The sequence below is a fragment of the Jiangella muralis genome, assembly GCF_001270745.1.
Taxonomy (GTDB): domain Bacteria; phylum Actinomycetota; class Actinomycetes; order Jiangellales; family Jiangellaceae; genus Jiangella; species Jiangella muralis.
The window spans coordinates 271,678-319,506 of sequence record NZ_KQ434751.1; the positions used below are offsets into that span (position 1 = coordinate 271,678).

46 protein-coding genes (1 of these 46 only partly in view) are annotated in these 47,829 nt (G+C 74.3%); 24 read left to right on the forward strand and 22 right to left on the reverse strand.

Features of this window, described 5'->3' with window-relative positions:
- The 3 genes in view from ACW62_RS01200 to ACW62_RS01210 are tightly spaced (at most 36 nt apart) and all read left to right on the forward strand, a layout consistent with a single transcriptional unit that may run on beyond the window.
- A protein-coding gene (locus ACW62_RS01200; protein WP_053202251.1) for a methionine--tRNA ligase crosses the window boundary here: on the forward strand, window positions 1-515 show its 3' end. The gene continues 961 nt to the left of window position 1, outside the view; only the last 515 of its 1,476 coding nucleotides appear in the window; its start codon lies beyond the left edge, outside the window; it ends in the stop codon at window positions 513-515.
- A gap of 36 nt (window positions 516-551) precedes the next feature.
- Window positions 552-779: a cation:proton antiporter regulatory subunit gene (locus tag ACW62_RS01205; protein WP_053202252.1), complete on the forward strand. Its 228-nt coding sequence runs from the start codon at window positions 552-554 to the stop codon at window positions 777-779.
- A gap of 5 nt (window positions 780-784) precedes the next feature.
- Complete coding sequence (locus ACW62_RS01210; RefSeq protein WP_053202253.1) at window positions 785-2,269, forward strand: cation:proton antiporter domain-containing protein; 1,485 nt, start codon at window positions 785-787, stop codon at window positions 2,267-2,269.
- Here the strand turns inward: ACW62_RS01210 and ACW62_RS01215 are convergent.
- Entirely contained in the window at window positions 2,259-2,783 is a 525-nt protein-coding gene (locus tag ACW62_RS01215) for a GNAT family N-acetyltransferase (protein ID WP_053202254.1), read from the reverse strand. The two genes, ACW62_RS01210 and ACW62_RS01215, sit on opposite strands and share 11 nt — an antisense overlap.
- Before the next feature lie 10 nt (window positions 2,784-2,793).
- The gene (locus tag ACW62_RS01220) at window positions 2,794-3,435 is read right to left on the reverse strand and encodes a LysE family transporter (RefSeq protein ID WP_053202255.1); all 642 of its coding nucleotides are present in this window, start codon (window positions 3,433-3,435) and stop codon (window positions 2,794-2,796) included.
- Window positions 3,436-3,638: 203 nt separating this feature from the next.
- Between ACW62_RS01220 and ACW62_RS01225 the strand changes: the two genes are divergently transcribed.
- Entirely contained in the window at window positions 3,639-4,253 is a 615-nt protein-coding gene (locus ACW62_RS01225; protein WP_053202256.1) for a class I SAM-dependent methyltransferase, read from the forward strand.
- 1 nt (window position 4,254) lies between these two features.
- Window positions 4,255-4,815, forward strand: a complete 561-nt coding sequence (locus ACW62_RS01230; protein ID WP_053202257.1) for a TrmH family RNA methyltransferase — start codon at window positions 4,255-4,257, stop codon at window positions 4,813-4,815.
- On the opposite strand, the gene ACW62_RS01235 is transcribed toward ACW62_RS01230, so the two are convergent.
- Window positions 4,792-5,112, reverse strand: coding sequence for an AzlD domain-containing protein (locus ACW62_RS01235; protein ID WP_053202258.1), 321 nt, complete (start codon window positions 5,110-5,112; stop codon window positions 4,792-4,794). The genes ACW62_RS01230 and ACW62_RS01235 overlap by 24 nt on opposite strands.
- A gap of 2 nt (window positions 5,113-5,114) precedes the next feature.
- Window positions 5,115-5,804 carry an AzlC family ABC transporter permease gene (locus tag ACW62_RS01240; RefSeq protein WP_053202568.1) on the reverse strand — a complete coding sequence of 230 codons (690 nt, stop codon included), beginning with the start codon at window positions 5,802-5,804 and terminating at the stop codon, window positions 5,115-5,117.
- A gap of 69 nt (window positions 5,805-5,873) precedes the next feature.
- Here ACW62_RS01240 and ACW62_RS01245 point away from each other — a divergent pair, with 69 nt between their 5' ends.
- From ACW62_RS01245 to ACW62_RS01255, 3 genes are all read left to right on the forward strand, one after another.
- On the forward strand, window positions 5,874-6,431 hold the full coding sequence (locus ACW62_RS01245; RefSeq protein ID WP_053202259.1) for a helix-turn-helix domain-containing protein: 558 nt from the start codon (window positions 5,874-5,876) through the stop codon (window positions 6,429-6,431).
- Window positions 6,432-6,519: 88 nt separating this feature from the next.
- Entirely contained in the window at window positions 6,520-6,876 is a 357-nt protein-coding gene (locus ACW62_RS01250; protein ID WP_053202260.1) for a YciI family protein, read from the forward strand.
- A 47-nt stretch (window positions 6,877-6,923) separates the two neighbouring features.
- Window positions 6,924-8,120 (forward strand): RNA polymerase sigma factor, encoded by a 1,197-nt coding sequence (locus ACW62_RS01255; RefSeq protein ID WP_053202261.1) that lies wholly within the window; start codon window positions 6,924-6,926, stop codon window positions 8,118-8,120.
- A gap of 53 nt (window positions 8,121-8,173) precedes the next feature.
- Here ACW62_RS01255 and ACW62_RS01260 read toward each other — a convergent pair whose 3' ends face one another.
- The 4 genes from ACW62_RS01260 to ACW62_RS01275 form a co-directional block, all read right to left on the reverse strand.
- The gene (locus ACW62_RS01260; protein ID WP_053202262.1) at window positions 8,174-8,959 is read right to left on the reverse strand and encodes a pentapeptide repeat-containing protein; all 786 of its coding nucleotides are present in this window, start codon (window positions 8,957-8,959) and stop codon (window positions 8,174-8,176) included.
- Between the two features lie 40 nt (window positions 8,960-8,999).
- Entirely contained in the window at window positions 9,000-9,656 is a 657-nt protein-coding gene (locus ACW62_RS01265) for a dihydrofolate reductase family protein (protein WP_053202263.1), read from the reverse strand.
- 63 nt (window positions 9,657-9,719) lie between these two features.
- Window positions 9,720-10,874, reverse strand: coding sequence for an epoxide hydrolase family protein (locus ACW62_RS01270; RefSeq protein ID WP_053202264.1), 1,155 nt, complete (start codon window positions 10,872-10,874; stop codon window positions 9,720-9,722).
- Window positions 10,875-11,586: 712 nt separating this feature from the next.
- Entirely contained in the window at window positions 11,587-12,063 is a 477-nt protein-coding gene (locus ACW62_RS01275) for a hypothetical protein (RefSeq protein WP_157574279.1), read from the reverse strand.
- Window positions 12,064-12,317: 254 nt separating this feature from the next.
- Here ACW62_RS01275 and ACW62_RS01280 point away from each other — a divergent pair, with 254 nt between their 5' ends.
- Window positions 12,318-13,994, forward strand: coding sequence for a purple acid phosphatase family protein (locus ACW62_RS01280; protein WP_083458998.1), 1,677 nt, complete (start codon window positions 12,318-12,320; stop codon window positions 13,992-13,994).
- Window positions 13,995-14,039: 45 nt separating this feature from the next.
- Here the strand turns inward: ACW62_RS01280 and ACW62_RS01285 are convergent, their stop codons facing one another.
- Both ACW62_RS01285 and ACW62_RS01290 read right to left on the reverse strand, forming a co-directional pair.
- Window positions 14,040-16,184, reverse strand: coding sequence for a Xaa-Pro dipeptidyl-peptidase (locus ACW62_RS01285; protein ID WP_053202267.1), 2,145 nt, complete (start codon window positions 16,182-16,184; stop codon window positions 14,040-14,042).
- A gap of 105 nt (window positions 16,185-16,289) precedes the next feature.
- Window positions 16,290-17,735, reverse strand: coding sequence for an RNB domain-containing ribonuclease (locus ACW62_RS01290; protein WP_205629064.1), 1,446 nt, complete (start codon window positions 17,733-17,735; stop codon window positions 16,290-16,292).
- Window positions 17,736-17,826: 91 nt separating this feature from the next.
- On the opposite strand from ACW62_RS01290, the gene ACW62_RS01295 reads away from it, so the two are divergent.
- Window positions 17,827-18,390: a hypothetical protein gene (locus tag ACW62_RS01295; RefSeq protein ID WP_053202268.1), complete on the forward strand. Its 564-nt coding sequence runs from the start codon at window positions 17,827-17,829 to the stop codon at window positions 18,388-18,390.
- A 111-nt stretch (window positions 18,391-18,501) separates the two neighbouring features.
- On the opposite strand, the gene ACW62_RS01300 is transcribed toward ACW62_RS01295, so the two are convergent.
- Entirely contained in the window at window positions 18,502-19,470 is a 969-nt protein-coding gene (locus tag ACW62_RS01300; RefSeq protein WP_053202269.1) for a helix-turn-helix transcriptional regulator, read from the reverse strand.
- A 43-nt stretch (window positions 19,471-19,513) separates the two neighbouring features.
- Between ACW62_RS01300 and ACW62_RS01305 the strand changes: the two genes are divergently transcribed.
- The gene (locus ACW62_RS01305; RefSeq protein ID WP_053202270.1) at window positions 19,514-20,656 is read left to right on the forward strand and encodes an epoxide hydrolase family protein; all 1,143 of its coding nucleotides are present in this window, start codon (window positions 19,514-19,516) and stop codon (window positions 20,654-20,656) included.
- Here the strand turns inward: ACW62_RS01305 and ACW62_RS01310 are convergent.
- Complete coding sequence (locus ACW62_RS01310; RefSeq protein ID WP_083459001.1) at window positions 20,581-21,552, reverse strand: LysR family transcriptional regulator; 972 nt, start codon at window positions 21,550-21,552, stop codon at window positions 20,581-20,583. The genes ACW62_RS01305 and ACW62_RS01310 overlap by 76 nt on opposite strands.
- Before the next feature lie 82 nt (window positions 21,553-21,634).
- On the opposite strand from ACW62_RS01310, the gene ACW62_RS01315 reads away from it, so the two are divergent.
- The gene (locus tag ACW62_RS01315; RefSeq protein ID WP_053202271.1) at window positions 21,635-22,567 is read left to right on the forward strand and encodes a DMT family transporter; all 933 of its coding nucleotides are present in this window, start codon (window positions 21,635-21,637) and stop codon (window positions 22,565-22,567) included.
- On the opposite strand, the gene ACW62_RS01320 is transcribed toward ACW62_RS01315, so the two are convergent.
- The 3 genes from ACW62_RS01320 to ACW62_RS01330 form a co-directional block, all read right to left on the reverse strand.
- Window positions 22,564-23,370, reverse strand: coding sequence for an erythromycin esterase family protein (locus tag ACW62_RS01320; protein WP_053202272.1), 807 nt, complete (start codon window positions 23,368-23,370; stop codon window positions 22,564-22,566). The genes ACW62_RS01315 and ACW62_RS01320 overlap by 4 nt on opposite strands.
- A 108-nt stretch (window positions 23,371-23,478) precedes the next feature.
- Complete coding sequence (locus ACW62_RS01325; protein ID WP_053202273.1) at window positions 23,479-24,408, reverse strand: hypothetical protein; 930 nt, start codon at window positions 24,406-24,408, stop codon at window positions 23,479-23,481.
- Complete coding sequence (locus ACW62_RS01330) at window positions 24,405-25,085, reverse strand: hypothetical protein (protein WP_053202274.1); 681 nt, start codon at window positions 25,083-25,085, stop codon at window positions 24,405-24,407. Before ACW62_RS01330 ends, ACW62_RS01325 begins: the two co-directional genes overlap by 4 nt.
- A gap of 68 nt (window positions 25,086-25,153) precedes the next feature.
- Between ACW62_RS01330 and ACW62_RS01335 the strand changes: the two genes are divergently transcribed.
- A complete protein-coding gene (locus ACW62_RS01335; RefSeq protein WP_083459003.1) occupies window positions 25,154-26,041 on the forward strand; it encodes a diacylglycerol/lipid kinase family protein in 888 nt (295 codons plus the stop codon).
- Between the two features lie 30 nt (window positions 26,042-26,071).
- Here ACW62_RS01335 and ACW62_RS01340 read toward each other — a convergent pair whose 3' ends face one another.
- Window positions 26,072-27,742: an alkaline phosphatase D family protein gene (locus ACW62_RS01340; protein ID WP_205629065.1), complete on the reverse strand. Its 1,671-nt coding sequence runs from the start codon at window positions 27,740-27,742 to the stop codon at window positions 26,072-26,074.
- 33 nt (window positions 27,743-27,775) lie between these two features.
- Between ACW62_RS01340 and ACW62_RS01345 the strand changes: the two genes are divergently transcribed.
- The 5 genes from ACW62_RS01345 (at window position 27,776) to ACW62_RS01365 (ending at window position 32,122) form a co-directional block, all read left to right on the forward strand.
- A complete protein-coding gene (locus ACW62_RS01345; protein ID WP_053202276.1) occupies window positions 27,776-28,810 on the forward strand; it encodes a DUF4232 domain-containing protein in 1,035 nt (344 codons plus the stop codon).
- A gap of 77 nt (window positions 28,811-28,887) precedes the next feature.
- Complete coding sequence (locus ACW62_RS01350) at window positions 28,888-29,736, forward strand: helix-turn-helix domain-containing GNAT family N-acetyltransferase (RefSeq protein WP_053202277.1); 849 nt, start codon at window positions 28,888-28,890, stop codon at window positions 29,734-29,736.
- Window positions 29,737-29,790: 54 nt separating this feature from the next.
- Window positions 29,791-30,420 carry a 5-oxoprolinase subunit B family protein gene (locus ACW62_RS01355; RefSeq protein ID WP_205629066.1) on the forward strand — a complete coding sequence of 210 codons (630 nt, stop codon included), beginning with the start codon at window positions 29,791-29,793 and terminating at the stop codon, window positions 30,418-30,420.
- Window positions 30,417-31,178 (forward strand): LamB/YcsF family protein, encoded by a 762-nt coding sequence (locus ACW62_RS01360; RefSeq protein ID WP_053202278.1) that lies wholly within the window; start codon window positions 30,417-30,419, stop codon window positions 31,176-31,178. Before ACW62_RS01355 ends, ACW62_RS01360 begins: the two co-directional genes overlap by 4 nt.
- Window positions 31,175-32,122, forward strand: coding sequence for a 5-oxoprolinase subunit C family protein (locus ACW62_RS01365; RefSeq protein WP_083459005.1), 948 nt, complete (start codon window positions 31,175-31,177; stop codon window positions 32,120-32,122). The genes ACW62_RS01360 and ACW62_RS01365 overlap by 4 nt, the downstream gene beginning before the upstream one ends.
- On the opposite strand, the gene clpX is transcribed toward ACW62_RS01365, so the two are convergent.
- Window positions 32,028-33,260, reverse strand: a complete 1,233-nt coding sequence (gene clpX / locus ACW62_RS01370; protein ID WP_053202279.1) for an ATP-dependent Clp protease ATP-binding subunit ClpX — start codon at window positions 33,258-33,260, stop codon at window positions 32,028-32,030. The genes ACW62_RS01365 and clpX overlap by 95 nt on opposite strands.
- A gap of 86 nt (window positions 33,261-33,346) precedes the next feature.
- On the opposite strand from clpX, the gene ACW62_RS01375 reads away from it, so the two are divergent.
- Entirely contained in the window at window positions 33,347-34,399 is a 1,053-nt protein-coding gene (locus ACW62_RS01375; protein WP_053202280.1) for a TetR/AcrR family transcriptional regulator, read from the forward strand.
- Here the strand turns inward: ACW62_RS01375 and ACW62_RS01380 are convergent.
- Together ACW62_RS01380 and ACW62_RS01385 are read right to left on the reverse strand one after the other, a co-directional pair.
- Window positions 34,346-35,011, reverse strand: a complete 666-nt coding sequence (locus ACW62_RS01380; RefSeq protein ID WP_053202281.1) for a pyridoxamine 5'-phosphate oxidase family protein — start codon at window positions 35,009-35,011, stop codon at window positions 34,346-34,348. The genes ACW62_RS01375 and ACW62_RS01380 overlap by 54 nt on opposite strands.
- A 117-nt stretch (window positions 35,012-35,128) precedes the next feature.
- Entirely contained in the window at window positions 35,129-35,656 is a 528-nt protein-coding gene (locus ACW62_RS01385; protein WP_083459007.1) for a GNAT family N-acetyltransferase, read from the reverse strand.
- Window positions 35,657-35,798: 142 nt separating this feature from the next.
- Between ACW62_RS01385 and glgX the strand changes: the two genes are divergently transcribed.
- From glgX to treZ, 3 genes are read left to right on the forward strand one after another with little or no spacing between them, the layout of a single operon-like run.
- Complete coding sequence (gene glgX / locus ACW62_RS01390; RefSeq protein ID WP_053202283.1) at window positions 35,799-37,940, forward strand: glycogen debranching protein GlgX; 2,142 nt, start codon at window positions 35,799-35,801, stop codon at window positions 37,938-37,940.
- Window positions 37,937-40,204 carry a malto-oligosyltrehalose synthase gene (gene treY / locus ACW62_RS01395; RefSeq protein ID WP_053202284.1) on the forward strand — a complete coding sequence of 756 codons (2,268 nt, stop codon included), beginning with the start codon at window positions 37,937-37,939 and terminating at the stop codon, window positions 40,202-40,204. Before glgX ends, treY begins: the two co-directional genes overlap by 4 nt.
- Window positions 40,201-41,958 carry a malto-oligosyltrehalose trehalohydrolase gene (gene treZ / locus ACW62_RS01400; protein ID WP_053202285.1) on the forward strand — a complete coding sequence of 586 codons (1,758 nt, stop codon included), beginning with the start codon at window positions 40,201-40,203 and terminating at the stop codon, window positions 41,956-41,958. The genes treY and treZ overlap by 4 nt, the downstream gene beginning before the upstream one ends.
- Here the strand turns inward: treZ and ACW62_RS01405 are convergent.
- Both ACW62_RS01405 and ACW62_RS01410 read right to left on the reverse strand, forming a co-directional pair.
- A complete protein-coding gene (locus ACW62_RS01405; protein WP_205629067.1) occupies window positions 41,927-42,691 on the reverse strand; it encodes a sugar phosphate isomerase/epimerase family protein in 765 nt (254 codons plus the stop codon). The genes treZ and ACW62_RS01405 overlap by 32 nt on opposite strands.
- Complete coding sequence (locus ACW62_RS01410) at window positions 42,688-43,701, reverse strand: hydroxyacid dehydrogenase (RefSeq protein WP_205629068.1); 1,014 nt, start codon at window positions 43,699-43,701, stop codon at window positions 42,688-42,690. Before ACW62_RS01410 ends, ACW62_RS01405 begins: the two co-directional genes overlap by 4 nt.
- Window positions 43,702-43,783: 82 nt before the next feature.
- Between ACW62_RS01410 and ACW62_RS01415 the strand changes: the two genes are divergently transcribed.
- Both ACW62_RS01415 and ACW62_RS01420 read left to right on the forward strand, forming a co-directional pair.
- Complete coding sequence (locus tag ACW62_RS01415) at window positions 43,784-44,722, forward strand: ATP-binding cassette domain-containing protein (protein WP_053202287.1); 939 nt, start codon at window positions 43,784-43,786, stop codon at window positions 44,720-44,722.
- Window positions 44,719-45,480 (forward strand): ABC transporter permease, encoded by a 762-nt coding sequence (locus ACW62_RS01420; protein WP_053202288.1) that lies wholly within the window; start codon window positions 44,719-44,721, stop codon window positions 45,478-45,480. Before ACW62_RS01415 ends, ACW62_RS01420 begins: the two co-directional genes overlap by 4 nt.
- Here the strand turns inward: ACW62_RS01420 and ACW62_RS34620 are convergent.
- Window positions 45,462-47,829, reverse strand: a 2,368-nt coding sequence (locus tag ACW62_RS34620) for an ATP-binding protein (RefSeq protein WP_053202289.1), incomplete at its 5' end; no start/stop codon positions are given. The two genes, ACW62_RS01420 and ACW62_RS34620, sit on opposite strands and share 19 nt — an antisense overlap.

The following is a 47,829-nucleotide window of genomic DNA, read 5'->3' on the forward strand; positions in this document are numbered from 1 at the left end:
GGCGGTACGGCACGGACGCGCTGCGCTGGTGGTTCGTCCGCGAGGTGCCGCGCACCGGCGACACCGACTTCACCGAGCAGCGGCTGGTGGCCCGGCACGACCTCGAGCTGGCCAACGGGCTGGGCAACCTGGTGCAGCGGACGCTCACGCTGGTTCACCGGCGCGACGACGGCGTGGTCGGCCCGCCCGGCCGCGGCGCCCTCACCGACGCCGCCGACGCGCTGCCGGCCGCCGTCGACCGGGCGCTCGACGGCTTCGACCTGCGGGCCGCGACGGCCGCGCTGGTCGCCGTCGTCGACCTCGCCAACCGGACGATCGAGGCCGAGCGGCCCTGGGAGCCGGGCCGGGCCGGCACGGACGCCGTCCTCGCCACGCTGGTGCACGCCTGCCGGGTCATCGCCGCGGAACTGGAGCCGTTCCTGCCCGGCGGCGCGACCCGGCTGCGGGCGCAACTCGCCGAGGGCGAACGGGTCGGGCGCCCGCAGCCCTCCTTCCTCCGGCTCCGCCCGCCCTAAACTCAGGATCTGTTCGCCGCTGAGAAGGGACGCATCATGGGCCAGGGCGTGCACATGCAGGAGCTGCCGGGCATCGGCAAGCGCTACGACATCGACCTCGGCAGCCCGACGCAGCGGGTGTCCGTCGTGGTGCGGCAGGGCAACATCCGCGACCTCTACGTCTTCACCGACAAGGGCGACGAGCCGACCGCCGTCCTCGAGCTGACCCGGGAGCAGGCGCTGAAGCTCGGCGCCGTGCTCACGGGCACGTTCTTCGAGGGCTAGGGCCGGTGCACGCGGACCTCATCGGGCTCGGCGGCATCGTCCTGCTCGCCGGGCTGCTGGCGCGGCTCGGCCGGCGCTACGGGTTCCCGACGGTGCCCTGCTACATGCTGGTCGGCATCCTGTTCGGCCCGGGCACGCCGGGTCCGGTGCTGGTCGAGCACCCCGAGGACCTCGCGCTGCTGGCGTCCCTCGGTCTGGTGCTGCTGCTGTTCCACCTGGGCGTCGAGTTCCCGGCCGAGCAGGTGCTGGGCAGCGGGCGGCGGCTGTTCATCGCCGCCGGCGTCTACATCGGCCTCAACGTCAGCGCCGGCCTGGCGCTCGGCTTCGCGCTGGGCTGGGGGACGTCCGAGGCGCTGGTGATCGCCGGCGCGCTGGGCATTTCGTCGTCGGCCATCGCGACGAAGCTGCTGATCGAGCTGCGCCGGCTGACGAACGCCGAGACGCCGATCATCCTCGGCATCATCGTCATCGAGGACATGTTCCTCGCGTTCTACCTGGCGCTGCTGTCGCCGGTGCTGAACGACTCCGGCTCGACCGCCGACTTCGTCGTCGACCTGCTGGTCAGCTTCGGCTTCCTGGTGCTGCTGTTCGCGCTGGCCAGGTGGGGCGCGCGGGCGATCTCGCTGCTCCTGGACAGCCGTGAGGACGAGCTGCTGGCGATCCTCATGGTCGGGCTGGTCGTGCTGGTGGCCGGCATCGCGCTGGAGGTGGGCGTGTCCGAGGCGATCGGCGCGCTGATGATCGGCCTGGTGGTGTCGCGGACGACCTTGAAGGAGCGGGTCGAGCAGCTGGTGCTGCCGCTGCGCGACGTGTTCGCGGCGATCTTCTTCGTGTCGTTCGGGCTGACCATCGACGTCAACGACCTCGGCGCCGTCGCGGCGCCGGTCGCGATCGCCGTCGGCGTCACGCTGGTCACCAACATGACGGCCGGCGTCGTCACGGCCCGGCTGTTCGGGTTCAACCAGCGGGCGGCGACGAACATCGGGCTGACGGTGCTGGGCCGCGGCGAGTTCTCGCTGATCCTGGCGACGCTGGCCATCGCGGCCGGGCTGGACGGGCGCATGGGCCCGTTCGTCGCGCTGTACGTGCTGGTGCTGGCCATCGCCGCGCCGCTGCTGGCCGCGCAGTCCCAGCGCTTCACCCGGTTCGTGCCGGACCGGCTGCTGCGCTCGCGCTGGCAGTACGTCCGCGCCGAGACCATGAGCACGTCCTGCATGCACCAGGACCAGATGGAGGTCACCGAGACCGACGTCGACGTGTGCCGGCAGTGCGTCGACGACGGCGGCACCTGGGTGCAGCTGCGGCTGTGCATGAAGTGCGGCCTGGTGGCCTGCTGCGACGACTCCCCCGCCCGGCACTCGCGGGCGCACTACCTGGACGAGCACCACCCCGTCATCCAGTCGCTCGAGCCGGGCGCGGACTGGCAGTACTGCTACGTCGACGAGATCCTGGTGCGCGAGCCGCTGGGGCGGTCGCGCACTACGTCGTGACGTAGATCCACTCGAGGCCGTCGAAGCCGAGCCCGTCGAGGTGCTCGGCCCGGTTCAGCCCGGCCCGGACGGCGACCCGCTGCGACGCGTGGTTGTCCGGCCGGATCCGGGCGACGACGGCCACGCCGGGCAGGTGCTGCGCGGCCCACCCGACGGCGGCGCGGGCGGCCTCGGCGGCCAGCCCGCGCCCCCACCACGCCGGGTCCAGGCCGTAGAACAGGTTCGTCACCTGGTCGTCGTGGAACCACATGTACTTGAGCCCGCAGAACCCGACCGGCCGGTCGGACCCGTGCCGCAGCACCGTCCAGTAGCCGAACCCCTGGCTGCTCCAGTGCTCGTCCCAGTTCTGGTAGAGGTTCTCCGCGCCGCCGCGGTCGCGCAGCAGGTTGGACGGGTTGTGCTCGCTGGCCCGCGGGTCGCGGTAGATGTCGAAGATGACGTCGACGTCGCCGGGCTGCGGCCGCCGCAGCAACAGCCGGTCCGTCACGAGCGTCGCGTGCCCGGCGTCCCTCACCGACGCGAGGTTACCCGCCGCCCGTGACGACCATGCGGACGGCCAGCGCCAGGATCACGGCGCTGGACACGAACGCCGTCACCAGCCGGCCGCGCGGGCCCGTCACGTACCGGCCGAGCAGCGCTCCCCCGCCGGCCAGCAGCAGTTGCCAGCTGGCCGACGCGGCGAAGGCGGCGACGACGAACGCGACCGCCTCGGCGCCGCCGGCCAGCTGTGCGCCGCTGCCGATGACCAGCGCGGCGAAGTAGACGACGGTCATCGGGTTGATCACGGTGATGCCGGCGAACCGCAGGAACGCCGCGATCGGGGTGACGCGGTCGGCGCGGCCGTCGTCGGGGTCCGCGGCGTCGGCCGCGGCCCGGTGCCGCCGGACGGCGGTGATCGCCCCGGCGGCGGCCATGACCAGCAGGACGGCGGCGGACGCCCAGCGCAGCGGGACGGCGTACGGCTCGATCGCCCCGGCCAGCGCGGCCCCGCCGAGCACCGCGGCGACCGCGTAGCCGCCGTCGACCGCCGCGACGCCCAGCGCCGCGCCCGCGCCCACCGTCAGCGAGGTGCGCGCCGTCAGGGCCACCAGGTAGGCGCCCACGGCCCCGACCGGGATCGCGATGCCGTAACCGGCCAGCAACCCCGCGACGACAGCCGCCGTCATGGCGCGAGGGTGCTGCGCCTCCGGCCCGGCCGCGGCTGCTGCTTCGTCACCGCGAGGCGGGCGACGAGGGGCAGCGAGCGGACACCGGCGGTCGAGGTCATGGGCCGATGATGGCAAACGTCGGGACCGCGTTCAACGCGATTTCCGGCCCGGCGGGACCGATACGCTGGTAGCCATCCCGTCCGATCGATGGAGGCCGAGCCTTGCCCGAACCGCCCGAGCACTACTACGCGAGCGACCCCGGCGTGGCCAGCTCGAGGCGGACCATCGACGTCGTGCTGCCGGACCTGCGGTTGCGGCTGCTCACGGACACCGGCGTGTTCTCGTTCCGGCAGCTCGACCCCGGCACCCGGGTGCTGCTGGAGAACGCGCCGCTGCCGCCGGTCCGCGGCGACCTCCTCGACCTCGGCGCCGGCTACGGCCCCATCGCGCTGACCATGGCGCACCGGCTCAAGCGCCGCCGCGTCTGGGCGGTCGACGTCAACGAGCGGGCGCTGGAGCTGGTGCGTGAGAACGCCGCCGCGGCCGGGCTGGGCGGGGTGCGGGCGGCGCTGCCCGACGACGTCCCGGCGGACGTCCGGTTCGCGGCGATCTACTCGAACCCGCCGATCCGGGTCGGCAAGGCGGCCCTGCACGACCTCCTGCTGCGCTGGCTGCCGCGGCTGCTGCCGGACGGCGCCGCGTATCTCGTCGTGCAGCGCAACCTCGGCGCCGACTCGCTGGCGAAGTGGCTGGCCGAGGCCGGTTTCCCCACCCGGCGGCTGGTCTCGCGCGTCGGCTACCGGGTGCTCGAGATCCACCCCTCGCGATCGGAGTAGCGTGCGACAGCTCGGCGGAACGGAACTGAAGCGACTGCACCGGTCGTGGCGGCGGAAGGACTCCTTCCGGCTGTCGCTGCTGCTCGAGGACGTGCAGTCACCGTTCAACGTGGGGTCGATCATGCGGACGGCGGCCGCGCTCAGCGTCAGCGAGCTGTACGTCGTCGGCCGCACCGCCGCCCCGGGCTCGCCCAAGGTGCAGAAGACGGCGCTCGGCACCGGCCGGTACCTGTCGTGGACGACGTACGAGGAGGTCACGACGGCCGTCCGCAAGGCCCGTGACGACGGCTACCTGGTAGTCGGTCTGGAGCTGGCCGACGAGGCGGAGCCGATGGCCGCGCTGGACCTGCGCCGCGACGTGTGCGTCGTGCTCGGCAACGAGGACCGCGGGCTGTCGGCGACCTGCCTGAGCCTGTGCGACGCGGTCGGCTACGTGCCGCAGACCGGCCGGGTCGGCTCGCTCAACGTCGCCGCCGCGGCCGCCGTCGCCTGCTACGAGGTGCGCCGCCAGGCCTGGGCCGACGCCCCCGCGTCCGGCTCAGGGGACGCCGAGCAGCCGTAGCGCGGCGGCCGTCCCGGCGGCGGCCACGACGACCACGACGAACGGCGCCCGCCGCCACGCCAGCCCCGCCCCGACCAGCACGCCGGCCGGCCGGGCGGCGCTGTCGAACTCGCGGCCGTCCAGCATCGCGGCCGTCGCGACCAGCGCCGCCAGCAGCACGATCGCCGACGTCGCCAGCAGTTGCTCGGCGCGCGGCGGCAGCGTCACCCGGTCGCGCAGGGCGGGGCCGGCGTAGCGGAACGCGAACGTGCCCACACCCAGCACGGCCACGGCCGCGACCAGCGCCGTCGTCGACATCGTCATGCGGGCACCCCCGTCCGCGGCCGGACCAGCGCGACGACGACCCCGGCCAGCGCCAGCAGCACCGGCAGTCCGGCCTGCAGGAACGGCGCCGTCGCCAGCGCGACCGCCACCCCGGTGCCCGCCGCAAGCGCCGTCGTCCGGTCCCGCAGCGCCGGCAGCACCAGCGCCAGCAGCACCGCCGGGAACGCGGCGTCCAGCCCGAGCGCGGCCGGGTCGCTGACCACCGTCCCGATCGACGCGCCGGCCAGCACGCCGATGTTCCAGCAGGCGAACAGCGCGACGCCGCAGCCCCAGTAGGCCGCCCGCCGCCGCTCGCCGGCGGGCTGGGCCAGCGCGAACGCGACCGACTCGTCGACCATGACGTGGCTGCCCGCCAGCCGCTGCCAGCCGCGCCCGACGACGTCGCCGATGGTGAAGCCGAACACGACGTGCCGGACGTTCACCAGCAGCCCGGCCAGCACCGCGGCGACCGGATTGCCGCCCGACGCGACCAGCCCGACGAACATGAACTGCGCCGCCCCAGCGAACACCACCAGGGACATCAGCATCGGCAGCCACACCGGCAGCCCTTCGCCGACGGTGATGGCGCCGAACGAGAGCCCCACCACGGCGTCGGCGACACACACGAGCGCGATGTCCCGCGCCAGCGCCCGATCGGCGCGTAGTGTTCGGTAGATCGAACGCATGGCCACTACAATGAACGATGCCACTGCGTTCGTCAACACGAACGATCGACCGATGGAGCGAACGATCCGATGAGTCAGCCCGGCGCCCCGCTCTCCTTCATCGCCGCGTCCCTGCAACGGGAGCGGCGCCGCACCGGCCTGTCGCTGGCCGAACTGGCCCGGCGCGCGGGCATCGCCAAGTCGACGCTGTCGCAGCTGGAGTCCGGCGCCGGCAACCCCAGCGTCGAGACGCTGTGGGCGCTCGGCGTAGCGCTGGACGTCCCGTTCGCCCAGCTCGTGGAGCCGCCGCGGCCGCGGGTCCAGGTCATCCGCAAGGGCGAGGGGCCGGCCCTCGCGTCCGAGCGGGCCGACTACGTCGCCACCGTCCTGTCGGCCAGCCCGCCGAACGCCCGCCGCGACATCTACCTCGTCACCGCGCAGCCGGGCGAGCCGCGCGAGTCCGACCCGCACATGCCCGGCGTCGTCGAGCACGTCGTGCTGAGCACCGGCCGGGCGCTGGTCGGGCTCACCGACGACCCGGTCGAGCTGGCCCCCGGCGACTACGTCAGCTACCCCGGCGACCGCCCGCACGTCTTCCGTGCGCTCGAGCCCGACACCGCCGCCGTGCTCGTCTCCGAACACGTCTGAGATATTTCTCCACCGGGGCTGTCGATTCACCCGCCGGCCGCGTGTCGGGGGTATGTAAGCCGACAACCGAAACCACGGAGGAGTCCTCATGACTCAGTACGCGATTCTCATCTTCGAGCGCGAGGCCGAGGGCGGCCAGGCGCCGGACCTGCCGCCGGAGATCCTGGAGGCGCACGGCGCGCTGCCCGGCCGCATCGTCGAGAAGGGCGGCAAGGAACTGGGCGGCATCGCGCTGGAGCCCAGCGCCACCGCCACGACCATCCGCGGCGACCTCGTCACCGACGGCCCGTTCATCGAGACCAAGGAGGCGCTGGCCGGCGTCTTCGTCATCGAGGCGCGCGACCTCGACCACGCCATCGAGCTGGCCAAGATGACGCCGATCGTCAGCGGCGGCGTCGAGGTCCGGCCGCTGGTCGCGCTCGACTTCTCCGGGCTGACGTCCTGACCGTCGAGTCCGCGGTCGCCGACGCGCACCGCCGCGAGTGGGCCTTCGTGCTCGCCGCGACGGTGCGCGTCACACGCGACCTCGACGCCGCCGAGGAGGCCGTCCAGGACGCATATGTCCAGGCGCTGACCCGGTGGGGCCGCGACGGCGTCCCAGCCAGGCCCGGCGCCTGGCTGACGACGGTCGCGCGGCGGACCGCGCTCAACAATCTGCGGCGGCAGCGGACGCTGCGGGCGAAGCTGCCGCTGCTGCTGATGGACGTCGACGCCGTCCCGGGCGTCGAGGCCGCGGCGCTGGACGACGCGGCGCCGATCCCGGACGACCGGCTGCGGCTGATCTTCACCTGCTGCCACCCGGCGCTGTCACAGGAGGCGCAGGTCGCGCTGACGCTACGGCTGGTCTGCGGCGTGAGCACCCCGGACATCGCGCACGCCTTCCTCGTCGCCGAACCGACGATGGCCGCCCGCATCACCCGCGCGAAGAAGAAGATCGCGGCGGCCCGCATCCCGTACGCCGTCCCGGCCGCGCGCGACCTGCCGGTGCGCGTCGACGCCGTCCTGACGGTGATCCACCTGCTCTACGCGACCGGGCACACCGCGCACTCCGGCACCAACCTCGTCCGCGACGAGCTGACCGGCCGGGCCCTCGACCTCGCCCGCATGCTCCGCCCGCTACTGCCGTCCGAACCGGAGACCGCCGGGCTGCTGGCGCTGCTGCTGGTGCACCAGGCGCGTCGAGCCACCCGCACCGACGCCCACGGGCGGCTGCTGCGCCTGGAGGAACAGGACCGGACGGCGTGGGATCGGGAGCTGATCGCCGAGGCGGACCTGCTGGTGGTGGGCGCGCTTCGGGCCGGGCCGCCGGGACGGTTCACGCTGCAGGCGGCCATCGCGTCGCTGCACGCGCAGGCGCCCAGCTACGCCGACACCGACTGGCCGCAGATCCGCACCCTGTACGACGAGCTCCTCCGCCGCTGGCCGTCCCCGGTGGTCGCGTTGAACCGCGCCGTCGCGGTGTCGATGGTGGACGGGCCGGCGGCGGCGCTGCTCGAGGTCGAGGGGTTGGAGGCGGACGGCCGGTTGACCGGGTACCGCTACCTGCCCGCCACCAAGGCCGACCTGCTGACCCGCCTGGGCCGGCACGCCGAGGCGGCCGCCGCCTACCGGGCGGCGCTGGCATTGAGTGACAACGCCGCCGAGCAGGAGTTCCTGCAGGACCGGCTGAGCCGGACGCCACTCCCATGATCATCGGCGATCGACCACATCGTGGCGTGGTCGATCGCCGATGATCATGGGCGTCACGGCGACCAGTGCGGCGGGCGGTCCAGGCCGGCCGGCAGCCGGGTCGCGGCGTCGCCCACGGCGGCGGAGGTCTGCGGCTGGGTGAGGAACAGCGCGCCCGACAGGTCCGCGCCACGCACGTCGGCCGCGCGGAAGTCGGCGCCGATGACGTCGGCGCGGTCGAGCGTCGCGCCGCGCAGGTCGGCGCCGATGAGGTAGGCGCCGCGCAGGTCCGCGCCGGTGAGGTCCGCGCCGCGCAGCTTCCGTCCCATCAGGTCGGCGCCGCGCAGGTCGCGCGCCGGCGTCCCCGCACGTGCCAGTCGCGACGCCTCGCGCAGCAGCACGTCCGCCTCGGCCCGCAGGCCGGCGATGTCGACGGCGGCGAGGTCGGCGGCGGGCGCCCCGGCGAGCCGTTCGGCCCGGGGCGCCTGCTCGTCCAGCGCCGGGCGCAGCGGTGCCGCTGCCGCGATGCCGCGGGCCGCGTCGAGGTGCCAGAGCAGCTCGTGCAGCGGCCGCAGGACGGCGAACGCGGCCAGCAGGTCGACCCGCGCCGACGGCGACGCCGCGCCGCCGAAGGTCACCTGCACGACCTGCTGACCAGCGCCGAAGCAGTCGTACACCGTGCACCCGGGGAACCCGCGCGGCCGCAGCTCGGCGTGGATGCCGCAGCGGAAGTCGTCGCGCAGGTTGGGGCACGGCTCCCCCGCCGGCTTGTCGATGGCGAAGTCGGCCGAGCGGGTCAGCGCCGGCCCGACGCAGCACAACCCGGCACAGCGGGCGCAGTCGGCGCGTAGTTCGAGCACGTCCGAAGCATACGAGCGTGCCCCGGCCCGCCGACGCCGGTCAGGCGGGACCGCGCTCGAACCGCGCGTGCACGGCGTTCTCGCCGGCGGTGAAGCCCGTGCAGGTGTAGCCCGGCACGCCCACGCCGTCGTCGAACAGCCGCTCGCCGCCGCCCAGCAGCACCGGTGCGATGGCGATCTCCACCTCGTCGATCAGCCCGGCCCGCAGGTACTGCCGGATCGTCGACGCGCCACCCGCGACGATGACGTCCCGCCCGCCCGCCGCGTCGAGTGCCCGCTCCCGGGCCGCCTCGATGCCGTCTGTGACGAAGTGGAACGTGGTGCCGCCCTCCATCTCGACGGACGGGCGAGGGTGGTGGGTGAGCACGAACGTCGCGTGGTGGTATGGCGGGTTCGGGCCCCACCACCCGGTCCAGGCGTCGTCCGGCCACGGCCCTCGCACCGGGCCGAACATGTTGCGGCCCATGATCGTGGCGCCGACGTTGCGCCACAGGTGCTGGGCGTACTCGTCGTCGACGCCGGTACTGCCGCCGTCCTCACCAGTCATCGCGTGGAACGTCTTGGTCTGCACGACCCAGTCGTGCAGCCGTTCGCCGCCGACGCCGAGCGGGTCGCGGGGACTCTGCCCCGGGCCGGCGCCGTAGCCGTCGACGGACACGGAGTACGTGTGGACGCGGAGCTTCTGTGTGGTGGTCATGCTCGTAGGTCGGAGCCGGGGACGGGTCTTCGACATCGGCCGTCCTTGCGGCAGTCGGCGCGCTCAGCCGCGGAACGGGCGGAAGAACTCGCGCAGCTCCTGGGCGTACAGTTCCGGCTCCTCGAACGCCGCGAAGTGGCCGCCGCGGGGCGGCTCGGTGGCTCGGACGACGTCGGCGGTGCGGTCGAGCCAGGCCCGCGGCGGCCGGACGACGTCGCCCTGGAAGATGGAGAAGCCGGACGGGACCTCGACCCGGCGGGTCAGTTGCGCCGGCGGGATGGCGGCGTTGGCGTGGTACATGCGCATGGACGAGCCGATGGTGCCGGTGAGCCAGTAGATCGTGAGGTTGGTGAGGATCTCGTCCTTGGTGAACCGCCGCTCCACGTCGCCGTCGCAGTCGCTCCAGGCACACAGTTTCTCGACGATCCAGGCGGCGAGCCCGGCCGGCGAGTCCATCAGCCCGGCCGCCGCGGTCTGCGGCTTCGTGCGCTGCATGACCGCGTATGCGCCCTCGGTGGCGCCCCAGGCGGCGGCGCCGCGCATCCAGTCGCGCTCGGACGGCGTGAGGTCGGCCGGGTCGCCGGTGAACACCGGCAGGCCGGCGTCGGTGCGGTGCACCGCGACGACGCGATCGGGGTGGTCGAGCGCGAGGTAGCGGGTGATGTGACTGCCGAGGTCGCCGCCGGCGGCGCCGAAGCGCTGGTACCCCGCAGCGCTCATCAGCCGCGCCCACAGCCCGGCGACGGCGACGGAGTCGAGCGGGACGGGAGGGCGGTCGGAGTAGCCGAACCCCGGCACGTCGGGCACCACCACGTCGAACGCGTCGGCGGGATCGGCGCCGTGGGCGGCGGGATCGGTGAGCAGCGGGACCACCTTCGTGTACCGCCAGAAGGAGTCGGGCCAGCCGTGGGTGAGCACCAGCGGCAGCACCGGCCCGGACGGCGCGACGGCGCGGGCGTGCACGTAGTGGATGCCCAGCCCGTCGACGGACACCCGGAACCGCGGCAGCTGGGCCAGCGCCGCCTCCTGCGCCGGCCAGTCGAACTCCTCGGCCCAGTACGCGACCAGCTCGCGCAGGTAGCCGACGTCGGTGCCGAGCGACCAGCCGGCGTCCTCGGGGACATCGGGCCAGCGCGTGGCCCGCAGCCGGGCGCGCAGATCGTCGAGCTCCGCAGCGGTGGCCCGCGGAGCGAAGGGTCGAGGCTGGTCGATGGTCATAGGCCCACATTAGGGGCCGGCAGCGACAACGACCGGCGAGTTGCCGACCGTGCGGCTGAGCGTCCATTCGGTGCCCGCCCTCTAGGGTGGCCACCCTCGCTGGAGGGGCGGCATGACTGGCGATCAGCGGGACGGGGAAGTGCGGGCACCGCCCGCCCGGGCGAACGGTTGGCCGATGTCCGTTGGCCGTTCCTGCCGGTGCACCGTTCGGTCGTCCTCGACTCCCGCCGACGTCCTCGATGGCGAGAGTCGTGTTCCGGGCGCCGTTGGACGATTCTGGCCATCGAAGACGGCCCAGATCGTCGACGTCACTCGCGTGGCGGGCCCCTCCCCCGCCATAGCACCGAATGACGCTCGTCGGCGGCGGTTGTGTGGTGCCGGCGCGAGTGAGGTGCACCCGCCCCGCGTGAAGTGGCCACCCCGGCGAAATCGGGACCACGGCAGTGCACGGCGAGGTGTGCCCAGACTGCCCCCGTCCCCCTGATAGCTGCCCGTTCTTGGCCGCGGGACCGCGGGTCAAGCGGTCACCCGTCGCGCGAAGCGCCCCATGGGTCCGCTTGAGGCGCGGTCACGCGGCTAAGAAAATGGGCAGCAGGGGGACGGCCAACGTGCGGACCACGGCGGACGCGGCAGACCCGGGCGCACGATCGACCGGCCAACGCGAGGACCGGCCGACGGAGACGCACCCTCTCCTCGGGGCAACGGCGCACGCCTACTGGCTGACGCCGTCGGCGGCGGGAAGGACCGAGTCCTCCAGCCGGCCGTCCGGGTCGTACACCGCGCACATGACGGCGCGGTCGCCGTCGGCCCAGGTCTCGGGCGTCGGGAGGATCGGGTAGTAGTCGAGGCCGGACTCGTCCTGGCTGGTCCACTGCTGCTCGAACCCACGGCCGCACTCGTCCCAGCCCAGCTCGGCGACGGCGGCGCGGTCCCAGGGGCCGTCGGGGGCCTGGACGAACATGAACGACTGGTTGTCGGCGCCCTCGTCGCACGGAAGGTAGACGACGACGTCCTCGCCGGCGAACTGGGAGTACTCGGGGTCGGAGAAGCACTCGGTCAGCTCGATGTCCAGCAGGCCCGTCACGCCGGCGTCGACGAACGCGTCGTCCTTGTGGGCCGGCCCGCCGCAGGCCGCCACGGCGAGGACGACGACGAGAGCGAGCGGACGGCAGGCGGACGGCGCGGGCACGGCCGAAGCGTAGGCAGCTCCGGATGAACGCCACATGACGGACGGGTGCCCGCCGGGCCGCCCGGCCGTGGCCATCAGCCGTCGACCGGTGCGACCCCGTCGCAGCAAGAGAATCGTTTTCAGTTGTTCATCGCCGGGACAGCCTGCCGTGACCTGCCCGTTCTCACCGTTTCCGACTGGTCTGGGATGAATCGAGGAGACCGCCGCGCGACCCCGCCGGCGGTCCCCGAGAGTGTCCTGGGAGGAGACTCAACGTGAGTGACGTGAGGAAGCGCGGGCCGTTCGGCTCCCGCCGTGCGGCCGGTGCCGCCATCGGCGCCGCGCTGCTGGGTGGCGGCCTGATCGCCGTACCGGCCGCAGTCGGTGCGGACAGCGAGCCCCCGGTCAAGGTGCCCGACGCCGAGGTGTACGAGCCGTCGGCGCTGCCGGACCGGGTCATCCTGGTCCCGACGGCGACCCCGGCCACTTCGCAGAAGGTGACCTGGCGTTCCGAAGCCGGCGGCGAGTACGCGCAGGCGCAGATCCTGAAGGCCCCGATCGCCCTCGGCGACGTGCGGCCCGCGGACGGCGCCGTGCGCACCGTCATGGCCGGCTCGACCAACCCGGTCAACACCAGCCTGGGCTACGCCTCGATCTATCACGAGGTGGAGTTCACCGCCCTGGAGCCGGACACCCGCTACACCTACCGCGTCGGCGACGGCGTCAACTGGAGCGAGTGGATCGACTTCACCACGGCCGCCGCCGGGTTCGAGCCGTTCTCGTTCATCTACTACGGGGACATGCAGAACTACATCGACTCCGCGGGCCCGCGGGTGTTCCGGCAGGCCTTCGCCGACCGCCCGGAGGCGAAGGTCATCGTCAACGCCGGCGACCTCGTCAACACGGCCAACAGCGAGCTCGAGTGGGGTCAGTGGCACGCCGCCGACGGCTTCATCAACAGCCAGGTGAACAACATCTCGGTCACCGGCAACCACGAGTACAGCGGTGGCCAGCTGTCGACGTTCTGGCAGCCGACGTTCCCGAACCCGGAGAACGGCCCGGACTTCGGCGACGACGCCACCAACGCCGCCCTGCGCAACACCGTCTACTCGGTCGACTACCAGGGCGTCCGCTTCATCGGCCTGAACACCAACGTCCAGAGCCAGACGCCGATCATGGCCGCGCAGACCGCGTGGCTGGAGCAGCAACTGGCGGACAACCCGAACAAGTGGACCGTCGTGACGTTCCACCACCCGGTCTACTCGGTCGCGTCCGGCCGCAACAACCCGGTCGTCCGCAACCAGTGGGGCCCGCTGTTCGAGCGGTACGGCGTGGACCTCGTCCTGCAGGGCCACGACCACACCTACGGCCGCGGCAGCACCACCGCCTCGCGCCGGTCGGTGACCGTCCACGACAGCACCGTCTACGCGACCTCGGTGTCGGGCGGCAAGATGTACGACGCCGTCGACAGCAACTGGGTCGACAACGGCGCCGACCAGATGTCCATCGGCCAGGACATGCAGCTCTACCAGATGATCGACGTCACCGCGGACAGCATCACCTACGAGGCGCGCTACGCCAACGGTGAGCACCACGACGGCGTCACCATCCGCAAGAACGACGCGGGCGAGCGCGCCGTCCAGGAGATCCGCACGCCGGAGAACACCGTCGGCGAGCAGGTCGCGGCCGACGCGACGGCCGTGGACTTCAAGGGGACGGTCAACGTCTCGGCCTGGGGCTACGAGCCGGGCGAGACGGTGAATGTCTACGTCCGCAACGTCGAGCGCGGCCAGGACGTGCTGGTCGGCGAGGCGACGGCGGACGAGCTGGGCCGCGTCCTCGAGCTGCCGGTGCGGTTTCCGTCGTCGGCGAAGAAGCTGAGCACGCAGGTCGTGTACCTGGAGAGCGTGAACCAGCAGATCACCAGCCCGGAGATCACCGTCAACCGGTGACGCACAGAGGCGGGCCGCCCCGGGAAGGGGCGCCCCGCCGCGGTGCTACTCGACGCCCGACTGCGCGGCCGTACGAACGAGCAGACCCCGCTCGCGACCACTGATCAGGCCGGCCGCGACCAGCTGGTCGGCCAGCTCGGTCGTGTGCCGGACGAACGCGCCGTGGTTGGCCCAGTCCTGGTCGTCGAGGACGTGGTCGTTGACGGTACAGGTGCCGGCCAGGCCGTGGTTCGGCACGCCGGTGTCGACGCCGTCGATGACGACGGTCGCGCGGGTGTCCTCGGCACCGCAGATCGGCAGCGCCAGCGGGCCGCCGACGACCGGCAGCTCGACCGTCGTGCCGCCGAGGTCGACGGACAGTTCGGTGCCCGGCTGCGGGCGCAGCGTGAACTCCGAGTCGGTCGACCAGATCATCAGCCCGATCTGCGAACCGGCCGGGATCACCTGGTCGTCCGGCTGCAGCGGCACCGTCACGTCGACGAACTGCCCAGGCGTGAGCGGCTTCTCCTCGGTGAGCGAGTCACGGTTCAGCGGGTCGGCCCAGCCGCGGGTGATGACGCTGGTGGTGGAGCGCTGGGTGCTCGACGCGCAACCGGAGTCGCCGGTCCACGGCAGCTTCACCAGCGCGACGGTCAGGTTGGCCCGCGCCTTCGAGGCGGCCAGGCGCACCGTCACCTCCGTCGTGCCGGACAGGTGGACGTTCTCCGTCAGCGTCGGCGTGGTGTACAGCAGCCGGTTCGCCGAGTTCGTCGTCGCCAGCAGGCCCGCGTTGCAGGCGTTCGTCCCGGCGTCGACCAGCGTCTCCGTGGCGTCGTCGGCCAGCGCCAGCGACGTCAGTTCGCCCGCCGTCGCGCCGCCGGCCCGCAGGTTCAGCGTCGCGGTGGAGGCCGCCGGGTTCGGGTAGTCGGCGTACGGGGTCACCGTGCTGCCGCCGAGCTCGTTGCGGACGATGAACGCGGTGTCCGTGTCGTCCTCGATGGCGTTGGGCTGCCCGTACAGGTACTGCGAGAACCAGCGGTTCATCATGTCCAGCGGCGGGTTGCCGCCGTGTCCGCCCTGGTGGAAGTACTCGTGGACGGTGACGCCCTTGGCCTCCAGCGCCTCGGAGATGCGGACGCTGTGCTCCGGCACGACGTTCCAGTCGTTGAACGCGTGCGCCATCAGCACCGCCGCGCGCACGTCGTCGAGCTGGTTCAGGTAGTCGCGGCCGGCCCAGAAGTCGTTGTAGTCGCCGCTGCCGCGGTCGTGCTCGGCCTGCATGACGTCGCGGACGGTGTCGCGGCAGTACTGCCGCTTCTCCAGGTCGCCGCTGTTGATGTAGTCGAAGAGGTAGTCGACGTCCTCGCCGAGCCAGCCGCCCGGGCTGCGCACCAGGCCGTTGGACCGGTAGTAGTGGTAGTACGACGTGTTCGGCGCAACCGGGATGATCACCTCGAGGCCGTCGACGCCGGTGGTCGCGGCGGCCAGCGGCAGCGTCCCGTTGTACGACGTGCCGGTCATGCCGACCCGGCCGGTCGACCAGTACGCCGACACCTCCTCATCGCCGTCGGCGCTGGTGAAGCCGCGGGCCCGGCCATTCAGCCAGTCGACGACCGCCTTCGGCGCCAGCGACTCGTTCGGCCCGCCGACCGTCGGGCAGCCGTCCGACAGGCCGCTGCCCGGCGACTCGGAGTGGACGACGGCGAAGCCGCGCGGCACCCACGTGTTGATCAGGCTGGACGAGATGCGCGGGCTGGTGCCGCCCGGCGCGCGGGCCGCGTCCGGGAGGTCGTCCGGTGACATGCGCAGCGGCGGCTGCGCGCCCAGTTCGACGTTGACGTTCCAGAAGAACTTGCTGTTCGTGCTCGCTGTGCCCGAGTAGTACGGGCTGGACTCGTACACGACCGGCACCTCGAGGCCGGCGCCGTCCGTCTCGGCCGGGCGGGTGACGTCGACGTGCATGCGGTCCAGCTCGCCGTCGCCGTCGGTGTCGAACTCCGTCTCGACCCAGAGCTCGTGCTGGATGAACGGTCCGGTGAAGACCGGCTGCGCCAGCCCGTCGACGAACGTCGGCTCGGCGGGAGCGGGCGCCGGGGCCGGTGCGGGCGCGGCGCTGGCGGCGCCGTTGGCGGCGGTGAGCAGTGCGGCGGTACAGACGCCGGCGGCGGCGAGTGCCGCGCCGGCTCTGGTCCGGTGTCGGCGCTGGGCCATGAGCGGTCCTCCTCGAGGGCGGGGATGCTCGGACGCTAGTGGCGGCCCAGTGCAATGTCATCCGACACCTGTCTGATGACAACCGTTGTGAACTCGACAGGGGTTCTACGCGAGTTCGAAGCGGATGGTGCGGGTCTGCGGATCGGCGGCGGTCAGGCGGGCGCGGACGTCGGTGCCGAGCGGGAGGCCGCCCTGGTCGCGGATCGGCGCCTCGACCGCGGGCTCGCGGATCGTGACGTCGCCCTTGCGCTGGTCGCGGTCGTCGACCTCGACGACGACGCCGTCGAAGCTCTCGCCGACGTACTCCTGCAGGACGGCCGCCTCGACCAGGTCGAGGACGGCGCGCTCGTACTGGTTGGCCCGGCGGGTGGAGCCCTGCATGGTCTTCGGCAGCTCGCCGAGACGGTCGATCACCCAGCCCGGCACCGCGTCGCCCGCGCTCAGCGCGACGCAGATCTCCCCCGCGTACCGGTCGACCAGCCGCCGCAGCGGCGCCGTCACGTGCGCGTAGTCGGCGGCGATGGCGGAGTGGCCGGTGTGCTCGGGCAGTTCGCCGGCGAACCCGACGTAGCCGGAGCCGCGCAGCAGCCGGGTGCACGCGACCAGCATCGCCGCGTGGCTGGAGGTGGCGGGGTCGAGCGAGCGGACGAACTCGGGGTAGCTCTCGGTCTCCGGCCAGTCGATGCGCAACGCCCGCGCCGTCCGCCGCAGCCGCTCGACGTCGCGCGGGTCGGCCGGGGCCAGCGTGCGCAGCAGCCCGGTCTTCGCCGTGACCATGAACGCGGCCGCCGTCATGCCCGTCAGCAGCGAGATCTGCGCGTTCCACTGCTCGACCGGATGCTGCTGCCGGAACGCCAGCGACCAGTGCTCGCCGTCGATGCGGACCTCCTGCTCGGGCAGCGGCAGCGAGACGCCGCCGCGCTCGGCCTCCTGGGCCAGGCGCCGCTCGCCGACCTCTTTCAGCAGGCTGAAGACCGGGTCGGCGGTGCCGTTGTCGAGCTGCTCCTGCACCTCGGCGTACGACAGCTTCGCGCGGCTGCGCACCCTGGCCCGCTCGACCCGGCCCGCGACCGTGCCGCCGTCGCCGTCCAGCTCGATGGTCCACAGCAGCGCCGGGCGCACCTGGTCGGCCAGCAGCGACGCGGCGTCCTCGGACAGCGCCTTCGGGTACAGCGGCACCTTCGAGTCGGCGCCGTACAGCGTCTCGCCGCGCCGGTGCGCTTCCTCGTCCAGCGGGTCGCCGGGGCTGACGAACGCGCCGACGTCGGCGATGGCGTAGTGGACGGTGTACCCGTCGCCGTCGCGCTCGATGTGCAGCGCCTGGTCGAGGTCCATCGCCGTCGCCGGGTCGATGGTGACGAACGGCAGGTCGGTGCGGTCGAGGTCCGGGAGGCGGGGGCTCTTCGCGGCCCGCTGCGCCGCCTGTTCGACCTCCGGCGGGAACTCCGGCGCGACGTCCAGCTCGGCCTGAATGGCCGCGACCCCCGCCCGCAGCGTCTCGCCGTCGGCGGACAGTACCTCGTCACGCAGCCGCACCACACGTCTTGGCACTGCCGTCCTCCCCCTGTGGGTCGCTCGATCGGCCGTCCACAGCTTCTCACGGGGTGTCACGAACCGCCCGCGGAACGCACCCACAGAAGGTGTGAGCTGGCTGGCGTACGTCGACGAATCCATCCGCACCGACGACGGCGTGTACGTGCTCGCGGCCGTCGCCCTGGATCGGGCGGACGCCGCGGCCGTACGCGCCGCCGTCCGGGCGCTCGAGCCACGCCCCGGCCGGCGGTTCCACTGGCGCGACCGGCTTCCGGTCGCACGACAGGCAGCGGCGGAATCCCTCGCCGCCCTGCCCGTGTTGCCCATCGTGGTCGTCGGCACGCCGGTCAACCCCCGCAGGCAGGAGCGGGCGCGCCGTCAGTGCGCCGAGACGCTGCTGTTCGAGCTGGCAGCGGCCGGCGTCGACGATGTGTGGCTGGAGTCCCGGAACCCGCTGCTCGACCGGCGCGACCTCGACGTCGTCGCCGGATTCCACGCTCGCCGCGTCATCCCACGTGGCCTGCGCATCGGTCACCTGCGAGCCGGGGACGAGCCGTTGCTATGGGCCGCCGACATCGTCGCCGGCGCGATCTGTGCCGCCGAGGGGAAGGAGCCCGCCTACCGAGACACGCTGGCCAGGATCCTCACCGAACATCGCCTCGGACTCAGCTAGGAAGCGCGAAGCCGAGGTCCGGGTATACCCCCGGGGTCCTCGGCTCACTTCCGAATCCCACCGCAATGGGACCGGCATCACGGACAGGATAGCAAGATCAGCCCGTCGGCGTCAGGTCGCCGCGACGGCGCGGCGGTAGCGCTCCCCCAGCACCCGCAGGTGCTCGACCAGCTCGGGCGGCGATGTGACGTGGAAGTCCAGGCCGAGCATGCCGATGTAGACGGCGATCATCTCCGGCGAGTCGGCGCCGGTGACGAGCACGCAGGTGGAGTCGTCGACCGATTCGACCACGCCGACCGTCGGGTTGATGCGGGCCAGCACGTCCGCCGCCGGCGCGAGGACGGTGATGCGGGCGTGCACGGACCAGCCGGCCGACGCGACCTCGCGCAGGACGAAGGCGGTGTAGTCGCCGCCCGGCAGCACCGCCGGCGCGAACCGCCGCCCGGTCCGCATGCGCAGCGACATCCAGTCGACGCGGTACGGATGCCACCCCGACGCCGGGTCGCGGCCGACCAGATACCAGTGCCGCTGCCAGTTGACCAGGCGGTACGGCTCGACGGCGAGGGGCGGTGCGGTGTCGGAGCGGCCGCGGTAGCCGAACCGGACCTGCTCGTGGTCGCGGATGGCCGCCGCCAGCGTCGTCAGCACGGACGCGTCGACGACCGGGTCGGCGACGTTGCTGCCGGTGTTCTCCGGGCCCTGCGACAGCGCGTCGTTGACGGCGGCGACCTGACGGCGCAGGCGGTGCGGCAGCACCTGCTCGAGTTTGGTCAGCGCCCGTGCGCTGCTCTCCTCGATGCCGGCGACGCCGCTGCCGGCCCGCAGCCCAATCGCGACCGCGACCGCCTCCTCGTCGTCCAGCAGGAGCGGCGGCAGCCGGGCGCCGGCGCCGAGCCGGTAGTGCCCGGCCGGGCCTCGCGCGGCGTCGACCGGGTAGCCCAGTTCGCGCAGCCGGTCGACGTCGTAGCGGATGGTCCGCGCGCTGACGCCGAGACGTTCGGCCAGCTCGCTGCCGGTCCAGGCGGGCCGCGACTGCATCAGCGACAGCAGCGCCAACATTCGTGCGGAGGTCCCGGTCATACTAGGAAGATACCTTGCCTAATAGCCCCGTAGCGTGACTGTCATGACGAACACCACCGCACCGATCCGCCCGTTCCGCGTCGACATCGGCCAGGCCGACCTCGACGACCTCCACGACCGCCTGGTCCGCACCCGCCTGCCCCGCCCCGTCCCCGGCGACGACTGGGACTACGGCACGCCGAACCACTACCTGAGCGAGATGGTCGAGCACTGGCGCGACGGGTTCGACTGGCGGGCCGAGGAGGCGCGGATGAACGCCTTCCCGCACTACCTCACCGAGATCGACGGCCAGACGATCCACTTCATCCACGTGCCGTCGGCCGAGGCGGACGCGACGCCGCTGCTGCTCGCGCACTCCTACCCCGGTTCGTTCCTCGACTTCCTCGACATGATCGGCCCGCTGACCGACCCGGTCGCGCACGGCGGCAAGGCCGAGGACGCGTTCTCCGTCGTCGTCCCGTCCATGCCGGGCTTCGGCTTCAGCACGCCGGTCGAGGACCGCGGCTGGACGATGGCCCGGGTCGCCCGCAGCTACGACACGCTGATGCGCCGCCTCGGCTACGAGAGCTACGGCTCGCACGGCAGCGACGGCGGCGCCATGGTGTCGCGTGAGCTGGGCCTGCTGAACCCGCCCGGGTTCCTCGGCCTGCATGTGCTGCAGCTGTTCTCGTTCCCGTCCGGCGACCCGGCCGAGTTCGCCAACCTCTCCCCCGCCGACCACGCCGGGCTGAAGCACCTGGAGTGGTTCCAGTCCGTCGGCGGCTACAACGCGATCAACGCGTCGCGCCCGCAGACGGTGGCGGTCGGGGTGTCGGACTCCCCCGTCGGCCAGCTGGCCTGGAACGAGCTGTTCAACTCCTTCGGCAACGGGACCAGCCTGGTCACCCGCGACCAGATCCTCGCCGAGGTGTCGCTGTACTGGTTCACCAACACGTCGGCGACGGCCGGGCGGTACCACTTCGAGGAGGCCCGCTCCGGCGCCGAGCCGGCGGTCAACCACGCGCCGACGGGGGTCGCGGTCTTCGCCGACGACTTCCGCACGATCCGGGCGTTCGCCGACCGCGACAACGACACCATCGTCCGCTACACCGAGTTCCCCGACGGCGGGCACTACGCGTCGCTGGAGCGGCCGGACGTGCTGGTCGAGGACCTGCGGGCGTTCATCGCCGGGCTGCCCGATCGGTGACGACGCGCAGCGGCGCCGTCGACCGCCTCGCTGAGGAGGTCGACGGCGCGTTGCGCCGCCGGGTGCTGGGCGGCGGACTTGCGGACGGCGACGTGGATGCGCCGGACGGGGGTCGGGGCGACGATGCGCACCGTCGTGACGCCGGCCGGGAGGTCGCGGATGCCCAGCCCGGGGACGACGGTGACGCCGATGCCGGTCGCGACGAACGGGATGGCCGTGTGGTAATCGTGCGTCTCGACGGCGAACTCCGGCGAGAACCCGGCCTCGGCGCAGGCCCGCAGCAGCACCCGGCGGCAGGCGCCGTCGTTGAGGTCGTTGTCGATCCAGCGCCGCGCCCCCAGCTCCGCGAGCGGCACCTCGCCACGTCCGGCCAGCGGGTCGTCGGCGCGCACGACCGCGACGAACGGGTCGTCGACGAGGTGCCGGACGTCGGTGCCCAGCGGCGGCTCCCAGTCGGGCCGCTCGACGAAGATGTCGACGTCGGGCTCATGACTGTCCGGCAGCTTGATCTCCGTCATCCGCAGTTCCAGCCGCAGCTCCGGGAACTCCTCGTGCAGCGCGGCGACGACGGGCGGCAGCCAGGCCGCGCCGGCGGAGGCGAAGTAGCCGATCGACAGGCTGCCGACCCGGCCCGCCCGCAGGTCGCCGACCAGCCCGTCGAGCCGGCTCAGCGCCTCGAACAGCGGCTCCGCCTCGGCCGCCAGGGTGCGCCCGGCGGCGGTCGGCTCGATGCCGCGGCCGGCGCGGTCGAACAGCCGCAGCCCGGTCTCGCGCTGCAACGCGGCCAGCTGCTGGCTGACGGCGGACGGGGTGTAGCCGAGCGCGTCGGCGGCGGCCCGGACGGAGCCGGTGGCGACGACGGCGCGCAGCAGGCGGAGGCGGGGCACGTCCAGCATCCCGCCATCGTACAGCGTCCCTTAACAGTCGGACAGCAATACGTGCTTGTGCTGTCGAATCATCGGGCCGCACCATGTCAGGGTGACGCAGACCCTCCGGGCGCCCGCCGCCCGCCCGCCTCGCCTCTCCGAGAGCCGCAAGGCCGCGATCGCCGTCGCCGTCACCGTCGTGCTCTGGTCGTCGGCGTTCGTCGCCATCCGCGACGTCGGCCACACCCTGTCCGCCGCGCCGCTCGCGCTGATCCGGCTGGCCGTGGCGTCCGTCGCGCTGACGGCGATCGTGGTCGCGACCCGCGGGCGGCGGGTCATCCCGCAGCCGCTGTCGCGGCGGACGTTCGGGCTGATCGCGGCCTGCGGCGTGCTCTGGCTGGCCGTCTACACCGTGGCGCTCAACGCCGGCGAGCAGCACGTCGACGCCGGCACCGCGGCGCTGCTGGTGAACGTCGCGCCGCTGCTGATCGCGTTCGGCGCCGGGCTGTTCCTCGGCGAGGGGTTCCCGCGGGCGCTGATCGCCGGCTCGCTGGTGGCGCTCAGCGGCGTCGCGGTCATCTCGCTCGGCTCCACCGGCGACCGCGACTGGCTCGGCATCGCGCTGTGCCTGCTGGCGGCGGTGCTCTTCTCGGCCGGCGCGCTGATCCAGAAGGTCGCGCTGCGGGCCACCGACGGCCTGACCACCACCTGGCTGGCCTGCCTCGTCGGTACCGCGGTGCTGCTGCCGTGGACGCCACAGCTGGTGTCGGAGCTGGCCGACGCTTCGGCCGGAGCGATCCTGGGCGCCGTCTACCTGGGCCTCGCCCCGACCGCGATCGGGTTCAGCACCTGGGCGTACGCGCTCAAGCGGATGGACGCCGGCCGGCTGAGCGCCACGACGTACGCCGTCCCCGCGGTGTCGGTGCTGATGTCGTGGGCGCTGCTGAGCGAGGTCCCGACGGTGTTCGGCTTCGTCGGCGGCGCCATCAGCCTGGTCGGCGTCGCGATCTCGCGGCGACGGCGCCGGCCGGCGCCGGCAGCCTAGACCGAGGCGACCCGTGCGCCGGGGCCGCTGTAGACGACGCGGTGCCCGGTCCGCCGCTGCCAGGCCGTGACGATGGCGGCGACGTACCGGTCGCGCAGGTCGCCGGCGACGGCGTCGGCGGAGCCGGTCTCGTGGAAGCCGAGCAGCGCGAGCGCGTGCAGGACGGCGTCGTCCGCGTCGACGATCGGACGGCCGCGGCGGGCGACCCGGCGCCGGGCGACGTCACTGACCAGCTCGTGCAGCTCGCGGGCGGCGGCGACCAGCGGGCGGCGCTCGTCCTCGGTGAGGTGGTGCCGGTACCAGGCCGCGTGCTCCTGCGGCGTGCCGCGCAGCGCCAGCGTCAGCAGCAGCTCATGTGCCCGCGGCAGCAGGTCCGGCGCGGCGGCGGCGACGAACTGGTGCAGCTCGATGTGCTGCAGGATGCGCGGCTCGAGCACGTCGGCGCCGACGAACCGGACCTGGTCCCAGCCGGGGCGGCCGCGGTTGAACTCGCGCATCCACCGGACGAGGTCCAGCATCGCCTGGCCGCGCAGCCCGGGTCGCGCCTGCCCGACGGCGTCGCGGGCGCTGCTGCCGTCGCCGCGGACGTACCGGTCGAGGACGACGCCGCTACCCCAGCTCTCCTCCCAGGCGATCGTCCGGAAGCCCAACTCCTCGACGAGGCGGCGGACCACCCGGGTGCCGGCGCCGTGCGCCGACCCGCCGAGCCCGACGACTGCCGCGTCGCCGACCGTGCGGTGCAGCGGCCCGAGGTCGTCCAGCGGGCGGCTCGGGGTGCTCAGGTACGGGACGTCGATGCTCATGCCGACGATGCTGGCGGTGCGGCGTGGTCGCGCTCGTCCGCTCAGCCGCTGATCCGCGCCGTACGCCCGCCGACGTACGCCCGCGATTCGTCGCGCCCGCCCCCACCGTCATTCCTGGATTGCGGCCGGACAGGACTGCCCGGACAACCGGGCCAGCGCGGTGAACCCGGAGTCGGGCAGCACGATGATCTGCTCGGTCTCGGCCTCGCCGTGCAGGGTCCGGACCGCGATCGACCCGCCGGACGCGCCCAGCGCCGGGCCGCAGTCGGTCACCGTCCACGTGGTCGTGAGGAAGGCGCTCTGGCCGGCCGGTACCACCAGCCCGGCGGCGTCCTCCGTGGTCAGGCCGAAGCCGGGCGCCCGGGCCGTGACGGCGCCGAGGCGGAGGTCGTCCAGGCCGCCGTTGGCCAGCTCCAGCCGCAGCACGACGGCGCCGTCGCCGCTGCTGAGCACCGTGCTGTCACGGAGATCCAGTCCGTACTGGTACGGACCCTGGCACTCGACGTACCAGAAGCCGCGCAGGCCCTCGTAGTCGTCCGGCGGCGCCAGGTCGACCAGCCGCTCCTCGCCCGACGCCGTGCGGGCGCGCACCTGCAGGCTGGTCGGGAGCGGTCCGGCGCAGTCGACCTGGAGGCCGGGCTGCACGAACGACACCCAGGCGCCCGGGTCGGCCGGCACCGGTTCCGCGGTCTCGGTGGCCGGCGTACCGTCGATCTCGACGCCGAGGATCTCGACCGCGTGGTCGCCGGCGTTGAGCAGGTGGACGCTCAGCTCGCCGCGCGGGCGCTGCCCGGTGTAGACCGGCTGCGCCGGCCCGCCGTACAGCTCCACCCCCGCGTACCCGCCCGCGTCGTCGCGGGCCTGCGCGACCACCAGCCCGACCACCCCGCCGACCACGAACGCCGCGGCGACGGCAGCCCAGCGCCACCAGCCCGGACGGCGCGCGGGCGGATCGGGTCGCTCGCGCTGCTCCGGCGGCTCCCGGTCCTCCCCGCCGCCCACCACGCCGAGGTCGAGCGGTTCCTCCGGCGACGTCACGAGGTGCTCCCGCAGACCCGGTCGACCATGAGCACCAGCTCGGCTTGGGCGGCACCGGTCAGCGGATACCAGCCGGGCGCGCTCGTGGCTCCGCTGCCGGTCGAGGGGACGACCAGCTCGGGACCGCGGCAGACGTACCCCCACACCTCCAGCGCGCCGCCGAAGTCGGGGAGCGCGCCCATCTCGGCCAGCCGCTCGGTACCGCCGGCGTCGCGGACCCGGACGCGCACCGGCGCACCGCCGGGATCGGTACCGGCGCAGTCGGCGATCAGCCCGCCCTGACTCACGCTCACCCACTCGCCCGGCGGTGCGGCGACCGGCCCGGCGGGTTCCTCGTCCGGCCGGACGGTCATGCCGGGCAGCTCGAGCCCGAGGATCTCCACCGCGTGCTCGCCGAGGTTGAGCAGGCTCAGCTCGATCCGGCCGGGCGACGCCTCATCCGCCCGGTCCGGTATCGCCTGTAGCGCGCCGCTGACCAGCCGCACCTCGGTATAGGCGGCGGCTTCCTCGCGTGCGTCGGCGACGAACAGCCCCAGCCCGCCACCGATGACGAACGCCGCCGCGACGGCGGCCCAGACCTGCCGGCCGCTGTGTCCACGCCGAGGCTCGTCATCCGGCTCGTCCGGCGTCGCGCCCACCACGCCGAGGTCGAGCGGCCCGTCGTCCCCCTGCCTCATCGATGGATTGTCTCTGAGCGACGGCGTCGCTCACAAGGGCTCTCATCTGGACCTGGCACCATCGGGAGGTGCCGAATCTGCTGGTCATCACGAACACCCGCGCCGGCGGCGCGCGCGACGGGGCGGTGGAGACGGCGCTGGGCGTGCTGCGGGCGGGCGGCGACGTCGAGGTGGCCGAGCTGGACCCGGACGCGCTGCCGGCAGTGCTGGCGCGCCACCCCGGGCACCGGCCGGTGGTGCTGGGCGGCGACGGGTCCGTGCACCTGCTGGCCGCGACCGCCCTGCGGGCCGGCCTGCTGGACCGGCCGCCGTTCGCGTTCGGGCTGGTCCCGCTGGGTACCGGCAACGACCTCGCGCGCGCCCTCGGGCTGCCGCTGGATCCGGTCCGCGCCGCCGAAGTGGTGCTGGGCGGGCGGGAGCGCGACCTCGACATGCTGACGGACGACGCGGGCGGGGTGGTGGTGAACGCGGTGCACCTGGGCGTCGGTGCGGAGGCCGGGCGGCGCGCCGTCCCGCTGAAGCCACGGCTGGGCCGGCTGGCCTACCCGGTGGGCAGTGCGGTCGCCGGGGCGGCAGCACGTGGCTGGCGGCTGCGCGTGACGGTCGACGGCGAGGTGGTGGCGGGCGGCGACCGGCGCGCGCTGATGGTCGCGCTCGGCAACGGCCACACCATCGGCGGCGGCGCGCCGGTGACTCCGTCGGCGGAGCCGGACGACGGCCGGGTGGACGTGGTCGTGTCGTTCTCGACCGGGTGGCGGGCCCGGCTGGCGTTCGCGGCCGCGCTGGTCCGTGGCCGGCACCCGGAACGGCACGACGTCGTCGAGGCGCGCGGGCAGGTGGTGACGGTCGCGGGCGGGCCGGTGCCGCTCAACGCCGACGGCGAGCTGGCCGAGCTGGCCGGCGCGCGGACGTGGACGGTGCGGCCGCACGCGCTGCGCGTCACCGTCCCGGCCTGATGTCCCCGGCCTGATGTCCCCGGAGCGATGTCACAGCGTCACCGACAGCACCTCGGACATCGTCGCGGTGTCGCCGTCGACCCGGCCGGTCTCCCAGCGCACCCGGGCGGACCCGTCGGTCAGCTCCAGCGTGGCCAGCGCGTTGTCGAACCGCGGCCCGGCCTCGATCGACCAGCGCACGGACGGCTTCGGTACTCGCGCCAGCCGGGCCAGCGCGGTCCCGGCGACCCGGGCGACGGCGAACGCGGCGGCGCCGTTGAGGTAGCGCAGCGTCCGGCTCAGCGGATTGCGCACCGGCGAGCAGACCAGCTGGTACACCCGGCTGGTGCGGGGCGTGCGCCCCGGGTACGCCAGCCGCGCCGCGTACGAGTAGTGCACGTCGCCGGAGAGGAACGAGACGGTATGCGGCCGCCGCCCGTCCGGTCCGGTCGCCACCTCCGTGACCAGCGAGGCCATCGCGTCGAACGAGCGGTCGAAGGCCGCCCAGTGCTCGAGGTCGATCGCCTGCCGCAGCGACTCCGCCGCCCGCGCGAACCGGCCGCCCCACGCCCCACCCGCCGTCGCCTCGTTCCAGGCCTCGAGGTCGTGCAGGCCGCGTGGCAGCAGGTAGGGCAGTGACGTGCCGAGGAACAGGTGCTCGACGTGCTCGGTGTCGCGGACCTGTTCGGCGATCCAGTCCCACTCGGCGTCGTCGACGATCCTCCGCCGCCGCGGATCGAGGACGCGGCCACAGCGCGAGTCGATCATCACCAGCCGGGCCGGGCCGAGGTCGCGGCTGAAGCTCCACCGGTACGACGCCGGATCCTGGTCGGCCCGCCGGGCGAACTCGTCCAGCACCTCCCCGGCATCACCGCCGGCGGCCAGGACGCGAGCCAGGACGGGGTCCGCGGCCCGCTCCGACGGCGACAGGTTGCCCACGTGCTGGTACAGCCAGTACGCGGCGAGGCCGCCGGTGATGCGGCGCCGCCACCACGACTGCCCGGCCATCGTCGCCCGCCACGCCTGTGAGGTGTTCCAGTCGTCGCGGATGTCGTGGTCGTCGAAGATCATCGCGGCCGGGACGGTCGACAGCAGCCAGCGCACCGCCGGGTCGGTCCAGGCCAGCTGGTACAGGTGCGCGTACTCCTCGAAGTCGGCGACCTCGGCGCCGGGCGGCTCGGCGACGTCGCGGCGCCCGGCGATGAACTCGCGCATCGCGTCGGACGTCTCGTCGGCGTACACCTGGTCGCCGAGCAGCACGAGCGCGTCCGGCCGGGCCGACTCGTCCGCCGCGGCCAGCGCCAGCGCGAGGGCCCGCAGCGCGTCGGTCCCGTAGACGCGGTCGTGCTTCGCGTCGTGCGGGACGCTCATCCGGCAGGAGCCGAAGGTGAGCCGCACGCCCCCGTCGCCGCGGGTGCGGATCACCGGTGGCGGGAACGGCGACCCGGGCTCGGGCCAGGCGCTCTCGCCGTCCACCTCGACGGCGTAGGGCGTGGACGTGCCGGGTTCCAGCCCGTCGACGGCGACCAGCGCGTAGTGGTGGCCGTGGACGGTGAAGGTGTAACTGTCGCCGGCCGCATGGTCTGACGCCAGTCCCCCGGAGGCTTGTGCGGTCGCGTCGAGGACACGGACGGTGGCCGGGCGGGCGGTCTCGACCCAGATCAGGGCGGAGGTCCGGTCGACGTGACGCAGCAGTGGCCCGAGGACGAGCGAGCCCGTCACCGGCGCCTCCTTCGTGGACATTAGGGTCGGTCCGTGCCGTTCCGTACCCTACTGGCCGTCGTCGCCGCCCTCGCCCTGGCCGCGTGCGGGCAGGACGCAGCCTCGACCGGCGGCGAGGACCCGATCGTCGCCGCCGCCCGCGCGCTCCCCGGCGTCGACGACGTCACCGCCGATCCCGACGGCTCGACGCTGCGCGTGCACCTCGTCCACGACGCGGCCCTGGGCGCCGGTTGGGCGGCCGAGACCGTCGACGCCCTGGTCGCGGACCGGCCCGAGACGGCGCCGCGGCTGGAGGTCTGGCTGCACCCGGCGACGCCGGCGGACGCGGAGATCGCGGTGCGGGCGTACCCGGCCCCCGAGCAGGGCGACCCGGTCGGCGACGCGTACGTGCTGGCCGGCACTCCCGGCGTGGTGCGGGCCCGGTTCGACGGCGAGACCGCCGCCGACGTGCGGGTGCGCGACGCGTCCGACCTCGCCAAGGTGGCCGACGTCGCCGTCGTCCAGGGCGTCGGGGTGGACGTCGTCCGGACGGAGGACGGGACGGCCGAGCTGGCGGTCGCGGACGTGCCGCGGCGCCCGGCGCCCGACGCACGCGGCGGCGGGCAGACCACCGCTCCGGGAACCGCCGCGCCGGCCTGCGACCCCGCCGTGCTGCGGCTGGAGCTGACCGGAGCCGACGCCGCGCTCGGCTCGCGGTTCCTCTTCCTCGCCGCGACGAACACCGGCCCGGCGCCGTGCACGCTGGCGAGCCACCCGTCGCTCGGCTTCCGCACCCTCACCGAGCAGCCGCTCGCCGTCACCGTCGTCCCGTCCGCCGCGGCGCCGCCCGTGGTCGTCGCGCCGGGCGGCCGGGCGGTCGCGATGCTGGACTGGAACGCGATGCCGACGGCCGGCAACCCGGACCTCACCTACGAGGTGCTGCTCGCCGCCGGCCCGGGCGCGCCGGTCACCGAGCTGCCGCTCACGTCGCTGTACCTCCCGGCCATCCCACCCCAGACCACCCTCGACATCGTCGACGGCGGCGAGGTCGCGGTCACCGAGTGGCGGCCGGACGGGTCGCCGTTCTGACCGAGTTCGGTCCGAGGAAATCTCAGCGATACGCGAACATCACGCAGGCGGCGATCCGGCTCCATAGGCTCACTGCCATGACCGCCGGCACGCTCGCGCACCCCGATCTGCTCCCCACCGATGACGTCGCCCGTTTCGCCGAATCCTTCGCCTGCCTGGCCGATCCGACCCGGGTCCGGCTGCTGCACGCCGTCGCGACGTCGCCCGCCGGGCAGACGGTCGGCGAGCTGACGCAGCGGCTGGGCATCAGCCAGTCCACCTGCTCGCACCACGTCCGCCGGCTGGCCGAGCTCGGCTTCGTCCACGTCGACCGCCAGGGGCCGTTCACCCGCGTCACCGTCAACGAGGCGTGCATCATCGGGCTGCCGCACATGGCCGACGTCGTCATGGGGGCGCTGGCCACGCGACCGCGGCACCCCGAGGACGTGCCCGCGGGCGTCGTCGTGCGGGAGCTGCGACTGGAGGACTGGCCGGACGTGCGCCGCATCTACCAGGACGGCCTCGACACCGGCATCGCGTCGTTCGACACCACCGTGCCGCCGAGCACCCGGCTGTCCGCCCGCTGGCTGCCCGGCCACCGCTGGGTCGCCGAGGCCGACGGCGTGGTCGTGGGCTGGACGACCATCGCGCACGCGTCGCCGCGCGAGCCGCTGCGCGGGGTGGGCGAGACGGCCGTGTACGTCGACCGGGCCCACCGCGGCCGCGGCGTCGGCAAGGCGCTGCTGTTCCAGCAGGTCACGGCCGCCGACCGGGCCGGCATCTGGACGCTGCAGACCTCGGTGTTCAGCGCGAACCGGGCCGGGCTGTCGCTGCACCACCAGGCCGGCTACCGCACCGTCGGCGTCCGGGAGCGGTTCGGGCAGCGCGGCGGCGTCTGGCACGACTGCGTCCTGCTGGAGCGCCGCGCGGGCAGCGCCTTGACATGATCGGCACGGCGTCCCTTCAATGGCCGTGAGGACGCCGGGTGGAGGGGCGAGGCGATGCGCACCAGCGAGTTGCACGTGCTTCCCTGCGGAGACCACGCGATCCTGGTCGAGCTGGACGACCTCGAGGACGTCCTCGCGCTGAACGCGGCGCTGCGCGACCACGAGCCGCCCGGGCTGGTCGACGTCGTGCCGGCGGCCGAGACGCTGCTGATCACGTTCGATCCGGGGGTGACGTCGGCGCGGCGGCTCACCGACGACCTCGCCCGGCTGCCCGGCGAGCGGCCGGCCACCGACGAACCGCCGCTGGTCGAGATCCCGGCCAGGTACGACGGACCGGACGTCGACGCCGTCGCCGACGCGGCCGGGCTGTCCGCCGCCGAGGTGGTGCGCCGGCACGCGGGCGGCACGTACACCGTCGCGTTCACCGGGTTCGCGCCCGGCTTCGCCTACCTCACCGGGCTGGACCCGCGGCTGGTGCTCCCCCGCCGCGAGACCCCGCGCACGCGGGTCCCGGCCGGCTCGGTCGCCATCGCCGACCGCTACACCGGCGTCTACCCGCGGTCCGGGCCGGGCGGCTGGCACCTGCTCGGGCACACCGACGCGGTGCTGTGGGACCTCGACCGCACGCCCCCGGCGGCGCTGCTGCCGGGCACCCGGGTGCGGTTCACGGAGGCTCCCGCGTGACGACCTCGATCGACCTCAACTGCGACCTCGGCGAAGGCTTCGGCGCCTGGCCGATGGGTGACGACGCCGGCCTGCTGGCGGTGGTGAGCAGCGCGAACGTGGCCTGCGGGTTCCACGGCGGCGACCCGACGATCATGCGAGGCGTCTGCGAGATGGCGGCCGCCCGCGGCATCACCGTGGGCGCGCACGTCGGGTACCGCGACCTCGCCGGGTTCGGCCGCCGCGAGATCGCCATGCCGGCCACACAGCTCGCCGACGACGTCCTGTACCAGCTGGCCGCGCTGGACGGCATCGCCCGCGTCACCGGGACCCGGGTCCGCTACGTCAAACCGCACGGCGCCCTCTACAACGTGATCGTCCACGACGCCGAACAGGCCGCCGCCGTCGTCGACGCCGCCCGCTCCTACGACCCGGCGCTGACGATGCTCGGCCTGCCCGGCTCGGAGGTGCTGCGCATCGCCGCCGTGCACGGGCTGCCGACCGCGGCCGAGGCGTTCGGCGACCGCGCCTACCACGCCGACGGCCGGCTGGTGTCGCGGCGCCGGCCGGGCGCGCTGGTCACCGACCCGGACGAGGTCGCGGCCCGGTGCCTGCAGATCGTCACCACCGGACAGGTCACCAGCATCGAGGGCGAGCCGGTCGCCGTCGCCGCCCGGTCGCTGTGCGTGCACGGCGACACGCCCGGCGCCGTCGGCATGCTGCGCCGGGTCCGCGAGGTGCTGACCGCGCACGGCATCCCGATCGCCGCGTTCGCATGAGCGGCGCCGGCCCCGCGCTCGAGATCGTCGAGCCGGGCCTGCTGGCGCTCGTCGAGGACCTCGGCCGGCCGGGCCTCGGCGCGCTCGGCGTCGGGCGGTCCGGCGCGGCGGACGAGGACAGCTTCCGGCTGGCGAACCGGCTGGTCGCGAACGCCGAGCGGGCCGCGGCGATCGAGTTCGTGCTGGGCGGGCTGGCCGTGCGGTTCCGGCGGACGGCGACGGTCGCGCTCACCGGGGCGACGGCGGACGTGCGGGCCGGCGACCGGGCGGCGGCGTTCAACGCGCCGTTCGCCGTCCGGGCCGGCGAGCTGCTGCGGGTCGGGCGGCCGGCCAGCGGGCTGCGCTCGTACCTGGCGGTGCGCGGCGGGCTGGGGGTCGCGCCGGTGCTCGGGTCGCGGTCGTGGGACTCGCTGGCCCGGATCGGCCCGCCACCGCTGCGCTCCGGCGACCTGCTGCCGCTGGCCGGAGACGACGACGGCGAGCCGTCCGTCGACGTCGCCCCGGTGCCACCGCGGGGTGGCCCGGCGACGCTGCGGGTGCTGCCCGGCCCGCGGGCGGACCGCTTCACACCGTGGGCGCTGGAGACCCTGTTCGGCACCGCCTACGAGGTGACGGCGGACAGCGACCGGGTCGGCCTGCGGCTGGCCGGCGCGCCGCTGCGCACCCGCGACGGCGGCCAGTTGCCGCCGGAGGGCATGGTGACCGGCGCGCTGCAGGTGCCGCCCAACGGCCGGCCGGTGCTGTTCCTGGCCGACCACCCGGTGACCGGCGGCTACCCGGTGATCGGCGTCGTCGCGTCGGCCGACCTGTCCCGGGCCGCCCAGTTGCGGCCCGGCGACACCGTGCGGTTCAGGCGGACTTCTCCCGCCGCTGCCGGCGCCCCGCCGCCCGGCCCCGTGGCAGCAGGGTCGGCAGCACGTTCGCGTCGACCGCCTCGCGGGTGATGACCACGCGGGCGACATCGTCGCGCGACGGCACCTCGTACATGACGTGCAGCAGCACCTCTTCCAGGATCGCCCGCAGACCGCGGGCCCCGGTGCCACGCAGCAGCGCGAGATCGGCGACCGCCTCGATCGCGTCGTCGGTGAACTCCAGCTCCACCTGATCCAGCTCGAACAGCCGCATGTACTGCTTCACCAGCGCGTTGCGCGGCTCGGACAGGATGCGGATCAGCGCCGCCCGGTCCAGCGGGCTGACGGTGGTGATGACCGGGAGGCGGCCGACGAACTCCGGGATCAGGCCGAACTTCAGCAGGTCCTCCGGCATCACCTCGGCGAACGGGTCGCCGCCGGGTGCCGGGCGGGCCAGGTCGGCGCCGAAGCCCAGACCGCGCCGCCCGGTGCGCGACCGGATCGTCTCATCCAGGCCGGCGAACGCCCCGGCGACGATGAACAGCACGTTCGTGGTGTCGATCTGGATGAACTCCTGGCCGGGATGCTTCCGCCCGCCCTGCGGCGGCACGCTGGCCGTGGTGCCCTCCAGGATCTTCAGCAACGCCTGCTGCACGCCCTCGCCGGACACGTCGCGGGTGATCGACGCGTTCTCGCTCTTGCGGGCGATCTTGTCGACCTCGTCGATGTAGATGATGCCGGTCTCGGCCCGGGCCACGTCGTAGTCGGCCGCCTGGATCAGCTTCAGCAGGATGTTCTCGACGTCCTCGCCGACGTAGCCGGCCTCGGTCAGCGCGGTGGCGTCGGCGATGGCGAACGGTACGTTCAGCAGCTTCGCCAGCGTCTGCGCGAGGTACGTCTTGCCACACCCCGTCGGGCCGATGAGCAGGATGTTCGACTTCGCCACCGTGACGTCCGACGCCGGCGCCCGGACCCGCTTGTAGTGGTTGTAGACGGCGACCGCGAGCGCCTTCTTGGCCGCGTCCTGGCCGATGACGTACTGCTCGAGGAACTCGTGGATCTCGCGCGGCTTCGGCGGGTCGACCGGCTCGCCCGCGGCGTCGAAGGCGGGGTCCTCCTCGATCAGCTCGTTGCAGACCTCCACGCACTCGTCGCAGATGCAGACGCGGGCCGGCCCCGCGATCAGTGTCTTCACCTGCTTCTGGCTCTTGCCGCAGAAGGTGCACGTCATCGAATTCAGACCCACATTTCAGATGTTCGGACCATCTGGATGGTGACGGTATCCTGGATCGCGAGCGAAGACAACGGGAGGCGCTGATGGTACGGCTCACCCGCGCGCAGACCCAGGAGCGCACCCGGTCCGGCGTGTTGGCCGCGGCCCGCGCCGAGTTCGCCGACCGCGGCTACCGCGACGCGACGATCGACGGCATCGCCGCCCGCGCCGGGCTCACCCGCGGCGCCATCTACGCGAACTTCGCCGGCAAGCGGGCGCTGTACCTGTCGGTGCTGGCCGCCGACGCCGAACGGGCCGCACGGACGGGCCACGGCGACGCGGCCGGGACGGTCACGCCACGGGAGGCGCTCGGCGCCATCGCCCGGGCCCGCCTCGGCTCCGGCCTGCCCGCCGACGTCCTCGACGACGAGCCCGCGCGCGCCGCGTACGCGCAGCTGCTGGAGCTGGAGGCGTTGGTGCTCGGGCTGGCGCTGGAGCGGCTCGGGCTGCGCGGGCGGGCCGTGCGCGTCGCGGCGTCGGCGCTGACCCTGCTGGCCGGCGCCGACCACCTCGCCACCGCCGCACCGGGCTTCGTCGACCAGTTCGACGTCGTGGCCGCGTGCGAGCTGCTGACCGCGCTGCCGGCCGACCGCGGCTGGCCGCGGGCCTACCTCCAGCACGTCTCCCCCGCCCGGCCGGTCGACGAGCCATGGCCGGACGGTCCCGCGCCCCGCGACGGCGTCGTGCACGTGCTGGGCCTCTGCCGGCTGGAGGCGGCCGAGGAGTCCGTCCGGTCCGCGCCCGCCGGCGCCGCCGTCACCGTGGCACTGGTGACGGGCGAGCCGGACGAGCTGGCGCCGCTCGCCCGGCTGGTGCTCGCCCGGCTCGACGCCACGCTGCGCCGGGCGATCCCCGAGCGGGCCCGGCCGCCGGTGCGGCTGCTGCTCGGCCCCGCGGCCGACGCCCTGGCCGCGGCCGCCGGCGTCACCGAGCCCTCCGACGGCACCGAGGTCGCCGTCCGCGTCGCGGCGGGCCGCATCGTCGCCCACGCGGACGGGCGCGGCGCCGGCGCGGCGCCGGCCACGCGGCCGCGGTGGTGCCCGTCACGACAGCCGTGGCGCGCCCTGCCTGAGCGCCCGCCTGGCGTGCGCGCCTAGCCCGCGCGACGCCGCCACCCCGAACGCGTCGCCGCCCTTGGCCTTGCGGTCGTCGGTGCCCCATTCCCGGTTCCGCGGCACCGGCAGCAGCCGCGGCACGTGCTTGGAGCAGTGGATGTAGGCCTCCTCGACGTGCACCGTCACCCACCGCTCGGGCCGCCGGCCGGGCACGTCGGCGTCGACCGGCTCGTCCGGGTGCCACTCGGCGAACTCCGACGGCGACAGCAGCGCCGCCGCACCGTTGACGTGCAGGCCGACGAGGTCGCGCACGAAGTCCATGAAGAGCAGGCCGACGTGGCCGTTCTCGACGATGTTGCCGGCGCTGGCCATGACGCCGTTGCCTCGGTACTCCGGCCAGGCCAGCGTCCGCGGGTCCAGCACCCGGACGAAGCCCGGCGGGCCGGCCCGGAACGTCACGTCGCACTCGCCGCCGCCGTCGGCCGAGCCGACGAACACCATCTCCATGCGGCCGACGAACTCGCGCATGTGGCCGTTGAGGTGGTCGGCGACCTGCTCGCGGTAGAAGCGGTCGGCCCGTTCCCGGCTGCCGGATGCCTCCTGCAGTGCGTGCTCGCCGGCCGAACCGGGCCGATCGTGCGCAGCATCGTCCATGTGTCTACCTCCGCTCCCCCGCCCCCGGGTGGCGTACGACGCACCATGATCGCCTACAGGAGGTGATCTTCGATAGTCAAACGCCAGAATTCGGTCACTCTGTGTGGTTCTTCACGTTTAGCTCGGCAGGATCAGCGCCAGCAACGGCGGCCAGCCGGGCCGCCGCCAGACCGGGCTGGCCTCGCCCACCACCTCCCAGCCGCGCGCCTCGTACCAGCCCACGACGGACGCCGCCGGCCCGATCGGCAGCACGTCGAGGCAGGGCGCGAGGTCGTGGTCGCGCATCCACCCGACGGCGGTGCCGAGCAGTGCCGCGCCGGCGCCGTCACCCTGCCGGTCCGCCGCGACGAACAGCCGCCCCACGACGGCGCAGGCGGCGACCGGCCGGCCGTGCGCCTTGCTCCAGGCGTCCTGCAGGACGGTGCCGGCGCCGTGGTCGGTGGTCGCGGCGGCGCCGACGCTGACGTGCCCGGCCGGGCGGTCCGAGTCGTCGGCGGCGACGAACGCGGCCAGCCGGTCCGGCTCCTCGATCCACCCGGCCGGGTCGTCCGGCAGGTGGTACGGGTAGCCGGTGACCTCGTGGTCGCGCGTCAGAACGGCCGCCAGCTCGGGCACGTCGCCGGGCCTGCGGGGTCGGATCCTCATCCGCACCACCGTATGCGGCGCATCCGCGCCCGGATCGGCCGGGCAAGCCGATCCAGTGGATTCGAACGGCCCGACCAGCGAACATGGAGGCCTGACTCGCGGCGCAGCGAGCACCACACCGAACCGCGACGAAAGGCCACCGATGACCTCTGCCGAGCCGATGCCGCAGTGGCCGGGCGCGGCGTACCCGCTCGGTGCCACGTACGACGGCTCCGGCACCAACTTCACGCTGTTCAGCGAGGTCGCCGACGGCGTGGAGCTGTGCCTGTTCGACGGCGACGGCGCGGAGACGCGGCTGCCGCTGACCGAGGTCGACGGCTTCGTGTGGCACACCTTCCTGCCCGGCGTCGAGCCCGGCCAGCGCTACGGGTACCGCGTCCACGGCCCGCACGACCCCAAGGCCGGTCACCGCTGCAACCCGGCGAAGCTGCTGCTCGACCCGTACGCGAAGGCCGTCGACGGCACGTTCGAATGGCACCAGGCGCTGTTCGGGTACGACTTCGGCGACCCGGACAGCCGCAACGACGACGACTCCGCGCCGCACATGCCCAAGGCGGTGGTGATCAACCCGTTCTTCGACTGGGGCACCGACCGCCCGCCGCGCCGCGAGTACGCCGAGACCGTCATCTACGAGGCGCACGTCAAGGGCCTGACGAAGACCCATCCGGACATCCCCGAGGAGATCCGCGGCACCTACGCGGCCATCGCGCATCCGGTCGTCCTCGACCACCTCACGTCGCTCGGCGTCACCGCGCTCGAGCTGATGCCGGTGCACCACTTCGCCAACGACTCCACGCTGCTGGAGAAGGGGCTGTCGAACTACTGGGGCTACAACTCCATCGGGTTCTTCGCGCCCGACCCGAAGTACAGCTCGGCCACCACGCCGGGCGCGCAGATCGGCGAGTTCAAGGCCATGGTGCGGGCGCTGCACGAGGCCGGCATCGAGGTCATCCTCGACGTCGTCTACAACCACACGGCCGAGGGCAACCACCTCGGCCCGACGCTGTCGTTCCGCGGCATCGACAACGCCGCCTACTACCGGCTGGTCGACGACGACAAGCGCTACTACCTCGACTACACCGGCACCGGGAACTCGCTGAACGTCGGCAACCCGCACTCGCTGCAGCTGATCATGGACTCCCTGCGGTACTGGGTCACCGAGATGCACGTCGACGGCTTCCGCTTCGACCTCGCCGCCACCCTCGCCCGCGAGTTCTACGACGTCGACCGGCTGTCGGCGTTCTTCGACCTCGTGCAGCAGGACCCGACGGTGAGCCAGGTGAAGCTGATCGCCGAGCCGTGGGACCTCGGCCCGGGCGGCTACCAGGTGGGCAACTTCCCGCCGCAGTGGACGGAGTGGAACGGCAAGTACCGCGACACCGTCCGCGACCTCTGGCGCGGCGAGCCGGCCACGCTGGGCGAGTTCGCGTCGCGCCTCACCGGGTCGGCCGACCTCTACGAGCAGTCCACCCGCCGCCCGGTCGCGTCGATCAACTTTGTCACCGCCCACGACGGCTTCACGCTGCGCGACCTCGTCTCGTACAACGAGAAGCACAACGAGGCCAACCTCGAGGGCAACGCCGACGGCGAGAGCCACAACCGGTCGTGGAACTGCGGCGTCGAGGGCCGCACGGACGACCCCGAGGTCAACGCGGTGCGGGCCCGCCAGCAGCGCAACTTCCTCGCGACGCTGCTGCTGTCGCAGGGCGTGCCGATGATCTCGCACGGCGACGAGCTGGGCCGCACGCAGGACGGCAACAACAACGCGTTCTGCCAGGACAACGAGCTGGCGTGGGTCGACTGGGACGACGCCGACCGCGCGCTGCAGGAGTTCACCCGGCGCGTCACGGCGCTGCGGGCGGCGCACCCGGCGTTCCGGCGGCGCCGGTTCTTCAACGGCCTGCCGGTGCGCCGCCCGGGCGCCGAAGGGCTGCCCGACATCGACTGGCTGCGCCCCGACGCCAGCCCGATGACGGAGGCCGACTGGGACGCCGGGTTCGGCCGGGCCATCGCGGTGTTCCTCAACGGCAACGGCATCGCCGAGGTCGACGCGCGCGGGCAGCGGGTCGTCGACGACTCCTTCCTGCTCTGCTTCAACGCCCACCACGAGCCGCTGGAGTTCACCCTGCCCGGCCCCGAGTTCGGCACCGCCTGGGACACCGTCCTCGACACCGCCGACGACGACGCCGGCGACCGTGGCGGGCCGCGCGCGGCCGGGTCCGTCGTCACCGTCCAGGCGCGGTCACTGCTGGTGCTGCTGACGCCACGGGACGCCGCGACGTGAGCGCCGGGCCCGCGAGCACGTACCGGCTGCAGCTGAGCGCGGCGTTCCCGCTCGACGCCGCCGCCGGGCTGGCCGGCTACCTGCGCGACCTCGGCGCCGGTGCGCTCTACCTGTCGCCGCTGCTGTGCGCCTCGGCCGGGTCGACGCACGGCTACGACGTCGTCGACGTCACCCGCATGGACGACGAGCGTGGCGGCGAGGCGGGCTGGCGCGCACTGGTGGCGGCGGCCCGGCCGCATGGGCTACACATAGTCGTGGACCTCGTGCCGAACCACCAGGGCGTCGCCGACCCCGGGCAGAACCCGGCCTGGCACGACCTCCTGCGGCACGGCCCGGCCTCGGCGTACGCGCCCTGGTTCGACGTCGACTGGCCGGCCGGGCGGCTGCTGCTGCCGGTGCTGGACCGTCCGGACGCCATCGAGCTGGACGGCGACGCGCTGCTGGCCGCCGGCGTGCGCTACCCGCTGGCGCCGGGCAGCGGGCCGCGGCCCGGCGACACCGCGGCCGACGTGCACGCCCGCCAGCACTACGAGCTGGCCGAGGCGCGCCGGGCCGAGGACGACCTGACCTACCGGCGGTTCTTCGCGGTCACGTCGCTGGCCGGGGTGCGGGTCGAGGACCCCGAGGTCGCGGCGGCCACGCACGAGCGCGTCCTCCGCTGGGTCGCCGAAGACGCCGTCGCCGGGCTGCGGGTCGACCACCCGGACGGGCTGGCCGACCCCGGCGGCTACCTGCGCCGGCTGCGGGCGCAGGCGCCGGACGCGTGGATCCTGGCGGAGAAGATCCTGGAGCCGGGCGAGACGCTGCCGGCCGGCTGGCCGGTCGACGGCACCACCGGCTACGACGCGCTCGCCGAGGTGGGACCGCTGTTCGTCGACCCGGCGGCCGAGCCGGCGCTGGACCGGCTGTACCGGTCGGTGACCGGCGACGAATACGACTGGCCCACGCACGTGCTGATCGGGAAACGCGCGGTCGCCACCACCATCCTGCGCTCGGAGTTCCACCGGCTGGCCCGGCTGGCGCCGGACGTGCCGCAGGCGTTCGCGGCGCTCACCGAGCTGGCGCTGTCGTTTCCGGTCTACCGTTCCTACCTGCCGTCGTCCGGCGCCGACGACCTCGCCGCGGCGTTCGCGGCGGCCCGGCGGCGGCGACCGGCACTGGCCACGGCCTTCGACGCGCTGGAGCCGCGGTTGCGGGACGGCGCCGACGAGCTCTGCGTGCGGTTCCAGCAGACCACCGGCGCCGTCATGGCCAAGGGCGTCGAGGACACCGCCGCCTACCGGTACACCCGGTTCGTCGCACTCAACGAGGTCGGCGGCGACCCCGCCCGGTTCGGCCTGGGCCTCGACGACTTCCACGCCGCCCAGGAGCGCCGGTTGCGCGCCGCGCCGCACTCGATGACGACCCTGTCCACCCACGACACCAAGCGCGGCGAGGACGTGCGGGCCCGGCTCGCGGTGCTGGCCGAGGTCCCGGACGAGTGGGCGGAGCTGGTCCGGCTGCTGGCGAGCGAGGCGCCGCTGTACGACGCCACCGCCGGTTACCTGCTGTGGCAGACGGTCGTGGGCATCGGCCTGGACCACCGCGACCGCCTGCATGCCTACGCCACGAAGGCGCTGCGCGAGGCCGGCACCGTCACCACCTGGGCCGATCCGGACGAAGACGTCGAGGCCGCGGCGCTGGCCGCGCTCGACCAGCTGGCCGACCGGCCGGAGCTGCGCACGGCGGTCGACCGGTTCATCGAGCGCGTCACGCCGTACGGCTGGAGCAACGCGCTGGGCCAGAAACTCGTGCAGCTCACCATGCCCGGCGTGCCCGACGTCTACCAGGGCACCGAGGGGTGGGACGACTCCCTCGTCGATCCCGACAACCGCCGCCCGGTCGACTGGCCGCGGCTGCGGGCGCTGCTGGCGGAGCCGACCGCTCCTCCCCTGGTCGACGACACCGGCGCCGCCAAGGTGTGGATGGTCTCGCGGACGCTGCGGCTGCGCCGCGACCGGCCTGAGCTGTTCACGGCGTACCGGCCGGTCCGGGTGCACGGTCCGGCCGCGGAGCACGCGGTGGCGTTCGACCGCGGCGGCGCGGTGACGGTGGCGACGCGGCTGCCGGTGCGACTGGAGCGGCGGGGTGGGTGGGCGGACACCGTCGCTGAGCTGCCGAGCGCTCTGTTCGACGTGCTGACCGGGCGGCCGTACGGTGGGACGGTGCCGCTCGCGACGTTGTTCGCCACCTATCCCGTCGCGCTACTCGTCCCGCCCGCATGACGACGTTCCTGGTCTGGGCACCGGCTGCCCGTCGCGTGGTGCTGCGGGCCGGCCGCCGCACGGCGCGGGCGGTGCGGGCGCCGGGCGGCTGGTGGACGGCGCACGCGCCGGCGCCGGCGGGCACCGACTACGGCTGGCAGCTGGACGACTCCCCCGACCTGCTGCCCGACCCACGGGCCGCCTGGCTGCCGCACGGCGTCGAGGGCCGGGCCCGGGTCTACGACCACGCCGCGTTCGAGTGGACCGACGCCGGCTGGACCGGCCGCCCACTGGCCGGCGCCGTCCTGTACGAGCTGCACATCGGCACCTTCAGCCCGGAGGGCACCTTCGACGGCGCGATCGGCCGGCTCGACCACCTGACCGGCCTGGGCGTCACCCATGTCGAGGTGCTGCCGGTCAACGCGCTGGCCGGCCAGTGGAACTGGGGCTACGACGGCGTCGGCTGGTTCGCCGTGCACGAGCCGCTGGGCGGGCCGGACGGCTTCAAGCGGTTCGTCGACGCCTGCCATGTCCGCGGGCTGGCCGTTCTGCTGGACGTCGTCTACAACCACGTCGGCCCCAGCGGCAATCACCTGCCCCGGTTCGGGCCCTACCTCACCGACGGCGCCGGCACCGCCTGGGGCGACGTCGTCAATCTCGGCGAGCCGACGGTGCGCCGCTACGTCGTCGACAACGCCCTGATGTGGCTGCGCGACTACCACCTCGATGGCCTGCGGCTGGACGCCGTCCATGCGCTGGTCGACCCGCTGGCCGGGCGCGGGCACCCGCACCTGCTGGCCGAGCTGTCCGCGGCGGTCGAGCGGCTGGCCGGCGAGCTGGGCCGGCCGTTGCCGCTGATCGCGGAGTCCGACCTCAACGACCCGGTCCTGATCGAGCCGCGCATCGAGGGCGGACACGGCCTCGACGGCCAGTGGGACGACGACGTCCACCACGCGCTGCACGCGCTGCTCACCGGCGAGCGGCAGGGCTACTACGCCGACTTCGGCTCGCTGACGGTGCTGGCCAAGGTCGTGCGCGACGCGTTCCTGCACGACGGTCGGTTCTCCTCGTTCCGCGGCCGGCCGCACGGCCGCCCGATCGACCGCGCCCGCACGCCCGGCCACCGCTTCGTCGTCTGCCTGCAGAACCACGACCAGGTCGGCAACCGCGCCGCGGGCGAGCGGCTGACCGAGCTGGCCACGCCCGCCCGCCAGCGCATCGGCGCGGTGCTGCTGCTGACGCTGCCGTTCACGCCGATGCTCTGGATGGGCGAGGAGTGGGCGGCCACCACGCGCTGGCCGTACTTCACCTCGCACCCCGACCCGGTGCTGGCGGCCGCCATCGGGCCGGGACGGCTGGAGGAGTTCCGGCGGCACGGCTGGGACACCACGGCGATGCTCGACCCGCAGGACCCGGCCGCGTTCCGCACCGCCCGGCTGGACTGGACCGAGCCGGAGCGGCCGAAGCACGCGCGGATGCTGGACCTCTACCGGCGGCTGATCGCGCTGCGGGCGGCCGAGCCGGAGCTGCGCGACGGCGACCTCACCGCCGTCGCGGCCGGGTTCGACGAGGCGGCCGGCTGGTTCGTGCTGCATCGGGGGACGCTGCGGGTGGCGGTCAACCTCGCCGGCGAGCCGCGGCGGGTGCCGCTGTCCGGCGCCGGCGGCGAGCTGCTGCTGGCCACCGGCCCGGTGGCACTCGACGGCGCCGTGGCCGAGCTGGGCGCCGAGACCGCCGCCGTCGTCAGGACGAGACCAGCCACTCCCGCAGCGTGACGGCGTCGCGGACCAGCGCTTCGGGATCGTCGCCGGGGACGAACTCCAGCAGCGCGTAGCGTTCGGCGTCGTCGCGGCTCGCCAGCGTGCCGAGCACCGGCGTCCACAGCGCCGCGCCGTCGGCCAGCGGCAGCCGGGCGCCGTCGGCCGTCCAGGTGAACACGTGCACCGTCACCAGGTCCGGCAGCAGCGCCGTCGCCTCGCGCAGCGCGTCGTCCGGGTGCTGGCCGAGCCGTGGCTGCCAGTACGGCCGCAGCCCCGGGTGGCCGACGGCGGCGTAGAGCGCGAGCGCCGACTCCAGCGTGTCGGTGAGCGTGTTCGGGTGGTGCTCGACGGCGATCTCGACGCCGTCGCGGGCGGCCAGTTCGGTGACGCGCCGCAGGTCGGCGGCCACGCGGCCGCGCTGTTCCGCCGTCGCGGCGGCCGAGCCGAGCGTCCCGGCCCAGACCCGGATGCGCGGCGCCCCCAGCGCCACCGCCGAGCGCAGCACGTCGTCGAAGTCGGCCGGATCGTGGTCGCCGGCCCGGTAGTACGAGCCGTACGCGACCACCCGGACGCCGTGATCGGCGCTCGCCGCCGCGGTGCGCTCGGCCGCCGCGACGTCGCCGACCGGGACGTGCACGTCGCCGCCCCACTCGACCGCCGTCAGCCCGGCCCGGCCGATGACCCCGAGCACGTCGTCGACGCCGAGCTGGCGGAACGTGATGGACACCAGGCCGGTCCGCACCCTCACGCCTGCACCACCAGGTCGGCGCGGCGCACCTCGTGCTCCAGCGGCCGGCCGGCGGCGAACCGCTCCAGCTCGTCCAGCGCCAGCGCGGTCAGCCGGCGGCACTCGGTGCCCATGGCACCGGCGACGTGCGGCGTCAGCACGACGTTGGGCAGCCGGTACAGCGGCGAGTCCGGCGGCAACGGCTCCGGATCGGTGACATCGAGGACGGCGTCGAGCCGGCCGCGCTCGCACTCGGCGGTCAGCGCGGCGTGGTCGACCAGCGCGCCGCGGGCGGTGTTGATCAGCGTGGCGCCGTCCCTCATCAGCGCACATCGACGCGCGTCGATGAGGTGGCGGGTCTCCGGCAGCGACGGCGCGTGCAGCGTGACGACGTCGGCGCGGGCCAGCAGGTCGTCCAGCTCGACCACCTGAGCGCCCGCGGCGGCCACCGCGGCCGGGTCGGCGTACGGGTCGGCCACCAGCACCGTCAGCTCGAACTGCCGGAGCAGCTCGGCCACCCGGCGGCCGATGCGGGAGAACCCGACGACGCCGACGACCCGCCGGTAGTTCGACGCACCGGTGATGTCGTCGCGCCAGGCCACCTCGCCGGGGTGGGCCCGGAACCCGGCCGCGAACCGCGGCACCCGCTTCCCCGCGGCCAGGATCGCGGCCAGCGTGTACTCGGCCACCGGGACGGCGTTCGCGGCGGCCGCCGTCGTGACGACCAGCCCGCGCTCCCAGCAGGCGTCGGTGACGTGGTGCTTGACCGAGCCCGCGGCGTGGAACGCGGCCCGCAGCCGCGGCGCGTCCGCCAGCACGTCCTCGTCGAGCGGCGGGCAGCCCCACGACGTGACCAGCACGTCCACCTGCCCGAGCGCCGACCGTACGGCCGGGTCGGCGAACGTCGCCACCGGTCCCGGCAGCACCAGATCCGCCAGCTTCTCCAGCCGCGCCCGCAACTCGTCGTCGAACAGGTCGCGGTAGGCGGTGTCGGACATGACCAGCATGGCGCTGACCGGCTCAGTCGTCATGCCCCCAGGGTAAGCGCTTGCTCAACCCGGCCCGACAGCGGTTTGTGCGCGATCTGCCAGCGGCCCGCGGCACGCTGCCGGCATGACAGACGCGATCCGGACAGAAGGACTGGTCAAACGGTTCGGCGACACCACGGCGCTGGCCGGGGTCGACCTCGGCGCCGCTCCGGGCACCGTGCTGGGCGTGCTCGGCCCGAACGGCGCCGGCAAGACGACGGCGGTGCGCATCCTCGCCACGCTGGTGCGCCCGGACGCCGGGCGGGCCCTCGTCGACGGGCTGGACGTGACCCGCGACGGCGACGCCGTCCGCCGCCGCATCGGGCTGACCGGCCAGTACGCCTCGGTCGACGAGGACCTCACCGGCCGGGAGAACCTGGTGCTGTTCGGCCGGCTGCTGGACCTGCGGCGGGCCGACGCCCGGCAGCGGGCCGACGACCTGCTGGCGCGGTTCGAGCTGACCGAGGCCGGCGGGCGGCGGGTGTCGACGTACTCCGGCGGGATGCGCCGGCGCCTCGACCTCGCCGCCAGCATGGTCGCGCGGCCGCGCGTGGTGTTCCTCGACGAGCCCACCACCGGCCTGGACCCGGGCAAGCGCGAGGACGTGTGGCGGATGATCCGGTCGATGACGGCCGACGGCGGCACCGTGCTGCTGACCACGCAGTACCTGGAGGAGGCCGACGCGCTGGCCGACGAGATCTCCGTCCTCGACCACGGGCGGGTGATCGCGCACGGCACGCCGACCGAGCTGAAGCGGATCGTCGGCGGCCAGACGCTGGCCGTCCGCCCGGCCGATCCCGCCCGGGTGCCCGACGCCGCCGCGCTGCTGGAGCGGGTGGCCGGGCGCTCCCCCGATCTCGCGGGCGGGCTGCTCACCGTCGCGGTGGACGGCGACGGCGTGCTGGCCGAGGTGGTGCCCGCGCTGGCCGCCGCCGGGATCGCCGTCACCGAGCTGGCGCTGCGGCTGCCGAGCCTCGACGAGGTGTTCTTCACGCTCACCGGCCGGACCGAGGTGGCCGCATGAGCGCGCTGGCCCGCCACACCGTCGTCCTGGCCGGACGGGGCCTGACGAAGGCCCGCCGCAACCCCGGCGTGTTCCTCGACGCCATCTTCCTCCCGGTGGTCTTCCTGCTGATGTTCGTCTACCTGTTCGGCGGCGCCGTCGCCGGGTCCACCCGGGACTACCTGCAGTACGTGTTCCCCGGCGTGCTGGTGATGACGGCGATCCTGGCCGGCCTCACGTCCACCGGGCTGAGCATCAACCTGGACATCAAGAAGGGCGTGTTCGACCGGTTCCGCAGCCTGCCGATCCCGCGGTCGGCGCCGCTGCTGGGCACGGTGCTCGGCGACGTCGTGCGGTACGTCGTGGCGGTGGCGACGCTGTTCGCGCTCGGCCTCGCCCTGGGTTTCCGGCCGTCGGGAGGGTTGGCGTCGACGCTCGCCGCGGCCGGGCTGGCGATCGTCTTCGGCTTCGCGCTGAGCTGGGTGAACGTGCTGATCGGCGTGGTGGTGAAGGAGGAGACGCTGGTGACGTCGGTGGCGTTCCTCGGCATCTTCCCGCTGGCGTTCGGCACCGACATGGTGGCACCGGCGGACACGCTGCCGGGCTGGCTGCAGGCGTGGGCCGACGTCAACCCCGTCAGCCAGGCGATGGACGCGGCCAGCGGGCTGATGCTGGGCGGGCCGGTGCGCGACGCGGTGCTGGCGACGCTTGGATGGTCGGCCGGGCTGCTCGCGGTGTTCGTCCCGCTGGCGGTGCGGGCCTACCGGCGCCGCGCGTAGTCCTGGACCAGCGCGGCCGCGTCCGGGCCGGCCAGCGACCGGCCGTGCTCGTACGCCGTCACGAACCGGTCGTCGCCCAGCTCGGCCCGCAGCCGCGCGGTCAGCCGGGCGACGTCGGGGTTGAGGCCGTCGGCGGCGCCGCGCAGGGCGTGCGCCGCGCCGAGCGCCTCGGCCGCCGGCTTCGGCTCCCCGGCCCTGTGCCGCAGCGCCGCCGCGCCGACGCCGACCGCCGCGACCAGCGGCAGGTCCTTGATGTGGGCGGCCGCCTCGCCGGCCGCGGCCAGCTCGCGGACGGCGCCGGCGGCGTCCCCTTCGGCGACGGCGAGGTGCCCGGCCGACGTGCCGAGGATCGCGGTGAACATCGGCTCGGACGTCTGCGCGACCTGCTCCCCCGCGGCCGCGTACCAGCGCCGCGCACCTGCGAGGTCGCCGGCCAGCCGGTCGAGGTCGCCGAGCAGCACCCGGACCAGCACGACGCAGTGCACCGACGCCCCGGCCGCGGCGTCGAGCAGCCCGGTCAGCTCGGCCCGGGCGCGGTCCGGCGCCCCGGTCCAGGCGTGCAGCTGGGCCAGCCAGGCACGCTGCTCGATCGCCTCGTCGGCCGGGTCGAACACCTGACGCAGCCGGATCGCGCGGTCCAGCGCGTCCGCCGCCCGCGGATCGGCGTACATGGTCTGCATCAGGGCGAGGAACGTGAGCGCCGTCGACTCGCCCCAGAGTTCGCCCGCCGCCCGGTAGGCCGCCGCCGCCTCGGCCAGCGCCGCGCTGGCGCCCTTCATGTCGCCGCTGGTCCCGCCCAGCATCGAGCGGACCAGCAGCAGCCCGCCACGGGTCCAGTCGTCGGCGCCGGCGGCCGGTCGCTCCGTCGCGGCGAGGCCGGTCTCGATCTCGTCGGTCAGCAGCGCCAGCAGCGGCTCGGCCAGCGTCAGGACGGGGTGCGCGGCGGGCGGCGCCGCGGCCGTCCACTCGCGTAGCCGGCCCGCGATCGCCAGCGCCTCCGGGTTGTGGCCGCCGAGCAGGGCGTTGAACACGTAGTACGTGGCCACGACCGCGCGGTGCCCCGGGTCGGCCGGGCCGTCGAGGTCGAGCAGCCGGCGCAGCCGGTGGATGGTGGTCGTGTGGTCCGACGACACGGTCCAGAACTGCGCCAGGGCCGCGCCCAGCCGCGTCGCCGCCGCCGGGTCCGTCGCGGTGGCCAGCTGGACCGCGGTGCGCAGGTTCTCGCGCTCGGCCCGCAGCACCGGCAGCAGCCGCAGCTGGTCCGCCGTCCGCAGCCCCGGCTCGGCCCGCTCGGTCAGCTCCAGCACCGACGCGACCAGCGCGGCCTCCGCGGCGGGCCGGCCGCCGGACGCCGTCAGCCGGGCCAGCGCGAACTCGCGGATCGTCTCCAGCATGCGGTACCGCGGCTCCGGGCCGTCGTCGGCGAGCTGCAGCAGCGACTTGTCGACCAGCACGGCGATCAGCTCCGACGCGTCCGGCCCGGCCTGCGCGGCCGCCGTGGCCGGTGTGACCACCGGGACGACGCCGAGCCGCTCCAGCAGCGTCCGCTCCGGCTCGGTCAGCAGCTCCCAGCTCCACGCGACGAGGTCGCGCAGCGTGCGGTGCCGCTGCTCGGCGGTCCGCGCCCCGCGGGTGAGCACGCCGAAGCGGTCGCCGAGCCGGCGGGTCAGCTCCGGCAGCGGCAGCGAGCGCAGCCGGGCGGCGGACAGCTCGACCGCCAGCGGGAGGCCGTCCAGGCGGCGGCAGACTTCCGCGACGAGCGCCGGGTCGAGGTCCGCGTCCGGCCGGACGTCGCGGGCCCGCTCGGTGAACAGCCGGACGGCGTCGGCCTCGGCCAGCGGACGGACCTCGTACAGCGCCTCGCCGGGCAGCCGCAGCGGCTCGCGGCTGGTCGTCAGCACCCGCAGCCGCGGACAGCGCGCCAGCAACTCGCCGGCCAGCGCGGCCGCCGCGCCGACGACGTGCTCGCAGTTGTCCAGCAGCAGCAGCGTCTCGCCGCCGCCGAGCGTCTCGACCAGGCGTTCGGTGGCGGTACGCGCGGGCGCCTCGACGGTGACCGGTGCGGCGTGCGCCAGCAGCGCGTCGGCGGCGGCCGTCGCCACGTCGTCCTGGTCGGCGACGGCGGCCAGCTCGACCAGCCGGACCGGCGTCGGCAGCGTCGCCGCGGCCGCGACCGCCAGCCGGGTCTTGCCGGCCCCGCCCGGGCCGGTCAGCGTCACCAGCCGGGCCCGGCCGAGCGCCTTCGTCACCCCGGCGAGGTCGTCGTCACGGCCGATCAGCGAGGTCAGCGGGGCCGGCAGCGGCGGGAGCGCCTTGGGTGCCGGGGGCGCGGGCCGCGGGGCCGGCTCG

What these genes read in the sequence shown, in the direction of transcription:
- ACW62_RS01300 (WP_053202269.1), bottom strand. Translation starts at nt 19,470, where the DNA reads ATGACCGGGACCTCCGCACGAATGTTGGCGCTGCTGTCGCTGATGCAG.
- ACW62_RS01350 (WP_053202277.1), top strand. Translation starts at nt 28,888, where the DNA reads ATGACCGCCGGCACGCTCGCGCACCCCGATCTGCTCCCCACCGATGAC.
- ACW62_RS01245 (WP_053202259.1), top strand. Translation starts at nt 5,874, where the DNA reads ATGAGTCAGCCCGGCGCCCCGCTCTCCTTCATCGCCGCGTCCCTGCAA.
- ACW62_RS01380 (WP_053202281.1), bottom strand. Translation starts at nt 35,011, where the DNA reads ATGGACGATGCTGCGCACGATCGGCCCGGTTCGGCCGGCGAGCACGCA.
- ACW62_RS01330 (WP_053202274.1), bottom strand. Translation starts at nt 25,085, where the DNA reads ATGAGGCAGGGGGACGACGGGCCGCTCGACCTCGGCGTGGTGGGCGCG.
- ACW62_RS01285 (WP_053202267.1), bottom strand. Translation starts at nt 16,184, where the DNA reads ATGGCCCAGCGCCGACACCGGACCAGAGCCGGCGCGGCACTCGCCGCC.
- ACW62_RS01235 (WP_053202258.1), bottom strand. Translation starts at nt 5,112, where the DNA reads ATGTCGACGACGGCGCTGGTCGCGGCCGTGGCCGTGCTGGGTGTGGGC.
- ACW62_RS01310 (WP_083459001.1), bottom strand. Translation starts at nt 21,552, where the DNA reads ATGCTGGACGTGCCCCGCCTCCGCCTGCTGCGCGCCGTCGTCGCCACC.
- ACW62_RS01415 (WP_053202287.1), top strand. Translation starts at nt 43,784, where the DNA reads ATGACAGACGCGATCCGGACAGAAGGACTGGTCAAACGGTTCGGCGAC.
- ACW62_RS01205 (WP_053202252.1), top strand. Translation starts at nt 552, where the DNA reads ATGGGCCAGGGCGTGCACATGCAGGAGCTGCCGGGCATCGGCAAGCGC.
- ACW62_RS01410 (WP_205629068.1), bottom strand. Translation starts at nt 43,701, where the DNA reads ATGACGACTGAGCCGGTCAGCGCCATGCTGGTCATGTCCGACACCGCC.
- ACW62_RS01220 (WP_053202255.1), bottom strand. Translation starts at nt 3,435, where the DNA reads ATGACGGCGGCTGTCGTCGCGGGGTTGCTGGCCGGTTACGGCATCGCG.
- ACW62_RS01305 (WP_053202270.1), top strand. Translation starts at nt 19,514, where the DNA reads ATGACGAACACCACCGCACCGATCCGCCCGTTCCGCGTCGACATCGGC.
- ACW62_RS01270 (WP_053202264.1), bottom strand. Translation starts at nt 10,874, where the DNA reads ATGACCATCGACCAGCCTCGACCCTTCGCTCCGCGGGCCACCGCTGCG.
- ACW62_RS01320 (WP_053202272.1), bottom strand. Translation starts at nt 23,370, where the DNA reads ATGAGCATCGACGTCCCGTACCTGAGCACCCCGAGCCGCCCGCTGGAC.
- treZ (WP_053202285.1), top strand. Translation starts at nt 40,201, where the DNA reads ATGACGACGTTCCTGGTCTGGGCACCGGCTGCCCGTCGCGTGGTGCTG.
- ACW62_RS01385 (WP_083459007.1), bottom strand. Translation starts at nt 35,656, where the DNA reads ATGAGGATCCGACCCCGCAGGCCCGGCGACGTGCCCGAGCTGGCGGCC.
- ACW62_RS01265 (WP_053202263.1), bottom strand. Translation starts at nt 9,656, where the DNA reads ATGACCACCACACAGAAGCTCCGCGTCCACACGTACTCCGTGTCCGTC.
- clpX (WP_053202279.1), bottom strand. Translation starts at nt 33,260, where the DNA reads ATGACGTGCACCTTCTGCGGCAAGAGCCAGAAGCAGGTGAAGACACTG.
- glgX (WP_053202283.1), top strand. Translation starts at nt 35,799, where the DNA reads ATGACCTCTGCCGAGCCGATGCCGCAGTGGCCGGGCGCGGCGTACCCG.
- ACW62_RS01250 (WP_053202260.1), top strand. Translation starts at nt 6,520, where the DNA reads ATGACTCAGTACGCGATTCTCATCTTCGAGCGCGAGGCCGAGGGCGGC.
- ACW62_RS01420 (WP_053202288.1), top strand. Translation starts at nt 44,719, where the DNA reads ATGAGCGCGCTGGCCCGCCACACCGTCGTCCTGGCCGGACGGGGCCTG.
- ACW62_RS01365 (WP_083459005.1), top strand. Translation starts at nt 31,175, where the DNA reads ATGAGCGGCGCCGGCCCCGCGCTCGAGATCGTCGAGCCGGGCCTGCTG.
- ACW62_RS01355 (WP_205629066.1), top strand. Translation starts at nt 29,791, where the DNA reads ATGCGCACCAGCGAGTTGCACGTGCTTCCCTGCGGAGACCACGCGATC.
- ACW62_RS01240 (WP_053202568.1), bottom strand. Translation starts at nt 5,804, where the DNA reads ATGCGTTCGATCTACCGAACACTACGCGCCGATCGGGCGCTGGCGCGG.
- ACW62_RS01375 (WP_053202280.1), top strand. Translation starts at nt 33,347, where the DNA reads ATGGTACGGCTCACCCGCGCGCAGACCCAGGAGCGCACCCGGTCCGGC.